This window comes from Alteromonas sp. 1_MG-2023, assembly GCF_030547075.1.
Lineage (GTDB): Bacteria > Pseudomonadota > Gammaproteobacteria > Enterobacterales > Alteromonadaceae > Alteromonas.
Genome location: NZ_JAUOQH010000005.1, coordinates 1 through 57671, shown reverse-complemented (window position 1 = coordinate 57671; position 57671 = coordinate 1). Strand labels below are relative to the sequence as shown.

Annotated in this window: 57 protein-coding genes and 1 rRNA gene; 19 read left to right on the top strand and 39 right to left on the bottom strand. The window is 42.8% G+C overall.

The window, feature by feature from the left end; translation table 11 throughout:
• The gene (locus Q4561_RS06885) at nucleotides 1-339 is read right to left on the bottom strand and encodes an MGMT family protein (RefSeq protein ID WP_303458608.1); all 339 of its coding nucleotides are present in this window, start codon (nucleotides 337-339) and stop codon (nucleotides 1-3) included.
• Nucleotides 340-394: 55 nt separating this feature from the next.
• Between Q4561_RS06885 and Q4561_RS06880 the strand changes: the two genes are divergently transcribed.
• On the top strand, nucleotides 395-976 hold the full coding sequence (locus Q4561_RS06880; RefSeq protein WP_303458606.1) for a tRNA-uridine aminocarboxypropyltransferase: 582 nt from the start codon (nucleotides 395-397) through the stop codon (nucleotides 974-976).
• A gap of 28 nt (nucleotides 977-1004) precedes the next feature.
• Here the strand turns inward: Q4561_RS06880 and Q4561_RS06875 are convergent, their stop codons facing one another.
• From Q4561_RS06875 to rpmH, 25 genes are all read right to left on the bottom strand, one after another.
• Nucleotides 1005-1604, bottom strand: coding sequence for a glutathione S-transferase family protein (locus Q4561_RS06875; RefSeq protein WP_303458604.1), 600 nt, complete (start codon nucleotides 1602-1604; stop codon nucleotides 1005-1007).
• Between the two features lie 37 nt (nucleotides 1605-1641).
• Nucleotides 1642-2604: a hypothetical protein gene (locus Q4561_RS06870; RefSeq protein WP_303458603.1), complete on the bottom strand. Its 963-nt coding sequence runs from the start codon at nucleotides 2602-2604 to the stop codon at nucleotides 1642-1644.
• Nucleotides 2605-2757: 153 nt separating this feature from the next.
• Nucleotides 2758-3339: a hypothetical protein gene (locus Q4561_RS06865; RefSeq protein ID WP_303458602.1), complete on the bottom strand. Its 582-nt coding sequence runs from the start codon at nucleotides 3337-3339 to the stop codon at nucleotides 2758-2760.
• A gap of 559 nt (nucleotides 3340-3898) precedes the next feature.
• The gene (locus tag Q4561_RS06860; RefSeq protein WP_303458601.1) at nucleotides 3899-4315 is read right to left on the bottom strand and encodes a F0F1 ATP synthase subunit epsilon; all 417 of its coding nucleotides are present in this window, start codon (nucleotides 4313-4315) and stop codon (nucleotides 3899-3901) included.
• Between the two features lie 58 nt (nucleotides 4316-4373).
• Nucleotides 4374-5759, bottom strand: a complete 1386-nt coding sequence (gene atpD, locus Q4561_RS06855) for a F0F1 ATP synthase subunit beta (RefSeq protein ID WP_013786810.1) — start codon at nucleotides 5757-5759, stop codon at nucleotides 4374-4376.
• Between the two features lie 33 nt (nucleotides 5760-5792).
• Nucleotides 5793-6653, bottom strand: a complete 861-nt coding sequence (gene atpG / locus Q4561_RS06850; RefSeq protein WP_057795063.1) for a F0F1 ATP synthase subunit gamma — start codon at nucleotides 6651-6653, stop codon at nucleotides 5793-5795.
• Nucleotides 6654-6715: 62 nt separating this feature from the next.
• On the bottom strand, nucleotides 6716-8257 hold the full coding sequence (gene atpA / locus Q4561_RS06845; protein ID WP_061998124.1) for a F0F1 ATP synthase subunit alpha: 1542 nt from the start codon (nucleotides 8255-8257) through the stop codon (nucleotides 6716-6718).
• 13 nt (nucleotides 8258-8270) lie between these two features.
• Nucleotides 8271-8804, bottom strand: a complete 534-nt coding sequence (gene atpH / locus Q4561_RS06840) for a F0F1 ATP synthase subunit delta (RefSeq protein ID WP_211070334.1) — start codon at nucleotides 8802-8804, stop codon at nucleotides 8271-8273.
• A 14-nt stretch (nucleotides 8805-8818) separates the two neighbouring features.
• Nucleotides 8819-9289, bottom strand: coding sequence for a F0F1 ATP synthase subunit B (gene atpF / locus Q4561_RS06835; protein ID WP_303458599.1), 471 nt, complete (start codon nucleotides 9287-9289; stop codon nucleotides 8819-8821).
• Nucleotides 9290-9326: 37 nt separating this feature from the next.
• Nucleotides 9327-9557, bottom strand: coding sequence for a F0F1 ATP synthase subunit C (gene atpE / locus Q4561_RS06830; protein ID WP_061998127.1), 231 nt, complete (start codon nucleotides 9555-9557; stop codon nucleotides 9327-9329).
• A gap of 105 nt (nucleotides 9558-9662) precedes the next feature.
• A complete protein-coding gene (atpB, locus tag Q4561_RS06825; RefSeq protein ID WP_303458595.1) occupies nucleotides 9663-10496 on the bottom strand; it encodes a F0F1 ATP synthase subunit A in 834 nt (277 codons plus the stop codon).
• A gap of 99 nt (nucleotides 10497-10595) precedes the next feature.
• Complete coding sequence (locus Q4561_RS06820; protein ID WP_303458594.1) at nucleotides 10596-10979, bottom strand: ATP synthase subunit I; 384 nt, start codon at nucleotides 10977-10979, stop codon at nucleotides 10596-10598.
• A gap of 205 nt (nucleotides 10980-11184) precedes the next feature.
• A complete protein-coding gene (locus tag Q4561_RS06815) occupies nucleotides 11185-12063 on the bottom strand; it encodes a ParB/RepB/Spo0J family partition protein (protein WP_303458593.1) in 879 nt (292 codons plus the stop codon).
• Nucleotides 12064-12112: 49 nt separating this feature from the next.
• Nucleotides 12113-12907 (bottom strand): ParA family protein, encoded by a 795-nt coding sequence (locus Q4561_RS06810; RefSeq protein ID WP_303458592.1) that lies wholly within the window; start codon nucleotides 12905-12907, stop codon nucleotides 12113-12115.
• Between the two features lie 11 nt (nucleotides 12908-12918).
• A complete protein-coding gene (gene rsmG / locus Q4561_RS06805; RefSeq protein WP_303458591.1) occupies nucleotides 12919-13563 on the bottom strand; it encodes a 16S rRNA (guanine(527)-N(7))-methyltransferase RsmG in 645 nt (214 codons plus the stop codon).
• A gap of 14 nt (nucleotides 13564-13577) precedes the next feature.
• Nucleotides 13578-15479: a tRNA uridine-5-carboxymethylaminomethyl(34) synthesis enzyme MnmG gene (mnmG, locus tag Q4561_RS06800; protein WP_303458588.1), complete on the bottom strand. Its 1902-nt coding sequence runs from the start codon at nucleotides 15477-15479 to the stop codon at nucleotides 13578-13580.
• 710 nt (nucleotides 15480-16189) lie between these two features.
• Entirely contained in the window at nucleotides 16190-17011 is an 822-nt protein-coding gene (locus Q4561_RS06795) for an ATP-binding protein (protein ID WP_303458586.1), read from the bottom strand.
• Between the two features lie 4 nt (nucleotides 17012-17015).
• Entirely contained in the window at nucleotides 17016-17687 is a 672-nt protein-coding gene (locus Q4561_RS06790; RefSeq protein WP_303458584.1) for a DnaT-like ssDNA-binding domain-containing protein, read from the bottom strand.
• Nucleotides 17684-18121: an FMN-binding protein MioC gene (gene mioC / locus Q4561_RS06785; RefSeq protein ID WP_303458583.1), complete on the bottom strand. Its 438-nt coding sequence runs from the start codon at nucleotides 18119-18121 to the stop codon at nucleotides 17684-17686. Before mioC ends, Q4561_RS06790 begins: the two co-directional genes overlap by 4 nt.
• A 3-nt stretch (nucleotides 18122-18124) precedes the next feature.
• Nucleotides 18125-19513, bottom strand: a complete 1389-nt coding sequence (gene mnmE / locus Q4561_RS06780) for a tRNA uridine-5-carboxymethylaminomethyl(34) synthesis GTPase MnmE (RefSeq protein WP_303458582.1) — start codon at nucleotides 19511-19513, stop codon at nucleotides 18125-18127.
• A 3-nt stretch (nucleotides 19514-19516) separates the two neighbouring features.
• Complete coding sequence (locus Q4561_RS06775) at nucleotides 19517-19999, bottom strand: YajQ family cyclic di-GMP-binding protein (protein WP_057795044.1); 483 nt, start codon at nucleotides 19997-19999, stop codon at nucleotides 19517-19519.
• A gap of 71 nt (nucleotides 20000-20070) precedes the next feature.
• Nucleotides 20071-21723 carry a membrane protein insertase YidC gene (yidC, locus tag Q4561_RS06770; RefSeq protein ID WP_303458581.1) on the bottom strand — a complete coding sequence of 551 codons (1653 nt, stop codon included), beginning with the start codon at nucleotides 21721-21723 and terminating at the stop codon, nucleotides 20071-20073.
• A gap of 10 nt (nucleotides 21724-21733) precedes the next feature.
• Entirely contained in the window at nucleotides 21734-22003 is a 270-nt protein-coding gene (gene yidD, locus Q4561_RS06765; RefSeq protein WP_303458579.1) for a membrane protein insertion efficiency factor YidD, read from the bottom strand.
• Entirely contained in the window at nucleotides 21967-22326 is a 360-nt protein-coding gene (rnpA, locus tag Q4561_RS06760) for a ribonuclease P protein component (protein ID WP_303458578.1), read from the bottom strand. Before rnpA ends, yidD begins: the two co-directional genes overlap by 37 nt.
• A 22-nt stretch (nucleotides 22327-22348) precedes the next feature.
• A complete protein-coding gene (gene rpmH / locus Q4561_RS06755; RefSeq protein ID WP_049791785.1) occupies nucleotides 22349-22483 on the bottom strand; it encodes a 50S ribosomal protein L34 in 135 nt (44 codons plus the stop codon).
• A gap of 605 nt (nucleotides 22484-23088) precedes the next feature.
• Between rpmH and dnaA the strand changes: the two genes are divergently transcribed.
• The 5 genes from dnaA (at nucleotide 23089) to Q4561_RS06730 (ending at nucleotide 31488) form a co-directional block, all read left to right on the top strand.
• Nucleotides 23089-24780, top strand: coding sequence for a chromosomal replication initiator protein DnaA (gene dnaA / locus Q4561_RS06750; RefSeq protein WP_303458576.1), 1692 nt, complete (start codon nucleotides 23089-23091; stop codon nucleotides 24778-24780).
• Between the two features lie 32 nt (nucleotides 24781-24812).
• On the top strand, nucleotides 24813-25913 hold the full coding sequence (gene dnaN, locus Q4561_RS06745; RefSeq protein ID WP_303458575.1) for a DNA polymerase III subunit beta: 1101 nt from the start codon (nucleotides 24813-24815) through the stop codon (nucleotides 25911-25913).
• A 115-nt stretch (nucleotides 25914-26028) separates the two neighbouring features.
• Complete coding sequence (recF, locus tag Q4561_RS06740; RefSeq protein ID WP_303458574.1) at nucleotides 26029-27117, top strand: DNA replication/repair protein RecF; 1089 nt, start codon at nucleotides 26029-26031, stop codon at nucleotides 27115-27117.
• A gap of 8 nt (nucleotides 27118-27125) precedes the next feature.
• Nucleotides 27126-29546, top strand: a complete 2421-nt coding sequence (gene gyrB / locus Q4561_RS06735; protein ID WP_303458572.1) for a DNA topoisomerase (ATP-hydrolyzing) subunit B — start codon at nucleotides 27126-27128, stop codon at nucleotides 29544-29546.
• Between the two features lie 268 nt (nucleotides 29547-29814).
• Entirely contained in the window at nucleotides 29815-31488 is a 1674-nt protein-coding gene (locus Q4561_RS06730) for a metallophosphoesterase family protein (RefSeq protein ID WP_303458570.1), read from the top strand.
• A 165-nt stretch (nucleotides 31489-31653) separates the two neighbouring features.
• Here the strand turns inward: Q4561_RS06730 and Q4561_RS06725 are convergent, their stop codons facing one another.
• The 3 genes from Q4561_RS06725 to glyQ form a co-directional block, all read right to left on the bottom strand.
• Nucleotides 31654-32100 (bottom strand): hypothetical protein, encoded by a 447-nt coding sequence (locus Q4561_RS06725; RefSeq protein ID WP_303458569.1) that lies wholly within the window; start codon nucleotides 32098-32100, stop codon nucleotides 31654-31656.
• Nucleotides 32101-32171: 71 nt separating this feature from the next.
• Nucleotides 32172-34250 carry a glycine--tRNA ligase subunit beta gene (gene glyS, locus Q4561_RS06720; protein WP_303458568.1) on the bottom strand — a complete coding sequence of 693 codons (2079 nt, stop codon included), beginning with the start codon at nucleotides 34248-34250 and terminating at the stop codon, nucleotides 32172-32174.
• 2 nt (nucleotides 34251-34252) lie between these two features.
• The gene (gene glyQ / locus Q4561_RS06715) at nucleotides 34253-35158 is read right to left on the bottom strand and encodes a glycine--tRNA ligase subunit alpha (protein ID WP_013782512.1); all 906 of its coding nucleotides are present in this window, start codon (nucleotides 35156-35158) and stop codon (nucleotides 34253-34255) included.
• Between the two features lie 149 nt (nucleotides 35159-35307).
• On the opposite strand from glyQ, the gene Q4561_RS06710 reads away from it, so the two are divergent.
• The gene (locus Q4561_RS06710) at nucleotides 35308-35895 is read left to right on the top strand and encodes a DNA-3-methyladenine glycosylase I (RefSeq protein WP_303458566.1); all 588 of its coding nucleotides are present in this window, start codon (nucleotides 35308-35310) and stop codon (nucleotides 35893-35895) included.
• Nucleotides 35896-35991: 96 nt separating this feature from the next.
• On the opposite strand, the gene Q4561_RS06705 is transcribed toward Q4561_RS06710, so the two are convergent.
• The 3 genes from Q4561_RS06705 to Q4561_RS06695 form a co-directional block, all read right to left on the bottom strand.
• On the bottom strand, nucleotides 35992-36444 hold the full coding sequence (locus Q4561_RS06705) for a DUF2489 domain-containing protein (protein WP_303458565.1): 453 nt from the start codon (nucleotides 36442-36444) through the stop codon (nucleotides 35992-35994).
• Nucleotides 36445-36462: 18 nt separating this feature from the next.
• A complete protein-coding gene (yihI, locus tag Q4561_RS06700; protein ID WP_303458563.1) occupies nucleotides 36463-36975 on the bottom strand; it encodes a Der GTPase-activating protein YihI in 513 nt (170 codons plus the stop codon).
• Nucleotides 36976-37515: 540 nt separating this feature from the next.
• Nucleotides 37516-38139 (bottom strand): cytochrome c, encoded by a 624-nt coding sequence (locus Q4561_RS06695; RefSeq protein WP_303458561.1) that lies wholly within the window; start codon nucleotides 38137-38139, stop codon nucleotides 37516-37518.
• A 174-nt stretch (nucleotides 38140-38313) separates the two neighbouring features.
• Here Q4561_RS06695 and yihA point away from each other — a divergent pair, with 174 nt between their 5' ends.
• On the top strand, nucleotides 38314-38931 hold the full coding sequence (gene yihA, locus Q4561_RS06690; RefSeq protein ID WP_303458559.1) for a ribosome biogenesis GTP-binding protein YihA/YsxC: 618 nt from the start codon (nucleotides 38314-38316) through the stop codon (nucleotides 38929-38931).
• A 409-nt stretch (nucleotides 38932-39340) separates the two neighbouring features.
• Here yihA and polA read toward each other — a convergent pair whose 3' ends face one another.
• Nucleotides 39341-42148: a DNA polymerase I gene (gene polA / locus Q4561_RS06685; RefSeq protein ID WP_303458557.1), complete on the bottom strand. Its 2808-nt coding sequence runs from the start codon at nucleotides 42146-42148 to the stop codon at nucleotides 39341-39343.
• Nucleotides 42149-42558: 410 nt separating this feature from the next.
• Here polA and elbB point away from each other — a divergent pair, with 410 nt between their 5' ends.
• Nucleotides 42559-43212 carry an isoprenoid biosynthesis glyoxalase ElbB gene (gene elbB / locus Q4561_RS06680; protein ID WP_303458555.1) on the top strand — a complete coding sequence of 218 codons (654 nt, stop codon included), beginning with the start codon at nucleotides 42559-42561 and terminating at the stop codon, nucleotides 43210-43212.
• Between the two features lie 110 nt (nucleotides 43213-43322).
• Nucleotides 43323-44774, top strand: coding sequence for a TrkH family potassium uptake protein (locus tag Q4561_RS06675; protein WP_303458554.1), 1452 nt, complete (start codon nucleotides 43323-43325; stop codon nucleotides 44772-44774).
• 28 nt (nucleotides 44775-44802) lie between these two features.
• Here Q4561_RS06675 and trkA read toward each other — a convergent pair whose 3' ends face one another.
• The 4 genes from trkA to def are packed head-to-tail and all read right to left on the bottom strand — an operon-like array spanning nucleotide 44803 to nucleotide 49015.
• Nucleotides 44803-46182: a Trk system potassium transporter TrkA gene (trkA, locus tag Q4561_RS06670; protein ID WP_303458553.1), complete on the bottom strand. Its 1380-nt coding sequence runs from the start codon at nucleotides 46180-46182 to the stop codon at nucleotides 44803-44805.
• A 33-nt stretch (nucleotides 46183-46215) separates the two neighbouring features.
• Nucleotides 46216-47541: a 16S rRNA (cytosine(967)-C(5))-methyltransferase RsmB gene (rsmB, locus tag Q4561_RS06665; protein WP_303458552.1), complete on the bottom strand. Its 1326-nt coding sequence runs from the start codon at nucleotides 47539-47541 to the stop codon at nucleotides 46216-46218.
• Nucleotides 47541-48497, bottom strand: coding sequence for a methionyl-tRNA formyltransferase (fmt, locus tag Q4561_RS06660; RefSeq protein ID WP_303458551.1), 957 nt, complete (start codon nucleotides 48495-48497; stop codon nucleotides 47541-47543). The genes rsmB and fmt overlap by 1 nt, the downstream gene beginning before the upstream one ends.
• An 8-nt stretch (nucleotides 48498-48505) precedes the next feature.
• Complete coding sequence (gene def, locus Q4561_RS06655) at nucleotides 48506-49015, bottom strand: peptide deformylase (protein ID WP_303458550.1); 510 nt, start codon at nucleotides 49013-49015, stop codon at nucleotides 48506-48508.
• A gap of 216 nt (nucleotides 49016-49231) precedes the next feature.
• Between def and Q4561_RS06650 the strand changes: the two genes are divergently transcribed.
• The 7 genes from Q4561_RS06650 (at nucleotide 49232) to Q4561_RS06620 (ending at nucleotide 54972) form a co-directional block, all read left to right on the top strand.
• The gene (locus Q4561_RS06650; protein WP_303458549.1) at nucleotides 49232-50305 is read left to right on the top strand and encodes a LysM peptidoglycan-binding domain-containing protein; all 1074 of its coding nucleotides are present in this window, start codon (nucleotides 49232-49234) and stop codon (nucleotides 50303-50305) included.
• Between the two features lie 33 nt (nucleotides 50306-50338).
• Nucleotides 50339-51541 (top strand): DNA-processing protein DprA, encoded by a 1203-nt coding sequence (gene dprA, locus Q4561_RS06645; RefSeq protein ID WP_303458548.1) that lies wholly within the window; start codon nucleotides 50339-50341, stop codon nucleotides 51539-51541.
• Between the two features lies 1 nt (nucleotide 51542).
• The gene (locus Q4561_RS06640; protein WP_303458547.1) at nucleotides 51543-52019 is read left to right on the top strand and encodes a DUF494 family protein; all 477 of its coding nucleotides are present in this window, start codon (nucleotides 51543-51545) and stop codon (nucleotides 52017-52019) included.
• A gap of 23 nt (nucleotides 52020-52042) precedes the next feature.
• Complete coding sequence (locus Q4561_RS06635; protein WP_303458545.1) at nucleotides 52043-52594, top strand: topoisomerase DNA-binding C4 zinc finger domain-containing protein; 552 nt, start codon at nucleotides 52043-52045, stop codon at nucleotides 52592-52594.
• A 21-nt stretch (nucleotides 52595-52615) separates the two neighbouring features.
• Nucleotides 52616-53191, top strand: a complete 576-nt coding sequence (locus tag Q4561_RS06630; protein ID WP_303458544.1) for a Sua5/YciO/YrdC/YwlC family protein — start codon at nucleotides 52616-52618, stop codon at nucleotides 53189-53191.
• Nucleotides 53188-54132, top strand: a complete 945-nt coding sequence (hemF, locus tag Q4561_RS06625; protein ID WP_303458542.1) for an oxygen-dependent coproporphyrinogen oxidase — start codon at nucleotides 53188-53190, stop codon at nucleotides 54130-54132. Before Q4561_RS06630 ends, hemF begins: the two co-directional genes overlap by 4 nt.
• 165 nt (nucleotides 54133-54297) lie before the next feature.
• On the top strand, nucleotides 54298-54972 hold the full coding sequence (locus Q4561_RS06620; protein WP_303458541.1) for an OmpW family outer membrane protein: 675 nt from the start codon (nucleotides 54298-54300) through the stop codon (nucleotides 54970-54972).
• A gap of 98 nt (nucleotides 54973-55070) precedes the next feature.
• Here the strand turns inward: Q4561_RS06620 and Q4561_RS06615 are convergent, their stop codons facing one another.
• Complete coding sequence (locus Q4561_RS06615) at nucleotides 55071-55502, bottom strand: group II truncated hemoglobin (protein WP_303458540.1); 432 nt, start codon at nucleotides 55500-55502, stop codon at nucleotides 55071-55073.
• Nucleotides 55503-55527: 25 nt separating this feature from the next.
• Here Q4561_RS06615 and aroE point away from each other — a divergent pair, with 25 nt between their 5' ends.
• Nucleotides 55528-56355: a shikimate dehydrogenase gene (aroE, locus tag Q4561_RS06610; RefSeq protein ID WP_368411525.1), complete on the top strand. Its 828-nt coding sequence runs from the start codon at nucleotides 55528-55530 to the stop codon at nucleotides 56353-56355.
• Nucleotides 56356-56382: 27 nt separating this feature from the next.
• On the opposite strand, the gene Q4561_RS06605 is transcribed toward aroE, so the two are convergent.
• Nucleotides 56383-56937 carry a gamma carbonic anhydrase family protein gene (locus Q4561_RS06605; RefSeq protein ID WP_303458538.1) on the bottom strand — a complete coding sequence of 185 codons (555 nt, stop codon included), beginning with the start codon at nucleotides 56935-56937 and terminating at the stop codon, nucleotides 56383-56385.
• Nucleotides 56938-57468: 531 nt separating this feature from the next.
• Here Q4561_RS06605 and Q4561_RS06600 point away from each other — a divergent pair.
• Nucleotides 57469-57671, top strand: a 16S ribosomal RNA gene (locus Q4561_RS06600); the annotation flags it as partial.

Here is a 57671-nt window from a genome sequence, read left to right as displayed (position 1 = left end):
TTACTGCTCTAGTTCTGCTAACAAAGTATACAAACTAGGTTTCCAACCAAAAATACCAATATTTACTCTGTGCTTTTTAACTACCACACCTTCTATCGTAAGTAATGTGCGTTGTTCTTCAGCTAATTCAGAACCCGGTGGAAAGGCTATCTTACCGTCAGACCTGATAACACGATGCCAAGGGGTCGTCTCTTGTGAACTCTTTAGGCATTTACCCACTAACCTAGCCCTACCCGGAAGGCCTGCTAAGTCTGCTAGTTGGCCATAACTGACAACACACCCACTAGGAACAATTGAAAGCGTTTTTAATATTTTTGATTCTAGCGCTTTATTAGTCATAATGCATATTATCCATTTTAACTAGTTCAATTGCGTTGCTATTCAAATTAAAACTATGAGAGCTAAATGTAATACCTGCGGTTACCCTGAAAAAACCTGTATTTGTTGTGATATCACTACCGTGATGATACCCATTAAGGTGTTTGTCATTCAACACGTTAAAGAGGCTTCCAATGCTAAAAATACCGCTAGATTACTCAAACTTTGCTCTGATGATATAGATATAGTTACTATAGACAATATTGACGCTATGGAAGCACTGTCTCAATCATGCCATTGTGATTCAACCGCACTTCTATACCCTAGTACAAATAGTATATCACTCGAATCACAACATGAAAAAATCGCCTCTTCACTACAAAACTTATTGGTAATAGACGGAAGCTGGAAACAAGCCTACGCGATACTACAGCAATTCCCATGGCTACAATCTATGCCTAGTTTTCACTTCGAACACGCTCCATCTTCACAATACCGAATAAGACATACTCGCGTTAGTGAAGGATTATCTACCCTTGAAGCTACCGCGTATACCTTAAGCACGTTATATAATATTAACACTGAGCCCTACATTAAGTTACAAAACGCAATGCAAGATAACTGGAGGGGGCCTAAAGCCCATCAGCGCAGCATATAGCCTTTAAAAAAACGCAGAGTGATGTCGTCTAAACATCCATAGGGATAAAACCTTTTTGTTCCCTAATAAGTGCGATCCAATTTCTGATAGCAGGATAGGGCGCAAGGTCAAACCCGCCTTCATGTGCAACGTGGGTATAAGCAAATAAAGAAATATCAGCTAACGAGACGTAATTACCTAGCAAAAATGGCGTTTTACTAAGTTGATTATCCATGACTTCCAACGCCCTGTAACCACCAGCTTGCTTAGCTTCATATTCCGCGACTCTGTCTTCGGGTAGACCCAAGTACAGGTTGATATAACGTGCAACCGCAATATAAGGCTCGTGGCTATACTGTTCAAAGAACTGCCATTGTAATAGGCTAGCGAAGGTAAAGGGTGAACTAGGTATAAATGTAGAGCCCGATGCCAGATAATGCATAATCGCATTTGACTCAGAAAGCACTCGACCGTCTTCTAACTCTAAAATAGGGATTTTTCCGTTTGGTGATTTAGCAAGAAATGCGTCTGTCCTGCATTCACCTTTTAAGATATCTACATCAACCCACTCACATGCTTTCCCTAATAAGGCCAATAAAAGCTGTAATTTATAGCAATTGCCCGATCGTCTATCTCCGTATATCAGCATGGGTATCTCCTGTTGAACGAATAGTTATCTTAATAAGCTACCCGTAGTAAAAGGATTCTACAAATAGAAAAATAAGCCATGATACAGGCAATGGCATCAAGCACATGAGTAGTCGAAACTTTTGAGTTTTATTTAGAATTTTACGTAAGGATTCTTTATTCGTTGCAATGGATTCTATTTTTTTACTTAGCGATGTTTTTGTATCACCCTGCACTTGACGTCGAATAAGCTGAGTTATTTCGTTTTCTTGCTCTTTAACGACTTTTTTCGACACAGTGCGTATACGTTTGGCGACCATAGCCATAGGTAGGAACAAATAGGCTGAAATAAATACTGCGTAAACGGTTAGCACTACTATGTCGAAATAGGGAACGGGTTTATTAATCCAAAACACTGGGGTTAGTGCAAACCCACACACTGCAATTAAGGTGTTCGATAGCGCCATATCAAAGGTTTCTCTCAGCAAGTGAAGTTCTTTGATTGAGTAAGCATGTTCCATCGATGCCATTTTTTTTAAATAATGGGTATTACTAAATACTTGCAGAATAAAGAGTGTCAGCAATAACCAAAACACTATCGAAGTTAACGCGATAACCAATACTTCTGGCTCATCAATTCGTGAAATCAGACCCTCTGATAATAAATACAGTATAGGCATGATCACCCCAACCGTTGTCGACCACATAACATGTCGAGTAAATTGGCTCGCTAATATTTGACGGTGATAACTGAACTGTCCTAGCTTCTGTGCACTTGCCAACATAGCGATTAATGTACTCGCTACGTTTTTATGAACACTTCTAATGGTAAACCAAAAGAAGCCTGAAAGCAGTGTGGTGCCAAGTGCTGTATTGAAGTCTCGTTGATGATCGGTACCGTGAATAGGCCAGGATATTGCACCGGTCCAATTATGTATAAATAGTAAAATTAAAATCAAGAAAAGGGGATACGCCCAAACACTGACTAATTTGCGGTTACTCTCGTAAGCACTTAACTTCATCTTAATTTTTAGTCACTAGTAATTGAATTATGAAAGGGTAGAAGAACGTTTAGTTAACGTTGAAACGCGGATTATACGGATATCTGAAGAGCAAACCAAATCTAAAAAGTACTTAAATTCACCTATGTTTAAGAAAGGGGTACATGGCTTAAACTAAAGTATCAACTCAATCATTGAAACCAGTATCCATGAAACAAAGATTAAGCCAAAAGCAGTAATCGTCTTTAATGCTTTTCTAAATTCATTAGATTTACACATGAATTTTGAAAGGTAAGCACTGTCGGAAGCATAGCTCGACTCCACAGTATTTGAATTCGCTTCAACGCCAAATCTACTGTTGCCCACTTGTTCTTTTAAGGTCGATTTTAACTTTAACACGGGTGCAATCGTATAGGTCATCACCATGAGCGATATACCTACTACCATCAAAATCTCTGATAGAGACAGCGTTAGGTTGAACCAAAATACAGGCAATATTGTGAGTAAGCCTAGTGCAATAACTAGGTTGGCTTGTGTCAAGTTAGTGATATCGTTCACAGAGGCGCTATAGTCGATTGGCTCCTTAATGCTTGGCAGAATATTTTTGATCAAATAACTCACATTTGACTTAACTTGGAATAAAAATAGAGAGGTGAGTAAACAAAAAGTGACAAATGACGCGAGTAGGGAAATTTCTCTTATGTTGTAATCTTCACTGGTTGTCCCTCTAATAAAAGCGAATATTAACATCAACATAGATGACACTATTATTGAGTTTATAATTTGATGATGAAACGCCCTAGTTAATTTTTGCCTATGAAGAAAAAATTGTCCCAACTGATTTTTCTTTATTAATAGCGATATTAACGTGCTCGCTAGGTTCTTGTGAATGCACGTAAGTCCGTACCAAAAATATCCAATGAACAATGAAATACTGATCGCGCAATTGAAACTTAGTTGAGCACTTCTATTGCCTGTTTCTGGCCAGAAAAACGCACCTGAATAAATGTTTAATAGCGGAATGGCTAGTAAAGCTAATAGGGGAGATAAGCCAATAAACTTATGTTGTTTATTGGTATGAGAGGATATCTTCATAAGACCATGTGTATATGCTAACGAAAGGGTATGAGTAGGGTGCGCGCTTGCTAACTCACTATAACTTACTGTGAGTTACCAACTATATCCTTACTACGTAGGCAGTCGTTATATTCATCAAAACTTATATTATTCTATTGGCGTGTAAATTTATACTATTTATATACTTAATAAATAAAAAAACCCGCCATAAGGCGGGCTTTTGTAAACAGCGAATCGATTACTTACGTAACTTCTTAATAAGTTGAAGTTGCGCGATTGCTTCAGACAACTGTTGGGTTGCTTCTGCATAATCAAAGTCTGCGCCTGGGTTGGCGATGTGCTCTTCAGCACGTCGTTTGGCTTCTTCTGCTGCTTGCTCGTCAAGATCTTCTGCACGAACCGCAGTATCAGCCAGAACGGTGACATTACCAGGCTGTACTTCTAGTACACCACCAGCAACGTAGATAATTTCTTCTTCACCGAACTGCTTAACCAAACGCACCATACCAGGTTTAATAGCAGAGATAAGTGGCGCGTGACCTGGGTGTATACCTAGTTCACCTTCGCTACCTGTCACTTGGATCGTTTCGACAAGACCAGAAAAAATTTCTTTTTCCGCGCTTACTACGTCCAAATGTACTGTCATTGCTGCCATAGAACCTCCTGATTAGGTACGTTAGCACATTAATAGGCTGACAGAGTCAGCCACATAATTATGCTTTATTGGCTTTCTCTTGCGCTTCTTCGATAGAACCAACCATGTAGAAGGCTTGTTCTGGTAGAGAGTCATATTCACCTTCCAGGATACCTTTAAAGCCACTGATAGTGTCTTTAAGCGATACATATTTACCTGGAGAGCCAGTGAATACTTCTGCTACGAAGAAAGGCTGAGAAAGGAAGCGCTGAATTTTACGAGCACGTGATACCACTTGCTTGTCTTCTTCAGACAACTCGTCCATACCTAGGATGGCAATGATGTCTTTCAACTCTTTGTAACGCTGAAGTACAGTTTGTACGCCACGTGCTACGTCGTAGTGCTCTTGACCGATTACTAATGGGTCAAGCTGACGTGAAGTTGAATCTAGTGGGTCTACCGCAGGGTAGATACCAAGAGACGCGATATCACGAGAAAGTACAACTGTTGCGTCTAAGTGAGCAAAGGTTGTTGCCGGAGATGGATCCGTCAAGTCATCCGCAGGTACGTATACCGCTTGGATTGACGTGATTGAACCTGTCTTCGTAGACGTAATACGTTCTTGAAGTACACCCATCTCTTCTGCAAGCGTAGGCTGGTAACCTACCGCAGACGGCATACGACCTAGAAGAGCAGATACTTCTGTTCCAGCTAGGGTATAACGGTAGATGTTATCTACGAAGAATAGTACGTCACGACCTTCGTCACGGAACTTCTCAGCCATAGTAAGACCTGTCAAAGCAACACGTAAACGGTTACCAGGAGGCTCATTCATTTGGCCGTAAACCAACGATACTTTATCAAGTACGTTAGAGTCGTTCATTTCATGATAGAAATCGTTACCTTCACGAGTACGCTCACCAACACCAGCGAATACAGAGAAACCACTGTGTTCGATTGCGATGTTACGGATAAGCTCCATCATGTTTACAGTTTTACCTACACCAGCACCACCGAATAAACCAACTTTACCACCCTTAGCGAATGGGCAAACCAAGTCGATTACTTTGATACCAGTTTCTAGTAATTCTACTGAGCTAGACTGATCTTCGTAGCTAGGCGCTGCACGGTGAATAGACATACGGTCTTCTTCGCCAATTGGGCCTGCTTCGTCGATTGGGTTACCCAATACGTCCATGATACGGCCAAGTGTAGCTGTACCCACTGGAACCATAATAGGGTTTTCAGTGTTCTCTACAGCCAAACCGCGCTGTAAGCCATCAGTAGAACCTAGGGCGATAGAGCGAACTACACCGCCACCTAATTGTTGTTGCACTTCTAGGGTTAACCCAGACAAGCCACCTTCGGTAACTCGTAGTGCGTCATAAACTCTTGGTACCGCAGTTTGTGGAAACTCAATGTCCACAACGGCGCCAATGATTTGGACGACCTTACCTTGACTCATAATTTGTCCTCGTTATCTTTTAGAAACCTTTGCCTACACCGCTGCGGCACCGCTCACAATCTCACTAATTTCTTGTGTGATTGCAGCTTGACGCGCTTTGTTATATATCAGTTGTAACTCATCAATTAAGTCACCAGCATTGTCGGTTGCTGCCTTCATGGCAACCATTCGCGCAGCTTGTTCTGACGCCGCGTTTTCTACAACACCCTGATACACCTGAGACTCAATGTAACGCACCATTAATGCTTCCAAAATTTCTTTTGGATCTGGTTCGTATATGTAGTCCCAACGATGCTTATATTCTTCGTCTTCAGACTTTGGCAAAGGCAATAACTGATTGATCACAGGCTTCTGTGTCATGGTGTTTACGAAGTCATTAAATACCAAGAAAACTCGGTCTAATTTGCCTTCGTCGTAAGCTTTAAGCATTACGCGTACAACACCTACTACATCGCTCACAGACGGCTTATCACCCAATCCAGATTCAGCGGCAAGCAAAGTGCCACCAAAACGGTTGAAGAAAGAGCACGCTTTAGAACCTAATGCAGCGAAGTCCACTTCTACACCTTGGTCACGCCATTTTTTGACGTCCTGAGTGACAAGCTTAAATTCATTACTGTTTAAGCCACCACACAAGCCTCGGTCAGTAGAAATCACAATGTAGCCGACGCGCTTAACTTCACGCTCTTCCAAATAAGGATGGCGGAACTCAAGGTTACCGTTAGCAATGTGACCAATCACTTTTAGCATGTTTTGCGCATATGGACGGCCAGAGGCCATACGTTCTTGCGCCCGTTTCATTTTGGACGCAGCAACCATTTCCATTGCACTGGTAATCTTTTGAGTATTTTTAATACTCCCAATCTTACCTTTTATTTCTTTACCGCTGGCCATGACTATCTCTCCGATTACTCAACGTGAAGCCGATGGTGTTTACACATCATCGGCTGCATTGATTACCAAGTTTGTGTCGCTTTAAATTGTGTCAAAGCGTCAGTTAACTTAGCGGCGATTTCGTCGTTGAAGTTACCAGTTTCGTTGATAGTCTTCATAAGGTCAGCGTTTTCGCTGTTCATGTAAGAATGAAGAGCCGCTTCAAAATCTAAGATTTTGCCAAGCTCAACGTCCTTAAGGAAACCTTTTTCAACCGCGAACAATGATACGCCCATATCTGCAATAGACAGTGGTGCATATTGTTTCTGTTTCATTAGCTCTGTTACGCGCTCACCGTGCTCAAGTTGCTCACGGGTTGCATCATCAAGGTCAGATGCGAACTGCGAGAATGCCGCCAATTCACGATACTGAGCAAGTGCAAGACGAATACCACCGCCCAGCTTCTTGATGATTTTAGTTTGCGCAGCACCACCAACACGAGATACCGATACACCAGCGTTAACCGCTGGACGGATACCTGCGTTAAACAAGTCAGTTTCTAAGAAGATCTGACCATCTGTAATCGAGATTACGTTGGTAGGTACGAAAGCAGATACGTCACCAGCTTGCGTTTCGATAATTGGAAGCGCAGTTAATGAACCGGTTTTGCCTTTTACTTCACCGTTTGTATAACGCTCAACGTATTGTTCGTTTACACGAGCAGCACGTTCTAGCAAACGAGAGTGAAGATAGAAAACGTCACCAGGGTAAGCTTCACGACCAGGAGGACGCTTAAGTAGCAATGAAATTTGACGGTAAGCAACAGCTTGCTTAGACAAATCATCATATACGATTAGTGCATCTTCACCGCGGTCACGGAAGTATTCACCCATAGTACAACCAGAGTATGGTGCAAGGTATTGCAATGCAGCAGACTCAGACGCAGAAGCAGCAACGATAATGGTGTGACCCAATGCGTCGTGCTCTTCAAGCTTACGTACCACGTTAGCGATAGTAGAAGCTTTCTGACCAACCGCTACGTACACACATTTAATGCCTGTACCTTTTTGGTTGATGATAGCGTCGATTGCCATTGCGGTTTTACCACACTGACGGTCGCCGATGATAAGTTCACGTTGACCACGACCAACTGGGATCATGGCATCAACTGACTTATAACCAGTTTGGATTGGCTGATCTACCGATTGACGCTCGATTACACCAGGTGCAATCTTTTCTACTGGCTCAAAGCCAGCTGCATCAATGGCGCCTTTACCGTCGATAGGCTCACCAAGTGTGTTTACAACACGACCTAGTAGGGCATTACCAACAGGTACTTCAAGAATACGGCCAGTAGATTGTACTTTTACGCCTTCCTGTAAGTCCGCATATGGACCCATTACAACCGCACCTACAGAGTCTCGCTCAAGGTTTAGTGCAATAGCGTAGCGGCTTCCAGGAAGCTCAATCATTTCACCTTGCATTACATCGGCAAGGCCATGAATGCGGATAATACCGTCAGTTACTGCGACGATAGTACCTTCATTGCGTGCTTCACTGCTTACATTGAACTGTTCAATTCTTTTCTTGATCAGTTCAGCAATTTCAGTGGAATTAAGTTGCATGCTCTTATCCCCGTTATGCTTGCAACGCGTCTGCTAGACGGTTCAATTTCGATTTTACGGAACCATCTATTACTGTATCGCCGGCTTTAATAACCATGCCAGCGATCAGGTCAGGATTCACGTTACAATTAAGCTTCACTTTACGTGCCAAACGTTTTTCCAACGATGCAACCAAATCGGTTTTCTGTGCATCGTTCAGCGCAGAGGCTGAAGTTACGTCTACTTCAATTTCTTTGTCGTAATCTGCTTTAAAGGCATCAAACACATTTGAAATTTCAGGCAACGCGGCTAAACGTTTATTTTCAGCCAGAATCTTTACAAGATTCTGACCATGATCATCGAGTTGCTCACCACAAACATTGATGAAAATGTCAGCCAGTGTATCTGCAGCTACTGCTCCAGATAACAACTGATGCATATCATCGTTTTGTGCTACTGCACCTGCAAAGGTCAGCATTTCTTGCCACTTCGCAATGGCATTCTTCTCGACGGCGAAATCGAAAGCTGCTTTAGCGTAAGGACGAGCAACGGTTGTCAATTCAGACATGGCTCATCTCCCTCTTAAAGCTCAGCGACAAGTTTTTCAACAATGTCGTTTTGTGCGTTAGCATCAATTTCACGTTGTAAGATTTGCTGTGCGCCAGCTACTGCTAATGCAGACACTTGCTTGCGCAAATCTTCTTTGGCACGATTGCGTTCAGCTTCAATTTCGGTGTAGCCAGAAGCAATAATCTTCTCGCGTTCTGCATGGCCTTTCTGCGTTTCTTCGTCAACCAATTGGTTGGCGCGCTTTTTGGCTTGCTCGATAATATCGGCTGCTTGCGCTTTCGCGTCTTTCATTTGCTCAGTGGCTTTCGCTTGAGCAAGTTCTAAGTCTTTCTCTGCACGTTCAGAAGCTTCAAGCCCATCGGCTATCTTCTTTTGACGTTCTTCAATCGCTGCCATTAGCGGTGGCCATACATATTTCATGCAGAACACTACAAATACAGCAAAGGCGATTAATTGACCAATAAAAGTGGCGTTAAGATTCACTCTCGCCCCTCCTTATAATAGTTCGCTAAAGACTGAATTAAAGTAAGTATTCAGGTGGAGCGAACAATAGGAATAGTGCAATACCTACACCGATCATCGCGATAGCGTCAATAAGACCTGCTACGATGAACATTTTTACTTGTAGTTGAGGCGCAAGCTCTGGCTGACGAGCAGCGGACTCTAGGAATTTACCACCTAGAAGACCGAAGCCGATAGCGGTACCAAGCGCACCCATACCAATTAGGATAGCAACTGCAATTGCAAGCATGTTAAATCTCCGATTTAAAGTTAAGTTAAAGTTAATGTTAAAAGTAGAACTCGGTTATCAACCGCGCCGATATTTCCAGGCAATACCGACACGGGTTAATGCTTATTAATGGTCTTCACATGCCAAGCTTAAATACACGATGGTTAGCATCATGAAAATAAACGCTTGCAGAGGGAGAACCAATATGTGGAATACAGCCCACATAAAGTGTAAAGGTAATTGGAAGTAACCAATGGTGGCTATCAAAATAAAGATTAGCTCACTGGCGTATAAGTTACCGAATAAACGCAGTGCTAATGAAAGCGGGCGAGCTAGTAAGGTAACGGTTTCCAGAATGAAGTTCACCGGAATAAATATTGGGTGACCGAAAGGTTGCATAGTAAGTTCTTTAGTAAAACCACCAATGCCCTTCATTTTGATTGAATAGAAAAGAATAAGAACAAATACGCCTGCTGCTAATGCAAACGTTAAGTTAAGGTCAGTAGTAGGCACAGCCTTCATATAAACATCATGAGGGTCCATACCAAACGCGTGCTGACCAACAAGACCTGCAACCCAAGGAATAAGGTCAACTGGTACTAAATCCATCAGGTTCATCAATAAAACCCAAACAAAAATAGTGAGTGCAAGTGGTGCAATTAGCGCACTTCTTCCATGGAAGGTGCTTTTTACGTTGTCGTCAACGAACTCAATCACCAATTCCACAAACGCCTGCATTTTACCAGGTACGCCTGTAGTGGCTTTTGAAGCTACGCTTCTAAAAACAACAAGAAATAGTATGCCAAGGCCAATTGACCAGGCTAGTGTGTCGACATGCCACGCCCAAAAACCTGCATCAGAGCATGCTTTGTTAAAAGCAATTCCGTTGTCGGTTGAGCACATGGTGGCATTGGTCAAGTGGTGCTTGATATATTCTGAGGTAGTGTATTCAGATGCCATTGTTTAACCTAAGTTGTAAAGTGTAAAAATTGGTGACTGGTTCCAGTACATATTCGTAAGCAAGTATTCAGTAGCTATTTATTAATCGTTATTGTTTGACTACTTCGTACCATAACGGAACATGGCCAGTGCATGACTGGCGGTTGTAGCGACATAAGCCACGAAAACTTCGATAGGCGCGGCATTTAAGCCTGCAAATGTCACTACAAATAAAATGATTGTCAGTGCCAGTTTCAATTTTGAACCTTGGCTAAAACTTCGGGCAACAAGTTCGTTTTTACTCGCACCAGCATATCTAAATGCAAACCCTGAAAAAACGGCTGTTGGCAGTATGCTTATCACTGCGCCAGCGGCGGTTGATATTGCAGAATGTTGACCTGCGATAATCCCCGCAAAAAGGGTTATTATTAGTGCCGCGACTAACTGAAACAGAATGCCTTTTTTGGCAATAAATAATCCGTGTTCAGCTAACTTGTTTTTCACGTTGCCCTACTGCTTGTTCATGTCTAACGAAAAGCGTCAGAAGTATACTGTTTTACCGACAATTTTCAACAGTACATCGCATTTTGAAAGTTATTCTGAAAATATTCTAACGCTATAACCGGAAAGGAGGCTGTCCACAGCCCAAGTTTTAGGAATGAATGGCCTCGCTATTAATGCTTACTACTTTTCAGCATATAAATATAACTTATTGAATTTTAGTTATTATTCCATCTAATTGTTGTAAATCGTCAAAGCTAATGACTAATTTACCTTTCCCTTTTGCGTTATGGTCTATTGATACCGGTGCCCCTAAATTTTCTGAAAGTCGGGTCATAAGGTTTTGCACATCAGGATCAATTTGCTTATCTTGCTTCGTTTTTTCTGGTTCAAGCAGTTTTTTGACCAGCTTTTCTGTATCACGAACCGTTAAACCTTTACCCGAAACGACATTTGCCGCTTCTGATTGTTTATCACCATCAAGGGCAAGCAATGCACGAGCATGACCCATTTCAATATCACCATGCTCAACTAACAATTTTACGTCATCATTAAGATTGTTAAGGCGAAGCAAGTTCGTCACGGTTGTGCGTGATTTACCTACGGCTTCAGCGACTTCTTGATGGGTCAGGGAGAATTCATTCATTAGACGATCTAATGCCTGCGCTTCTTCCATGGCGTTTAAATCTTCGCGTTGAATATTTTCAATTAGCGCGATAGCAACGGCAGCTTCATCTGGTACGTTTTTAACTAAGCAAGGCACTTCATCAAGTTGAGCAAGTTGCGATGCGCGCCAGCGACGTTCGCCCGCAATAATTTCGTACTTGTTGTCGTCTACTTTGCGTACCACAATAGGTTGAATAATACCTTGGGCACGAATTGATGAGGCAAGTTCTTCAAGGGCATCGGGAGACATGTCTTTTCGAGGCTGATATTTGCCAGGCACAAGAAATTCTATCGGTAACTTACTAAGTTCGCTTTGTGTTGCATCTGACGCCGCAGAATCCATCTCTCTTTGCGATGTAGATTGACTGGTTGCTAATAGCGCATCCAAGCCACGACCTAGCCCTCTTTTTCTTGCTGACATATTACCCTCAATGGCCTATTTGCTGATATGCATTACGCTTTATTATAATTTAACTGGCTTTTGCCTGACTTGGTGCAGATTTATCACGGCGACGTAAAATTTCACCCGCCAATGCTAAATATGCTTTAGCCCCTGTAGAAGATTTATCGTAGTACATCGCTGGAGTACCAAAACTTGGCGCTTCAGCTAACCGCACATTGCGCGGAATGACAGTACGGTAAACTTGCTCACCAAAATGACGTTTTAATTGCTCTGAAACGTCGTTTGCAAGACGGTTACGGGGGTCGTACATGGTACGCAATACACCCTCAATCTTCAATTCAGGATTTACCACTGACGCGAGTTTTTGAATGGTATCCATTAACGCCGTTAACCCTTCAAGCGCGTAATATTCACACTGCATTGGCACCATGACTGAGTCAGCAGCAGCTAATGCATTTACCGTAAGTTGGTTTAGTGAAGGAGGGCAGTCAATAAAGATGAAGTCGTAATAATCGAGAACAGGTTTTAACGCATTTCTAAGGCGCACTTCACGGGCAAACATTTCCATTAACTTAATTTCAGCTGCTGTCACGTCGCCATTGGCAGCCACCAAATCAAATTTACCCGCAGTATTTTTAACAATAACGTCGTTGATAGGTTGTTCTTCGACAAGCAACTCAAATGCGGTAGCGTGAACATCGTATTTATCGACACCGCTCCCCATGGTTGCGTTACCTTGTGGATCCAGGTCAATCAGTAGCACTTTACGTTTTGTTGCAGCCATTGATGCTGCAACATTCACTGCAGTAGTAGTTTTACCTACACCACCTTTTTGATTCGCGATCGCGATTACCTTTGCCACAATAAGTCCTGTTATGCCTTTTTAATCCAAACGAGGTGTCGTTCGCCCACCAGATTCGGTACAGTGAGACTTTCCGTTTTGATCACCTGATAGTGATCACTCACTTCTTTTAGTTCGTCTTCTGGAAACTGCCCTTTAAGCGCAAGGAACTGCCCGTCTGAATTTACCAGATGTTCGCACCAGTGCAACATATCTTTTAACGAAGCAAATGCGCGACTAAGTACTATATCATACGGTTGCGCTGGGGTATGTGCTTCAACACGACTTTGAACGGGCGTCACATTTGATAATTTCAAAGCATGAACACTTTGGGTCATAAATCGAACACGCTTGCCTAAACTATCAAGCAAGGTAAAGGCGATTTCAGGGAACGCTATCGCCAGAGGCATGCCCGGTAAACCAGGGCCAGTACCAACATCGATAATGTGGTTAACTTCATGTTTGGCTAAATATGGATATATCGCCAATGAGTCCAAAATATGTTTTACCATCATCTGCTTCGGATCGCGCACCGATGTCAGATTGTAGGCTTTGTTCCATTTATCAATCAGTAGCACAAAACCCACTAGCTTTTCTTGCTGCTCATCGCTGAGTTGAAGGGATTGTGCTGCAAGGCCAGTGGCCAGTATTTCGTGTAATTCTTGCTCTAAACTCATAAATTGAAATCTGCTTAAGCGCTTAATTTATCGTGTTTTCTCAACATGCCGTGCTTTTTCAAATACACCAAAAGCAAGGAAATTGCGGCCGGGGTAATACCCGATATACGTGATGCTTTACCAATGGTTTCAGGTCTCGCTTCGGTGAGCTTAGCCACCACTTCGTTTGATAAACCTGAGATCTTAGTAAAATCGAGATCAACGGGTAGCAAAGAATTCTCATGACGCTGTGTTTTGGCTATTTCGTCCATTTGGCGCGCAATATAACCTGCATACTTAATTTGGATCTCAACTTGTTCTGCCGCAATAGGATCGGTTAAACCAGGTCCAATACTTTCAATCTCCATCAATTGACGATAGGTCATTTCAGGGCGACGAATAAGTTCTTCTAACGAATGCTCTTTGCTCACCGGTGTTTTAAGCAGGGTATTTAACGCTGGCGTAGCACTATGATCTTTGTGGACCCAATTTCCACGCATGCGTTGTAATTCGCCTTCAACCGCTTCTTGTTTAGTGTTGAATGCGGCCCAGCGTGCATCATCCACTAAGCCTATCTCACGACCTAACGCGGTTAAGCGACTATCGGCGTTATCTTCACGCAGCAATAATCGATATTCAGCACGGCTTGTAAACATACGATAGGGTTCTTTCGTTCCCATGGTAGCCAGATCGTCAATCAATACGCCCATGTAGGCTTGATCACGACGTAAAATAAGAGGATCTTTTTCTTGTGCTTGCAGCGACGCATTTGCGCCAGCAATGAGGCCTTGTGCACCGGCTTCTTCATAACCGGTTGTGCCGTTAATTTGGCCAGCAAAGAACAAGCCTTTGATAAATTTGTTTTCGAGTGTTTGTTTCAGATCTCTTGGATCGAAGAAATCATACTCAATCGCATACCCAGGACGCACGATATGCGCGTTCTCAAAACCTTTGATTGAGCGAACAAGACTCATCTGAATATCAAAAGGCAAGCTGGTTGAAATACCATTTGGATAAACTTCAATGCTGTTTAAGCCTTCTGGCTCCACAAAAATTTGGTGCGAATCTTTGTCTGCAAAACGGGTGATCTTATCTTCAATGCTTGGGCAGTAACGGGGGCCAATACCCTCAATGACGCCAGTAAACATAGGAGAGCGATCAAGTCCGCCTCGGATAATGTCGTGTGTTTTTTCGTTAGTATGCGTGATGTAACACGGGATCTGTTGTGGATGCATTTCACGGTTGCCCATGAATGAAAATACCGGTGTTGGATTATCACCAGGTTGTGCCTGCATCACACTAAAATCTAACGAACGGGCATCTAAACGTGCAGGTGTACCGGTTTTTAAGCGGTCTACACGAAACGGTAAAGCACGTAAACGATCAGCGAGGGCTATCGAAGGGGGATCGCCTGCGCGTCCACCACGATAGTTCTCAAGGCCTATGTGAATGGTGCCGCCTAAGAATGTTCCTACTGTGAGTACCACGGTTTTGGCTTTAAATTTAAGCCCCATTTGGGTAACCACGCCAGTTACCTGATCGTTTTCAACCACAAGATCGTCAACGCTTTGTTGAAACAACGTAAGGTTTTCTTGGCTTTCTACAATTTTACGAATAGCTTGGCGGTAAAGGGTTCTGTCAGCCTGAGCACGCGTTGCACGAACAGCTGGTCCCTTGCTTGAATTTAGGGTTCTAAACTGAATACCGCCTTGATCGGCAGCCAAACCCATAGCACCACCAAGTGCATCAATTTCTTTTACCAAATGACCTTTGCCGATCCCACCGATCGCTGGGTTGCAAGACATCTGTCCAATGGTTTCAATGTTATGGGTTAACAGTAAGGTGTTTGAACCCATGCGAGCAGCAGCTAGCGCAGCTTCTGTTCCAGCATGACCACCACCAACTACGATGACATCAAATGCTTGGGTGTAATACATATCGAACCTCACTATTAACGTAAATGGAGTAACTTTTTTCTTTTGTGAACAAGCTGAAAAAAGGGCGCGTATTTTAGCTGACTTATTGCATAAAGAAAATGGTTAAATTTTCTTCAATGCAGTTGTTCATTTCTTTTCGATTTGCTTTATTGATCTTAAGATCTCTTATAGATCTGTTTATTTTTATTATTATTAGGATCAGCAAGATCTGTTAGTAACCCTTTAAAGCAGTTTCAGATCATGAAGTTACACGATCTAAAAGGTTGTGCAATACAGATCGATAACCCCCTCATGATCTTGTGTATAAACCCCTTAGTTATCCACATGGGCAATTGTGAATAAAGTTACTCATTCTTCAGTAAGAGCTTATACACAGTGGTTTGTAGGATCCTATCCACAGCACTGATCAAGATGTGATCGCATTGGGGATAAAATGTTGGTTATTACCGTTGTTAGATCGCTAAACAAGCATGGAATCAGGCTTTCAGAGCGATCTCTTTGTGGATGAGATCTTTCCACAATTTGTGAGTGGATCATGTGATCACTCATTATCTTTTATTTTGTGATCGGAGAAATAATTAAAAAATTATCGAGGAAACAGAAAAAATTAGTTACGCAGAGGAGCAATGATCATTATTAATGACAGCCTTTTAAAGAAATACGAGGGGTTTTTACTGATCGTTAAGCGCGCTTTCTCTGCGGTTTTTAGTTTAGCGAACCTGGTTAGGTTGATATCTCGGCGTGATACTTTGTGCTTCAGCTTCATCTTGTGTTAAGCCTTCACGTCTACTTGGGCCTTGAAAGCGTACTTTATAAGTATCGTATTCTTTGACTGACTCAAAGCAATAACGGCCCATAGCGTGTTCTAGCTCGCCTAAACTATGGTTGGTAATTAAGATGCAGTTCTTTTTATTCACCAAACGTTGGCGCAATAAATTGCCTAGCCAGCTTTGGGTATTCTTTTTAAGTACGGTTTCATTCACACAGACTTCATCAAGAATGAGTAAATCGACTTCAAGTAACTCCTGGTTTGCTTCTCTGAATTTCTGGCCTACGTTGTCTGTGGCACTAAAATCGTAAGAGAAATAACGCATTTCCAATAGGGTGGAAAGCTGCCTATATAATACGGAGATCTCGTATTGTTCTATGAGCTGATGGGCGATCGCGCCAGCAATATGAGACTTACCTCGGCCATAATCGCCGTAGAATAACATCATGTGAGAACCACTCTGACGCCAAGCGGGATCGTCATGAGCAGCAATGAATGACTGTGCAATAGATACCGCTTCAATAACATCGTCGCTGTCTTCTATCAAATTAGCGAACGTCCACTTGGGGTTTAGATCAGAACGCCCATGAATGGCTTCTACACGCGCTTTTTTAGAGCGTTGTTGTAGTTGACCAATCTCTTGGTTTGCTTGGTTCTCGTACTGCTTTCTAAGCGTTGCGTAATCGATGTATTCATCGTTAGGCTCTGAAGGCTTGTTAAGGGCCTTTGCAAGATTCGCAATTTTGTCTGTAATTCGATCCATAGCGTTAGTTCTTCTTTGTCGATGTGGCGTATTTTTCCACCAGCTTTCTTGCATTATCATCCGCTTCGATACCGGCTGCAACTTTCACTTGCTGATTTCCCACTTTTCTTACAGGAGAATAACCCGCAGCTACGCGCTTATGTTTAATATTGTGAGCGAATTTCTGTGTCCATTGGAATTCACTTAGTATCGTGCCAGGCCTACCTAGCCAGTATGAGATGAATTCGCCCACTTCATTATCATCATACTCAGTATCGATAATACCGAGTAGAGAGGCCATCTCTAAGAACAGATCTTTATTTGGTTTCCAAGCAGCTGAAATAGCAAAATGAGACTTATGCAGGGCATCAAAGTTTGATTGCGCATTGTTTATTAACGGGAGAAGTAGAGCTTTACCATTAATTGAGTGTTCTAAATCCAGTTCTTCCGGAAAAACCACCAGCCCAACGAGTTCAAGCTGTTTTAACAGGCTATTAATTTGCCGGCCACGTTGATAAGCGCTGTCTTTTTGTTCGCCGTTCAATAACGAGAGTAAGAACTTATAATCGATAGCAGCACTTGCCGTTGAAGCCGTGTTGGCCGTTGGGCGTAAGCCAAGCAAGTAAAGTACGCGGCAATCGTTTGATATTGGCGATTGTAGTACCGCGAGTTCAGCTTGCGTTAGCGTTGTACTCATGCAGTTTCCAAGGAGCGTTCGAACAGTGCTACCGCTTCATCTTCTGGAATAGGATGTTCTAACACATCAATATGTATGGGGGCGGCAAGAAGGGTAGCGCCGGTATTTTTCATCGCGGTTTCTATGTCTTTTGCGCCATGGCAGAAGGTATCGTAACTTGTGTCACCTAAACCAATCACATAAAAATTCACGCCTGTTAAGTCAGTGTCTTTTAATGATTTTGCAAAAGGTTGGATATTATCAGGTAGTTCACCCGCACCATGTGTTGATGTACACACTATCCATGTCGAATCTTTATTAATGTCACTGAGTGTTGGTTCAAGATGAATAGTGAATGTGTTGCCCTGTTGCTCTAGTGTTTTAGCAATAGCTTCGGCCACATATTCTGAAGCGCCAAGCATGGTACCCACAATTATTTCGTAGTGCGTTGTCATTAGTTATTTACCAATACAGAAAGATGAAAATATCTTACCAAGTAAGTCGTCCGAGGTGAATTCACCAGTGATTTCACATAATGACTGATGTGCTAATCGAAGTTCTTCTGCAAGTAATTCACCGGCCATCGCATCGTGAAGTTGCTGTTCGCCTATCACCACAAATTGATAAGCTTTTTCCAACGCATCAAGGTGACGTCTTCGGGCGATGAATTGCCCTTCAGTGGTTGTGTCGAACCCCATGGTACTGGCTAGATGATCTCGCAGAGTATCGATACCGTTGCTTTGTTTTGCTGAAATATTAATAACCGGCATATCGCCATGTTCGGTTTTTACGTTATTCAGGCCGACTTGTAAGTCGCTAAGATCCGCTTTGTTTTTGATTACCGTTGTTGGGATACCCTCTGGTAAGCGCGCCATAAATTCAGGCCAAATTTTATAAGGATCTGCCACATCGGTAGTGGTTGAATCGGTAACAAAAAGTACGTGATCGGCTTCGCTAATGGCTTGCCATGCTCGCTCAATACCAATTTGTTCTACTTTGTCTGGGCTATCACGAAGACCTGCGGTATCAATGATATGTACCGGCATGCCGTTAATATTAATATGCTCTTTTAATACATCACGAGTAGTGCCTGCAATCTCGGTGACAATGGCGCTATCTCGGCCTGCTAATGCATTTAGTAAACTTGATTTACCCGCATTAGGGCGCCCGGCGATAACCACCTGCATACCTTCTCTGAGCAGACTTCCTTGCTTAGCTTGCTCTCGTACAACTTGAAGATGCGCAAGTATGGCGGCTAGGTCGCCAGACACTTTTCCGTCAGATAAGAAATCAATTTCTTCTTCAGGAAAGTCGATAGCGGCTTCAACGTACATACGTAAATGAACAATTTGATCAGACAAGGTTTGTATTTGGGTTGAAAACTCGCCCTGTAACGAACGTAGCGCGCTTCTTGCTGCTTGTTTAGAGCTGGCATCTATTAAATCAGCGATAGCTTCAGCTTGCGCTAAATCGAGCTTGTCGTTAATAAAGGCTTGTTCACTGAACTCACCTGGGTTGGCTAATCGCGCCTTGCCAGTGGATAACACAGCGTCAATAAGCATATCCATCACAACCTGACCGCCATGACCTTGCAGCTCTAATACATCTTCGCCCGTAAATGAATTAGGCCCTTTGAAGAATAGCGCGATACCTTGGTCGATAACATTTTGTTGGCTATCGACAAACGGGGTATAGGTGGCCAATCTAGGGGTTAGGGCTGTGGGTACCAGGGTGGCGGCTATAGTTTTAGCATGGGGACCTGATACTCGTACAATGCCTACACCACCGCGCCCAGGGGCAGTAGCTTGGGCGGTAATGGTATCGGTTGTGATGATATGTGAATCCATATTTTAGTCGCGAAAGTTCTTAAATTGAAAAGGCTGACCTAAGTCTGATGATTTCACCAAGGCCATGGCTTGTTGTAAATCATCACGCTTTTTACCGGTTACTCGCAGTTCTTCACCTTGAATAGCCGTTTGTACTTTGATTTTTGCGTCTTTAATAATTTTTACGATTTTCTTCGCTATAGGCTGTTCTATGCCTTCTTTGAAAGCAATCGTTTGACGATAAGTTTTGCCGTTAGCATCAAAGGGCTTCATATCAATAAACGACGTATCTAGGTTTCGTTTAGAACAAGCGGTTCTGAACATGCTTTCCATTTGCTGCAACTGGAATTCAGCTTCCGCTTTCATTACCACGGTTTTCTCTTTGTATTCAAAGCTTGCTTCAATGCCGCGAAAATCGAAACGTGTCGCAAGTTCTCGGTGTGCGTTTTCAGTGGCGTTGCGCACTTCTTCCATATTGATTTCAGACACAATATCAAATGATGGCATAGTTAATTTATCCTCGTAGACAAAACAGCCCGCAATTGGCGGGCTGTTTATTATAAAAGAAATAGACGTTGCTATTTAATTCCCCGCTTCTCCATAGAAGCATATATCATTTTGGCTTGTACTAATGTAATGATGTTACTTACTAACCAGTATAATACTAGACCTGCAGGGAACCATAAGAAGAACACACTCATTGCCACAGGCATAAACTGCATTATCTTCTGCTGCATAGGGTCAGTAATCGTTGTAGGTTGTAGTTTCTGCAACAAGTACATACTTGCGCCCGTTAATACAGGCAATACAAAGTACGGGTCTTTCACTGACAAATCAGTGATCCACAATGCAAAATCTGCATGACGTAATTCAACACTTTCCATTAACACCCAATAGAGCGCTAGGAAAATAGGCATTTGAAGTACTAGTGGTAAACAACCACCCATAGGGTTAACTTTTTCTTTCTTATAAAGCTCCATCATCGACTGAGACATTTTCTGTCTGTCATCGCCAAAACGGTCTTTAAGTTGCTGCATTTTAGGCGCTAAGTTACGCATGCGAGCCATAGACTCGTATTGCTTCTTAGTCAGCCAGTACATAGCACCTTTCACAACGATAGTAATCAAGATGATGGCTACACCCCAGTTATTCACTAAGCTGTGCAAGAATGTAAGCAATGAAAACAGTGATTGCGATATCCACCATAGAATGCCGTAATCGACGGTTAGGTCTAATCCGCGAGCAATCTCTTTTAACTTGTCCTGATCTTTTGGACCCATATAAAGGGTGCTAGATAAGGTTTTTGTTTCGCCAGTATTAACCACTGCCGCTGGCATCAATACACCAATAACCGCGTATTGGTTTGAAATATTGCGCGAGTAAATGGTGTTAACTTGATCTTGTGGTGGTACCCAAGCAGAGACAAAGTAATGCTCTAGCATACCAGCCCAACCCGCTTTGGTAGTTTCACGCAATTTGTCATCTGCAATATCGTCAAACGTGTATTTTTGATAACGATCTTCTTCGGTAGAGTATGCTGCGCCGCGATAGGTAGGCATAAACATGTTGCCGTCGTCTTCCGCGTCAATAACTTGTTTCAGTTGAGCATATTGCTGAACATTAGCCGCTGCGCCAGAGTTATTTTCTACAGTATAATTTACCGCAACTTCATAATGGTCTTTTTTGAAGATGAAAGTTTTAGTGACTGTAAGCCCTTGATCGTTTTTCCATACCAAAGGTACTTCTAGGCTATCACCTGTCATCTCATAGAAATTGCTGTCGGTACGATAAACAGGGCGACCGCTGCTGCTAGCATCTGGGCCATTAGCACCAATAAGACCACTTTGCGCTACATACAGCCCATTACCTGAACGTAAAAGACTATAAGGTTCTTCTGAGCCTTGGGTTACTGGAAACTTCAATAAGTCAGCAGTAATAACGTCGCCACCTAATAAATCGATGCGAAGGTCTAACCCATCAGTTTTAACTTCGATAATGCGATTAGCATTTGATGCGCTAGCCATCGGTTTAGCAGCTGGCACGCTATCACCGGTAGGTACATCTTCAGATTGCGCATCATCAAATGATGGCACACCTTGTGATACCTGTTCGGCTTGCTCTGTTTGTACTTGCTGTACAGGTTGAGGGCCGTATTCTTTTTGCCATTGTTGCCAAAGCAAAAAACTGACCAGCGCCAGGCCAATTATCAGAAAACTACGTTGCGATTCCATATAGGTCTCTTTATTTTGAGTGTTTATCTTGTTGTTTTTCCGGTACTGGGTCGTAACCACCGGCATGCAAAGGATGGCATCTTAATATGCGTTTGATTGATAGCCAACTGCCTTTTACCAATCCATGTGTTTTTAGTGCTTCAATAGCATACCAAGAACATGATGGATGAAAACGACAGCGTTGTCCTAAAATAGGAGATATAAACCATTGATACAGTTTTATGAGTACCAGTGGTATCGCGATTAAGACGCGTTGCAACGTTTGGCTAATTTTTTCCATAGCTTATCCATCGTTGCGAAAACCTCTTGGTTGCTAAGTTTATCAGCACCAGATTTACCAATTACGATAATATCCACATTAGGGAGATCATGTTGCCTATGGCGAAAACTTTCACGAATTAAACGTTTTAAACGATTTCGGTCGTGAGCTTTTCGAATGCGCTTTTTGGCAAGTGTAATGCCTAAACGTGGAGAGGGTAGAGAGTTTGTTCTTGCTAGAATGGTAAACGAGGGAGATACAGCTGGTATTGCATTATCAAACACATAGGTAAAGTGGGTGGGAGTTAACAGACGTAACTCCCGTGAAAAATGATTTTCGCCCACTTTAGGTGCTTTCTACTTAAGCTTAAGCAGAAAGACGAGCGCGGCCTTTTGCACGGCGAGCTGCTAGTATTTTACGACCATTTTTAGTCGCCATACGAGCACGAAAACCGTGAGAACGCTTACGCTTCAAATTGCTCGGTTGAAATGTTCTTTTCATGACCAAAGTCTCACTTATATTTAATTAAACATAGGCGTTTTTGGTAAACACTTTATTCTGTTGCCAGAGTAAGTTGTGCTTATCACCAGAAAAGCCCATCGAAAAAGGACGCTGAATTCTAGAGATCTCGGGGGCTGCTGTCAATCAATAATCCACTATTTTGGTAGAAAATGTGAACAAAGTTTGCTGAAAAGGCCTAAAAGCCAATCAGTGCGTTGAAAATTAACTGTGAATAAACTGGTTGTAACTGTCAATTTATCCACAAAAATTGAATGTTCGACCTTAAAAATACGCTATTTAATGCGAGATCTGATTTGTTTTTGCTGGTTTTAATTCTTAATGAAGCTAAATTAAGCACAATTTAGAATAAGAAGTCTTTCTTTTATTATCAGTAAGTTACATTTTTGATCCTGATGATCCGCAAAGATCACCATTTACTTTTTGTTGATAAAGTAAGATAATCCACAGCTATTAAAATGATAAAACAATTTCTCGCTGCTACCCAACAGTATACACCCGCCTGATTATTCTTCTCGGCGCGCATTTCGGTGCCTGTTTCTTTGTATTGGTTGCTATTTGCGAGTTACCGGAGCTAAGTAACTTACATGTCTTTATGGAATCAATGTCTTGAGCGTTTGCGCCAAGAATTACCCACGCAACAATTTAGTATGTGGATCAGACCTTTGGTTCCTCAAGAAGAAGAAGGTGTTGTGGCTCTTTTTGCCCCTAACCGTTTTATTCTTGATTGGGTAAGAGATAAGTATCTCGATAATATTACTGGATTATTACGCGAATTTGCTGGGCAAAATGCGCCACAGTTACGTCTTGATGTAATGAGTAGAGAAAGTTTAAGTCGTAGTAGAGCGGCTGCATCTTCCCCTGCGCAGCAGGTTTCTAGTGACAATCAGAGCTTTAGCGGTAATCAAGGCCACAGCGGAAATCAAAGCCAATCGACATACCAGGCTCCTAGTCAATCGTATAATCAAGATCGCGATCATTTGTCTAATCAATTTTCTGGGCGATCGGCATCAGAAACACCAAGCCAAGCGGGAAGTGTTCAACAGCCTAATAGTCATTCTAATAGTAATAATAATGCGCCATCGCCAGTTCAGGCTAGTGCGCGATCTGCTATGCCGCAAACTGGATATAGCCAGCATACTCACTCTACGTCTAATAACGACAATAGACAGTATGATCAACGAAGCGGTGGATCTAACACAATGCGATCTGCACCACAGCAACCTAAGGTGATCCCTATACCTGAAGCGGCTAAACATAAAAGTAATATCAATCCGACTTATCAGTTTGATAACTTTGTTGAAGGTAAATCTAACCAGTTAGCTCGTGCCGCCGCCACGCAGGTTGCCAATAACCCTGGTAGTTCTTATAACCCATTATTTATTTATGGCGGAACGGGTTTAGGTAAAACTCACTTATTGCATGCTGTGGGTAATGGCATAGTAGCGAATAACGAAAATGCTAGAATTGTATATATGCATTCAGAACGCTTTGTGCAAGATATGGTTAAGGCATTACAAAATAATGCGATAGAAGACTTTAAACGCTTCTACCGTTCTGTTGATGCGCTATTAATTGATGATATTCAATTCTTCGCTAATAAAGAACGCTCTCAAGAAGAGTTCTTTCATACCTTCAATGCGCTACTTGAAGGTAATCAACAAATTATTCTTACCTCTGATAGATATCCAAAGGAAATTGATGGGGTAGAAGATCGCCTTAAATCACGCTTTGGTTGGGGCTTAACGATAGCTATCGAGCCACCTGAATTAGAAACTCGCGTCGCTATTTTAATGCGTAAAGCTGCCGAGAACCGTATTCAGTTACCGAATGAAGTGGCGTTCTTTATTGCCAAACGTTTGCGTTCGAATGTTCGTGAATTAGAAGGGGCATTGAACCGAGTAATTGCTAACGCTAACTTTACTGGCCGACCGATAACCATCGATTTTGTTCGTGAAGCGTTAAGAGATTTACTCGCACTTCAAGAAAAGTTAGTTACTGTTGATAATATTCAGAAAACTGTGGCAGATTATTATAAGATTAAAGTTGCTGACATTTTATCTAAGCGAAGAAGCAGAAGTGTTGCAAGGCCCAGACAAGTGGCGATGGCGTTAGCGAAAGAGCTAACCAATCATAGCTTGCCTGAGTTAGGAAATGCCTTTGGTGGGCGAGACCACACAACGGTACTTCATGCTTGCAGAAAAATAACGCAGCTTAGAGAAGAAAGTCATGATATAAAAGAAGACTATAAGAACCTCATTCGGACTTTGTCTTCCTAAAAAATGACCTTTAGAGGCGAGATAGCACAGCAATGAAATTTAGTATAAGCCGCGAACAATTTTTACAACCCCTTCAGCTGGTATCGGGGGCTGTAGAGCGTAGACACACTTTACCTATCCTTTCCAACGTGCTCATTAAAGTTAGTGAAGACGCACTATGGTTAACAGGTACAGATTTAGAGGTTGAACTCATTTCTAGTGTTAAGCTAGAAGGGGAGTTCACCGAGGGCGAAATAACCGTTCCTGCCAAGAAACTCTTCGATATCATTCGCGGTATTTCTGAAGGCACCGATATTCATTTCTCTATTGATGGTAACAAGGCGCTTATTAAAGCAGGGCGTGGTCGTTACACCCTATCTACGTTATCAGCCAATGATTATCCCAACCTTGAAGATTGGGAAGGCGAAGTAGAGTTTGAAATCACCTGCAGTGATATGAAGTGTTTAATTGATTCAACAAGCTTCTCGATGGCGCAGCAAGATGTACGTTATTATTTGAACGGTATGTCCCTTGAGACGGAAGAAAATATTATTCGTACCGTAGCAACTGATGGCCATCGTTTAGCACTGTGCAGACTAAGCTACGAAACAACTCTACCTGCTCGGCAAGTCATTATTCCTCGTAAGGGTGTGCTTGAGATTTCTCGTTTGATCACGGATGACGATAAATCACTGAAAGTACAAATTGGTGCGAATCACCTGCGTATATTCTCAAATGACTTCATCTTTACCTCTAAATTGGTAGATGGCCGATTCCCTGATTATCGTCGCGTACTTCCACAAGATGGCGATAAAGAAATAGTTGCTAGCAAAGCGGTATTAAAAGATGCGTTTTCTCGTGCCGCTATTTTATCTAACGAAAAATTCCGCGGTGTTCGATTAAATCTTTCTTCTGGTGAATTGAAAATTACAGCAAATAACCCAGAGCAAGAAGAAGCGGAAGAAATTGTAGATGTAAATTATCAAGGTGACGATTTAGAGATTGGCTTCAATGTTGCGTATCTTATCGATGTACTTAATTCATTGGGCTCTGATGATGTGAAAATCAGTCTATCAGATTCTAACGCGAGTGCATTGATTGAAGATGCTGCCGACGATGCTGCACTTTATGTCATTATGCCAATGCGTTTGTAATTATTAATACATTTCATTATTTATCGGCGATGCGTGTGGATCTAAATTCTAGGATTTTTAGATTCATTCCATCGCCGTTTATCTTTTATTACCGTGCGTTTTACCGAGTCTTCTTATGAAACTGGACAAAGTCCAGCTTACGAACTTCCGTAACATTTCTTCTGCAACGTTAACGCCTTCCCCCGCTTTAACGATTATTCGCGGTGTTAACGGTAGTGGTAAATCTTCTTTAGTTGAGTCTATTTTTTATTTAGGTTTTGGAAGATCTTTTCGTACCAGTAAACATAGTTCTGTTATTAAAACAGGGGAAGAAGAGTTCAGTGTATTTGCCAGCTGCCGGAATGAGGATAGCGAGAAACTTAATGTAGGTTTCCAACGTCGTCGAAATGATACGTTTACCTGTAGCATTAACGGTGAGCATTCGAATAAACTTTCTGACTTAGTCAGTTTAGTACCGGTACAATTATTTACCCCCCAAAGTACTGACCTTATTTTAGGGTCACCTTCTGAGCGTAGACGATTTTGTGATTGGGGATTGTTTCACGTGGAACATGATTTTCAAATGCTGTCGGTGCAGTTTTCTAAATTTCTTAAGCACCGTAATGCATTACTGAAACAACAATCAGATTTATCGGCCCCTCAAAATCAATATTGGGAACAGTGTTTTTTAGAACGTGCCGAAGCGCTATCTACTAAACGTGAAGAATATATCTCAAAATTGGCGCCTTTATTTGAAAAATATGCCTCAACTTTTCTAGCTGAGTACGACGTTTCCTTGAATTACTCCAAAGGATGGGAAAAAGATGCATCTTTAGCAGAAAGCTTAGTTAAAAAACGTGAGTATGATGGTAAAATAGGTCATACAACTTCTGGCCCCCACAAGGCTGATATTAAGCTAAAAGTGAATGGGGTTAATGCCCAAGAGTTATTATCTCGAGGGCAGCTTAGAATGGCTGTTGCGGCGCTGCAAATGGCGCAAACGGAACTATTTAATACTTTAACTAGCAGAAAGAGTATCTTCTTGTTAGATGATGTAGGCGCAGAACTTGACGCCGATAAACGTGAGTTATTTATAGACGGGCTGTTGGATATGGATACGCAGGTTTTCGTTACTGCAATTGAATCTTCGCAGCTTGAATTCATACAAAAATATAACGAAAAGAAAATGTTTCACGTGGAACATGGAAGCGTGAAAGAGGAGTAAAACCTAGTATGTCAGAACAGAATAATTACGACTCGTCCAGTATCAAGGTACTTAAAGGATTAGACGCCGTACGAAAGCGTCCTGGTATGTATATCGGTGACACGGACGATGGCACAGGACTTCACCACATGGTTTTCGAGGTTGTTGATAACTCGATAGATGAAGCATTGGCTGGACACTGTTCAGAAATCGTTGTGCAAATACACACAGATGGCTCTGTTTCTGTTTACGATGATGGTCGTGGAATTCCGACAGCAATACATGATGAAGAAGGTATATCCGCAGCAGAAGTTATTATGACGGTCCTGCATGCCGGCGGTAAGTTCGATGATAACTCTTATAAAGTATCAGGCGGACTTCACGGAGTAGGTGTATCAGTAGTAAATGCTTTATCTAGAAAATTAAAGCTGCGTATTCGTCGTGAGGGTAAAACTCACGAACAAGAATATCAACATGGTGTTCCTCAAGCGCCTTTAGCCGTAATTGGCGAAACCGATAAAACAGGTACCAGCGTACGTTTTTGGCCAAGTTCAGATACCTTTACGAATACCTTGTTCCACTATGATATTTTAGCTAAGCGTTTACGAGAGCTATCTTTTCTTAACTCTGGTATTTCCATTCGCCTTAAAGATGAGCGTGACGGAAAAGAAGACCTCTTCATGTATGAAGGTGGTATAAAAGCTTTCGTAGAATATTTGAATGAAAAGAAAACGCCTGTTCATCAGAAGGTTTTTCATTTCACACATGAACAAGAAGACGGTACTTCCGTTGAAGTTGCTATGCAGTGGAACGATGGTTTCCAAGAAAATATTTACTGCTTTACCAACAACATTCCTCAAAGAGACGGTGGTACTCACTTAGCCGGTTTCCGTGGTGCGTTAACGCGAACGCTTAACAACTATATGGAAAAGGAAGGGATGAACAAGAAGGCCAAGACAAACGCCAGTGGCGATGACGCCCGCGAAGGTCTAACGGCAGTTGTATCTGTAAAAGTACCTGATCCTAAATTCTCTTCACAAACTAAAGACAAACTTGTTTCATCAGAAGTGAAATCCGCAGTTGAGTCGGCAATGAATGAGAAGCTTGCAGAGTTCCTACTTGAGAACCCTGCAGAGAGTCGAATTATCGCTGGTAAGATTATCGATGCAGCTCGAGCACGTGAAGCTGCTCGTAAAGCCCGAGAAATGACTCGCCGTAAAGGTGCATTAGACTTAGCTGGTTTGCCAGGTAAACTTGCTGATTGTCAGGAAAAAGATCCTGCACTAAGCGAGCTATATATAGTGGAAGGGGACTCTGCTGGCGGTTCAGCCAAGCAGGGACGAAACCGTAAGAACCAAGCTATTCTTCCGCTCAAAGGTAAAATACTGAACGTTGAGAAAGCACGTTTTGACAAAATGCTTTCTTCACAAGAAGTAGCCACGCTGATCACCGCACTAGGTTGCGGTATTGGACGCGACGAATATAACCCAGAAAAACTACGTTATCACAGCATCATTATCATGACAGATGCTGATGTGGATGGCTCGCACATTCGTACATTGCTACTGACATTTTTCTACCGTCAAATGCCAGAAATCATTGAACGTGGTTATATCTATATCGCACAGCCGCCGCTTTATAAAGTGAAAAAAGGTAAGCAAGAACAGTATCTGAAAGATGATGATGCGTTAACGGCATACCTAACGTCTATCGCTATTGATGGCGCATCTTTGCATACTAGTGATGATGATCCAGGTATCAGCGGTGTCGCGTTAGAGCAATTGGTAACTTTATACCAATCTGCAGAGAAGATGATTACGCGCATGAAGCGTCTAATGCCTTCCTCTATTCTTTATAGAATGATTTATACGCCTACATTGAATCTAGAAGATTTAAAAGACGAAAGCACGCTAGCAAACGTGGCTGAGCACTTTGTAGCACAGCTTACTGAACGTGAAAATGATGGCGCAACATACCGTTATGAAATTCGCAGAGATATCGAACTTAGCGAGTTCTATATCACTATTATCATGCGTATGCATGGTATCGATTACGAATACGTAATTGGTCACGACTTTATTGAGTCTACTGAATATCAGCGTCTTAAAGAGCTTAATTTGGCGATTAACGACATGATGAGCTCTAATGCGTTCATACAACGTGGTGATCGCAAAATGCCTGTAGAGTCATTCAAAGACGCGTTAGATTGGTTAATGAGTGAAGCTAAACGCGGTCAGTACATTCAGCGCTATAAAGGGCTAGGTGAGATGAACCCAAGCCAGCTTTGGGAAACTACCATGGATCCTGAAGGTCGTAGAATGCTTCAAGTGAAGATTGAAGATGCCATAGCGTGTGATCAACTGTTTACTACGTTAATGGGTGACCAAGTAGAGCCAAGACGAAACTTCATTGAAGCTAACGCGTTAAGAGTAGAAAACTTAGACGTGTAAGAGGTCAATGACCCCAAACCTTAGTGTGAAGAGATAAAGAAAAGCCTGGCTTCTTTAACAAAAAGAATCCGGGCTTTTTTATTTTTAAACAACAGGTTGTATCTATTGCAACAAAAGAAGTGAGTAGCAAAACAAACATAAAACGTTCGTGAAAATGTAATTAAACCGCCTTATCGCTTATCTATTATATCCGCACGTTAAATATCACTGAATTCAAACGACTAGAAGAATAGTTTAATTCGAAGATTACACAAAGGATATGAGCTTAATGACCCCCTCAATACGCAACAAACTAATTTCGAGCATACTGCTGGCGGCAGTGATTTCTGGTTGTAACAGCAGCGATAACCCACCTAGCGATGAAGCAATTGCACACAGCTATTCTGTCCTACCTTATGTACAGAACCCAACAGAAAATGAAATCACGGTAACTTGGTTTAGCGAGCTCGATGAACCTGGAACCGTCACCATTGAAGATATAGGCGCATTCATTTCAGAGCCAGTATTAGCCGAGTCACTTAGCTATGGCGATTCAGAAGTTACTTATATTCATAGCGAAGAGAACTATAGTGAAGTGCACAGTGACGCAGTAGAAGGCGAGGCGCCTGCAGTAAGCTATAAACACAGTGTGAGAATATCTGGCCTTAGCCCAAGCACTAACTACGAGTATAAAGTTGAGCAGCAGGGGGTAGAAGACTTCTCATCAACACTAAAATCTGCCCCTACTGTTGGTAGCCGCGAAACAATAAAATTCATTGCTATGTCTGATATGGAGACCGAACCTGAATCAACGGAAAAAACAGTGCGCTGGACAGCAAGTGCGTTGGCCATCGGGGGAGACAAACTAGGTACAGATCCAGACACCTATACGCGTCAATATCCAGTAGATCAAACTATAGGCTTTCATCAAAACCTAATATACGCAGAATCACAAAGCCCTGACTTCTGGGTAATAGCAGGAGATTTAGTTGAGAAAGGTGGGCGACAACTTGACTGGGATGAGTTTTGGCGTCACAGCGCCGGCGAATGGGGAGCGTTGGCAACCTCTACTCCTATCTTTCCGGCCTTAGGAAACCATGAGAACTATTGGCACCCTGATGACACTGGGTATAACACGTTAGCATCAATGCTCTCTTATGATAAGTGGAGTACCTATTGGGATTTACCAACAAACGATGCAACAAATGCGCGCTATGAAAAACGTTACTATCGTGTAGATTACGGGCCTGTCACACTAATAACACTAGATTCGTCTAACGGGAATGATGATGAGCAAAGCGAAGATACTAATCTTTTTATAGATGGTGAAGCGTCTAGTGTTCCAGATTTTAATCCCGGTAGTGAACAATGGGAATGGGCTCAACAAGCGTTAAGCGAAGCTCAATCAATGGGCCAAATAATATTCGTGCAGTTCCATCATAGTGCTTTTGGTACAGGTGTGCATAGCTTACCTTCCGGTGATGCCGGAATAGCTGAAAATGAAGATACGCAATCAGGTATGCCAATGCGAGTCTATCAAAACCTCTTTGAGCAATATGGTGTTACTGCAGTGCTTTCCGGCCATGACGAGCTTTTAGAATATGTGAGCATTAATGGCGTAAGCTATTGGGATGTAGGTTTTGCCGGTGATGGTTTGCGCGGCCCAGGGTATCCGCCTACAACAGATTATGTACCATTTGACTTGCTACCACTTGAAGCGCAAGAAACCCATTGGAGCGCCCATGGAGACGCGCCTGAAGTATGGGAAGGGGCAAAGCTAGTGTCGGGTGGTAAACATTATGGCTTTTTAGAAGTAGAGGTTATTCCATCGGGTACTGATGATTATGAAGTCATAATGACGCCGCGCTATGTCTTTCCATTAACGGATGATACTGGTGTGGCGACAGGTGAATTTGAGCAACGACAATATGACAACGTAGTGACGATTTTAGTCGAGCGTTAATCAGCGATAATTAGGGATAGGAAAGGTAGGAATTAGGTGTAAGTAATTGAGATAACAATACGCTAATACCAAAAACCAGATTAAAAAAGAGTAGGCTTAATGCCTACTCTTATTCTTCATTGTAGCGCGATGAATCAGTGACGTAAGCGGTCAGGAACTAAGGCCCTACGGCATTCTCGTTATCACCAAACTCACTTCATTGTCATCTGCAGGAGCAACCTGAAAGCGATAAATACCCGTATTGGAGGGTGTAAATTGTAGGTTTTCAGAGCCTTGTTTGCAGACTAAAAATATTTTAGTGCTTACCATGACAGGCTGGCCCTTGTAGTTACCTCCACAACTTTGACTCGGCGTCCAAATAGCATCAGACAAACGAAAGTCATAGGGTTGTCCATCAGCAATAAGCTCTACATTGACGTACCAACCCTTACTATCTTTTTTAAATTGATAGGCCGATGTTGCTTCCCACCAATTAAATACGCCTCGAAGGAACAAGTTTTCAAACTGAATTTTTGGTGATGGCTGGGCTACTTCTGGAATAGAAAAACCACTTCTGCTTGAACAAGCAGAAACAAAAAGCGAAAAAATAATGATTAATAGGGTTTTATTCACATTAACTCCAATAAAAAAACGCCCAACAGATGTTGAGCGTTTTTAGTCTATAACTTACTTACCAAACTAACTTAAGACTTCGCTAACAAGGAAACATCTGCGGTAGTTAGGAAAAGTTGCCTTAAAAGCGATAACAACGCAAGTCTGTTTTGTTTAACCGCGTCATCTTCAGCCATTACCATTACGTCATCGAAGAAACTATCAATGGCGCTACGTAGGGTAGCCATAGTCGAAAGTATCTTAGTGTAATCTTGAGTAGCAACAGCTGTGGTTACCACAGTCTCAGCAGAAACTAGCGCGCTATAAAGTGCTTTTTCAGCATCTTCACTTAGCAATGATTCATCTATAGAAGCATTGACGCTACTATCGACACCTTGCTTCGCTAGAATGTTCGCAACACGCTTATTAGCAGCTGCCAATGCTTGGGCTTCTTCAAGTTGTTTAAACTCGGCTACGGCGTTTACACGGGCTACATAATCGCTTGGTTGAGTAGGGCGTCTGGCAGATACCGCTTGAATAACATCAATAGCGATACCCTGGTCTTGCAACACCGCGACAAATCTTGCTAATACAAAGTCGACAACCTGTGCTTGGAAGTCTTGGTTAGAAAGCTTATCTCCGTACACTTCACCGGCTTTAGCAACAAGCGCTTCAAGATCGAGAGGCAGTGAAAGCTCGGTAATAATACGTAGCACACCAATAGCGGCACGGCGTAACGCGAACGGGTCTTTGTCACCTTTCGGTAGTTGACCTATACCAAAAATACCAACCAGCGTATCTAGCTTGTCAGCAAGCGCTACTGCAGCACTAACGCCTTGGGAAGGTAAAGCATCGCCAGCAAACCTAGGCATATACTGTTCGTACAGGGCTTCAGCAACCGCAGCATCTTCACCATCATTTAACGCATAGTATTTCCCCATAACGCCTTGTACGTCTGGGAATTCCATAACCATGTTGGTCATTAAATCAGTTTTAGCAAGTAAACCTGCACGAGCCGCAAGGGCTTCACTCGCGTCGATTTGTGATGCAATAAAACCGGATAACGCAGAAATACGTTCAGATTTTTCTTTAAGTGTTCCTAATTGCTTTTGGAAAAGCACGCTCTCAAGGCTGGCAAGTCTGCTTTCAAGTGATGTCTTTTTATCACTGTTAAAGAAGAACTCAGCATCAGCTAGGCGAGGGCGAATAACTTTTTCATTTCCGCTTATTACCTGAATAGGATCTTGGCTTTCAATATTACTTACAAATAAGAACGTATTAGAAAGCTGACCTTCGTTATCAAGCAATGGGACGTATTTCTGATCGTCTTTCATGGTGTAGATAAGCGCTTCTTTAGGCACCGCTAAGAAGCCTTCTTCAAAACTTGCTTGCATCACTACCGGCCATTCAACCAGTGAGGCAATTTCTTCAAGAAGATCTTCATTAAAATCAGGTGTAAGCGAAAGCGCATCAGCAGCAGTTTGAAGCTGCTGACGTACCTTGTCTTTGCGCGCGGTAAAATCAGCTACCACATAATGGGCTTCCAACGCACTTGCGTAATTATCGGCATGGTCTAGCTCAAAGCGTGCTTCACCATGGAAACGATGCCCTTGAATAGTTCTGCCGCTTGCTAAGCCTAACGCGGTCAAGTTCACTACTTCACTGCCATACAACGCAGTAAGGGTATGAACTGGACGAATAAATTGCGTAGTGTAATTGCCCCAACGCATCGCTTTAGGGATAGGAAGCTTAGCAATAGCCTGGTTAAGTAAAGACTCTAGTAACTCGCCAATCTGTTTGCCTGGCACGTGCGCTTTGTGCAACAGCCATTCACCTTTGTCGGTAACAAGGCGTTCAGCATCTTCTACACTAATACCATTACCACGGGCCCAACCTTGAGCGGCCTTAGTAGGGTTGCCACCTGCATCAAAAGCGGCACTTACAGCAGGGCCGCGTTTTTCTACCGTTTTATCAGCTTGGCTTTCAGCCAACGCAGAGACATAAACCGCTAAGCGACGTGGTGCAGCAAACCAGCTTACGCTGGTAAAACTAAGCTCAGCAGCGCTAAGTGCTGCCTCAAATTGCTGTGCAAAGGCTTCGCCAAGAGACTTAAGCGCTTTAGGTGGAAGCTCTTCTGTTCCAAGCTCTATCAAACAATTCTCTGTTCGCACCCTTAAGACTCCTTATTACAAAGTGGGAAACCAAGCGCTTCACGCTTCTGGAAATAGCTTTCAGCACATGCTTTTGCAAGCGTACGTACACGTAAAATGTAGCGTTGACGCTCTGTCACTGAAATAGCATGGCGAGCATCTAGCATATTAAATGCGTGAGATGCCTTCATTACTTGCTCGTAGGCAGGTAGTGGTAAATTCTTCTCGATAAGTAGTTGGCTAGCTGCTTCGCATTCATCGAATGTACGGAATAGGGCATCGACGTTGGCATATTCAAAGTTATAGGTAGATTGCTCTACTTCATTTTGATGGAATACATCGCCATAGGTGACTTTACCCATAGGGCCATCTGCCCATACTAAGTCGTAAATGCTATCTACGCCTTGTACATACATGGCTAAACGTTCTAGGCCATAAGTAATTTCGCCGGTAACTGGCTTACATTCAATACCGCCAACTTGTTGGAAGTAAGTGAACTGAGTCACTTCCATACCATTAAGCCATACTTCCCAACCAAGGCCCCAGGCGCCAAGGGTAGGTGACTCCCAGTTGTCTTCAACGAAGCGAATGTCATGCACCAGTGGATCGAAACCTAATTCTTTCAAGGAACCCAAATACAATTCCTGAATATTGTCAGGAGAAGGCTTCAACATGACTTGGAACTGGTAATAATGTTGTAAGCGATTTGGGTTTTCACCGTAACGTCCATCAGTAGGGCGACGGCAAGTTTGAACATAGGCACTGCTCATAGGCTCTGGGCCTAGTGAGCGAAGAAATGTCATTGGGTGAAAGGTACCCGCACCTACTTCCATATCAAGGGGCTGAATGATTACGCACCCCTGACGCGCCCAATAATCTTGAAGCGCAAGGATCAAACCTTGAAAGGTATTAATATCGTATTTCTGCATACATCCGCTGCTTATTGGTTATCTGTATCTTCAAAGGTGGGATAGTATACAATTTGTAACGCATAGTATGTAGGTGTAAAGCGTTAAAAAGCGCCATGAAACCCGCTAAAAGATGACTAAAAGGTCGATTGAAGAGGCGATTTAAGATTATGACATCAACTGGATTGAATCGTTGTGGATGGGTAAGTGATGACCCTCTATATCAAAAATACCACGATGAGCAGTGGGGGCGACCCGTTTTAGACAGCAAAGAGTTGTTCGCGAAACTGTGTTTAGATGGTCAACAAGCCGGATTGTCGTGGATAACCATCTTAAAAAAACAAGCAAATTATGAAGCCGCTTTTCACGACTTTGAACCTACAAAGATAATTCAAATGGATGAGCAAGAAATAGTGGCATGCCTGCAGAACCCTGGTATTGTGCGCAACAAGCTGAAAGTGGCGTCAATTATTAAAAATGCTCATGGCTATTTAAATATCGAAAAGCGCCAGGGTTTTTCTGACTTTATTTGGCAGTTTACCGACGGTAAAACCATCATCAATGAATGGAAAGACTTTAAAGAGGCGCCTACTTTTACCGCTGAATCCAAAGCTATGTCGAAGGCGCTGAAAAAAGAGGGCTTCTCATTTGTGGGTGAAACGATTTGTTATGCATTCATGCAAGCGGTAGGCATAGTGAACGACCATGTTATAGGCTGCCACTGCTACGAGGAAACCCGTCGTTTAGCGAGGCGCTAATCTACAATAAAATCCCAACAAAACCCCAATAAAAAAGCGCTTCATAAGAAGCGCCTTTAAGATGTTTACAGCTACTATTCGACTAGCAACAAGTATCTAGCTAATAGACTGGCAATAAGACTTTATTGCCGGTATCTCGCTTAATACTTTAGATTCATAATCTGACTCAATTTGCTCTCTAGCAATGTCTTGCTTACGCCTTTCTTGTTTAGATAGCTTTTGTCTGTCTTCGAGTACGGCAAAACCACTGACTTCCAAGAATAATGCGTAGGTATGAGGGTAGGAAGCTTTATGGTCTGGTGGCGACAAAATGGGTAGTGCACCCAGTAAATTAACAATCCTAATCACACCTTCAGACAAGTCGCACTGTTGTTGCTCCATTGCCTTAGCGATTGTAATAATACTTTCGCTAATAGATTCTATGCGTTCGTCTCTTATCTTTTTTTGACGTTGATTTTGTTGCTTTAATTGGAACAACAAACGACCTGCATAGTAACTAAGCGCTACTATAATTAATAACGCCACAATAACTAACACTGTCCAAAGCATAAAACAGAGCCCGCCTTACTATTTCTTAAAGTCGTTGATATCTATAGCGTCTAAATCATCAAATGGATCCGTCTCGTCGTCATCTTCATCATCGTCTTCTACGATGCCAAGCAAATCACAAAGAATGCGATGGCGGGCCATTTTTTCATCAACGTAAGATTGTTGCTCTTTGGTAAGTTTATTGTCATCGTCAAGCTTATCTAACAATGACGCTAAACGTTGATCGGCTTCAAGTGCGGCTAACTCTTCACTTGGTGTAGCAAACTTTTTCTTTTGGGTCGGCGTAGTAACTGCCGCTTTTTTAACGACCAAAGGAATAGGTTTTTTACTGCCTAAACGTGGGTCTTGGTTCTCGCGACGTTTAGACGATGCGTTATCACCTTGCTCAACGTTATGACGGCTACCAGCAGGTTTGCCTTTGTGCTTCTTTGGACGAGGAGTACTTTCCAGACGCTTTTGCCCAGGTTTACGGTCAGGATCTTTCCTGACGCCAATGAGTCCAACTTTACGAGACTTTTTTGATCGTGCCATATATAAAAGGTATCAAATTTTAGTGATTGAAAGTGCGTATTATAGCGCGAATTGCTCAAAGCTTCTTCATCAATGCAACATGATTCATTGGAAAGTGAATGTACTGACAGCTTCTTTACAAGTTTATAGGGAGTATATTAACCTCAATGAGGGGAAAAGTAGATATGTAGTGATGCAAAGAGGGGAGTAACCTAGGATAAAACTTTTCTTCAGATAAGAAAAAAGGCGATGACTTTCGCCATCACCTTACATTGTTTGAGTGTCAGATGACACCTCTCCCGTTATTTACACGTCTATGTGTATTTGTGCTTCCCAGCTTGGCTCCCCTTTTTGTTGGTTTTTGCAGAGCTCATTTTTGTTCTTGGCCTTCTTGGCGCTTTATCCAATCTTCCATGTTGTATTTTTATTATTATTCTTGTTATTTAGTATGTAGTGTTTCAGACAAACCTACAAACTATTGCGATAGATTACACGAATATTTTTGAAATACAACTTTATGCGCAACAATTAATTAACAAAAGCGCATGTATTTTTGGAATTTTAGTGTAAGCCCGCGATATAATTAGATAAAATTTCGATATCTTCATCGGTTAATTTCATCGCAATATCACGCATCATGCCATTCATGTCGTTGTGACGATCGCCAGCACGAAATGATTTCAGTTGTGCTGCAGTATAAGTTACATGCTGACCACTGATATCAGGAAAACCCGCTAAGCCCATTCCATTACCTTTAGGACCATGACAAGCAATACATGCGGTTACACCACGAGATTCGTCGCCGCCTTGATATAAAGCGCGACCGGCTTCAATGTATTGCTCTGGGGTTTCACCTTCTTTAGGTGTTTGGCTAGAGAAGTAAGCGGCTAGGTCTTTCATGTCTTGTTCTGAAAGAGGGGCTGCCATACCGTTCATTACGGCATTGTTACGGCCTTCTTCGCCACCTGTCTGTGACGCAAGCTTGAACTCCATTAATTGCTTAACGAGGTACTTTTCGTGTTGTCCTGCTATTTTGGGATTCATGTCTATCATGCTGTTACCATCAGGACCATGACATGCTGCACATACTGCAGATTTTGCTTTACCGGCTTCAGCATCACCTTCTGCCATCGCAGAAACTGAAATACCTAAAGACACACACAATAACAAACACAGTTTTTTCATAATAAATCTCTTAAATGGATCCAACGGCTCGCGTAACATACGTGATATCATGCGTATTTTACACATTTAACGCGTCAGAAAAACCTATTCCATGATAAAACTATGGTTTTTAGCAGGTTTAGATCATTAATAGAGTTTAATTCTAGGGTTATGACGCATTTGAGGTAAGTCTAGATGTCGTATTACACCAAAGCAAAGTTCTTTATCAGCGCACCTGATATTCGCCATTTAAAAGATGACAGCGGAATTGAGGTTGCTTTTGCCGGCCGCTCTAATGCGGGGAAGTCGAGTGCGTTAAACACGCTTACTCGCCAAAAGAACTTAGCAAGAACCAGTAAAACACCTGGTCGCACGCAACTCATCAATGTATTTAATCTTGAAGAAGATCGCCGTTTGGTGGATTTGCCAGGGTACGGGTTTGCACAAGTACCTATTGCGATGAAAAATAAATGGCAACAAGCTTTGGGTGAATACCTTCAAAAGCGTAAGTCGCTAAAAGGCCTAGTTGTGCTAATGGACATTCGCCATCCATTTAAAGACCTTGACCAAGATTTGATTCACTGGGCAGTAGATTCAAATATCCCTGTGTTAGCTTTGTTGACAAAATCAGACAAGCTTAAATCAGGAAAGCGAAAGGCGCAGCTGCTAATGGCTCGTGAAGCCGCAATGGCGTTCATGGGTGATGTGACGGTTAATACTTTCTCATCGTTAAATCGACAAGGGTTACCAGAGTTAGAAACCGTACTGAATAAGTGGTTGGCGCTTGATGTAGAAAAACCTGACGCAGAATAAAATAAACAGTTTGAACGACTGAGCTAAATAAAGGGCCACATAAAAGAAAGCCCCGCTAAAAGCGGGGCAAAAAATACTTAGAGAAAACACATAAAAACCGAATATATAGAGTGGGCAGATTTCGATTAGTTCATTTTAATAGATGGAAAATTTTCTGTTTTTCTATAAGTATCTGTTTTTTAATTATTTTATTCTTATCTTGTTTCAGGGGATTAATTTCAGACATAAAAAAACCCCGACAAATCTGTCGGGGTTAAAGCAAAGGTTTGAAAACAGATTTCTCACCTCTGTACCCTACACGCATTAGGGTACAATAATGGTGAAAAAAGGCAAGCAAGAGTGTAATAAAATTACCAAACTTGCCCAATTTTGAGCTATTGCTCACCATTTTCTGTAATCTAATTACCTCTTAGTGTGCTTCATCCCAGTTATTTCCTACACCGGCTTCAACCACTAGAGGCACATTTAATACTGCAGCTTTTTCCATTAAGCTAACAATATTCTTCATCTGCTCTTCTAAATGTTCTTCTTTAATCTCAAACACCAATTCATCGTGTACCTGCATCATCATGAGCACATCGTCACTTTCAAGAGATCTGATCCAATCATCAACTTTGATCATTGCCATTTTAATGATATCGGCAGCCGTACCTTGCATGGGCGCATTAATTGCCGCCCGCTCTGCGCCTTTACGACGTGCGCCATTACTGGCTTTAATGTCTGGTAGGTACAAGCGACGACCAAACACAGTTTCAACATAACCCTTTTCTTTGGCGCCTTCTCGAGTGCTATCCATGTAGTCAAGTACACCAGGGTAGCGTTCAAAATATAGGTCCATATATTTTTGTGCTTCGTGACGAGGAATATTAAGTTGTTTAGCAAGACCAAAGGCACTCATGCCGTATATCAAACCAAAGTTAATGGCTTTAGCACTACGACGTTGCTCAGTAGTCACTTCATCTAACGTTACCCCAAACACTTCCGCAGCGGTGGCTTTATGAATATCTCTACCGTGGGCAAATGCATCAAGTAGGCCTTCATCGCCCGACAAGTGAGCCATTATTCTAAGTTCAATTTGAGAGTAATCGGCAGCAACAATCTTGTACCCTTCACGAGGAACAAAAGCTTGTCTAACTTTACGCCCTTCTTCGTTTCTAATAGGAATGTTTTGAAGGTTAGGATCCGTTGAAGATAACCGGCCCGTCGCAGTAATAGCTTGATGGTAAGAAGTATGAACACGACCCGTACGGTGATTAATCATCTTAGGAAGTTTGTCGGTATACGTATTTTTAAGCTTTGTTAACCCTCGGTATTCCATTAACTTTTTAGGTAACGGGAATTCAAGGGCAAGTTCTTGAAGTACTTCTTCAGAAGTAGAAGGGGCACCCTTGGGGGTTTTCTTAATAACCGGTAACGACATTTTTTCAAACAAAATGTGTTGAAGCTGTTTTGGCGAGCCTAAGTTAAATACTTCGCCGGCTTCTTCATGTACTTCTTTTTCCAATTCAGCAATGCGCGTAGCTAAATCTTGGCTCTGCTGGCGCAACCGTTGGCTTTCAATTAATACACCTTGCTGTTCCATACGAGATAAAACACAAGCAACCGGCACTTCAACATCAACCAACAGCGTTTTAAGTTTGGGTTCGTTCTCTAGCTTTGCCCATATTGCTTGATGAAGGCGCATAGTAATATCAGCATCTTCGGCAGCATAAGGGCCTGCTTCTTCTAACCCAATTTGGTTAAAAGTAAGCTGTTTAGCACCTTTACCGGCAATTTCTTCAAAGTGAATCGTTTTATGACCTAAATAGGCAAGGGCTAGCGAGTCCATGTCATGGCGCTGCGCGGTGCTGTTTAACACATAGCTTTCCAGCATAGTGTCAAAGCCAATACCATTTAGGGTGATGTCGTAATGCGCGAGTACATTCTTGTCATATTTAATATGCTGACCCACTTTGATGATGGTTTCAGACTCTAAAATAGGCTTCAATGCTGCTAGCACGTACTCTCTTGATAACTGCGTGGGTGCATCAGGATAATCATGAGCAACTGGCACGTAAGCCGCAGCACCAGGTTCAATACAAAAAGAAACACCAACAAGTTCAGCTTCCATGTAGTTAACACTGGTCGTTTCAGTATCAACAGCAATAAGCGGCGCTGCTTTTAGTTTTTCAATCCAAGCCTCAAACGTAGCTTCATCTAACACCACGTCATAACCAGATTTATCGATATTACTTTCTGGCTGCGCTGCCTTTGTATCGTTTGATTCAGACTCGCTAGCGTCAGACGTACTTTTCCCGCTTTCTGCTTTTGAAAGCTCACTACCATCACCTGCGATCAATGCGCTAATTTCGGTATGCCAGCGCTTGAATTCATACTCTGCAAACATCGACTGTAAGGTTTGGTTATCTGGAGCAGTAGGGCGTAGCTCATCTATTTTGTATTCTAGATCTAAATCAATGGCAATCGTGGCAAGGGTGTATGACAAGCGAGCTTGCTCTTCATACTCTTGCATTTTGGCTGCCATGGTTTTGCTCCCTCTAAATGAGAGATCGGCAATTTTATCAAGATTGCCATAGATAGCACTGATGCCACCAATACCGTTTAATAGCGCTTGGGCACTTTTATCACCCACACCGGGTACGCCAGGAATGTTATCTACTTTGTCACCCTTTAGGGCTAAGAAGTCGATAACCAGTTCCGGTGGAATACCGAATTTCGTGTTGACCCCTTCAATATCCATAATCTGATTCGTCATGGTATTGATCAAGGTGACATTGTCGTTGACCAGTTGCGCCATGTCTTTATCGCCGGTACTGATCAAAGTATCGATACCATGTTCTGTGGCACGACAGGCTAGGGTACCTATAACATCATCGGCTTCAACGCCAGACTCAACGATTACAGGTAACCCCATGGCTTTGATAATGGTATGTAATGGTTCTATTTGGCTACGTAACTCTTCCGGCATAGGTGGGCGGTTCGCTTTATATTCTTCATAAATATCGTCGCGAAACGTTTTACCTTTGGCATCAAAGATGACGGCCATGTGTGTAGGGTTGTACTGTCTAATCAAGCTTTTCAGCATGTTGACAACACCATAGATCGCACCAGTATCTTGACCTTTTGAGTTCGTCAGGGGCGGCAATCCGTGAAATGCTCTAAATAGATAAGATGATCCATCTACTAGAATGAAAGGAGGCTTTTTAGAATCTGTCATAGCTATGCATTAACCAAGCTTAGAATAAGGCGCAAGCATGCCATAGCCGCTAGTGGATCGCCATAGAGCATGGCAACATTAATAAAGGGATCGTCTGTGGATAAAGTTGTGATCTAATAAAAATAGCACAACAAAAAGAACGATCTTTGTTAATAGAAAGATCGTCCTGTAAAGCAATAAAAATAAGGGAATGAAAAATAAGAGAGTGGACTGCGTACCTGCAACTCATCATTCCTTTTTATGTGGATAACTTGGTGAACTTATTTTTTTTAGTTTAACCAAATTGGTCAGATAATGTAGCATAAGAATTTAACAATCCAATACCGCTTATTAAGACTTTTTTTTGAACAGTTGATGGTTTTATAGCCAAAAATTGCATAAGTCGGTTTGGTAAGGTCTAGGAGGACATTATGAAGCAAGTTGCAGTAATTCTAAGTGGCTGTGGTGTATTTGATGGCGCTGAAATTCACGAGTCTGTATTAACGCTCTTAGCCATTGAACAAGCTGGGGTAGGTTATCAATGTTTTGCGCCAGATAAGTCGCAAATGCACGTGGTGAATCATTTAACCGGCGAAGTCTCAGAAGCTGAAACGCGTAATGTGTTGGTAGAGTCAGCACGAATTGCCCGAGGTAATGTTAAGCCTATTACTGAGTGCAATGTATCAGACTTCGACTACCTTATTTTGCCAGGTGGCTTTGGTGCGGCAAAGAACCTTTGTACGTTTGCTGTCGACGGTGAAAAAAGCGTTGTCGATAAAGATGTACTATCAGTGTGCAATGATTTTGCGAAAGCGAAGAAGCCTGTTGCCTACGCCTGTATCGCTCCTGCACTAGCCGCTAGCGTGTATGGCAATGGTGTAAAATTAACCATTGGTACTGATGAAGACACAGCAAATGCAATTAATGCTTTAGGCGCTTGCCATGTTAACTGCGACGTTGATGAAGTCGTGGTGGATGTTGAAAACAAGCTAGTCACTACGCCTGCCTATATGACAGCGCAAAATATCTTACAAGCCCATGCTAGCATTAATAAAATGGTAGAAACGGTACTAGCGATGAAATAATTTGCTTATAGCCCTATAATCGCGTCAATGTAGTAGAAAATCTTGTATCCTCTAAAAACCGCGAACACTGTAAATCGCGAGTTTACTAATAACGAAAGGCATAAAGAAGCATGCACTACCGTGCCATTGTACGAATTTTAGGGCTACTTATTGCGCTGTTTAGCGTAACTATGATCCCACCCGCTGTGGTATCCCTGATATATCAAGATGGTAGTGGTTTGCCCTTTACCCTTGCGTTTTTCTTTTGTGTTGGTGGGGGGATGGTACTTTGGTATCCAAACCGGCAACAAAAAAACGACTTGCGAGCGCGAGAAGGCTTCTTAATTGTTGCCTTATTCTGGTCGGTACTCGCTAGCGTGGGGGCGGTGCCTCTTATGTTGTTAGAACAACCGAGCATGACAGTAACCGACGCTTTCTTCGAGTCATTTTCTGGGTTAACCACAACCGGGGCTACGGTTATTGAAGGGATTGATTTCCTGCCACACTCGGTGCAGTTTTACCGCCAGCAGTTACAGTGGTTGGGCGGGATGGGTATTATCGTACTTGCTGTGGCAATACTCCCTATACTAGGTGTTGGGGGGATGCAGTTATATCGTGCAGAAACGCCAGGGCCGGTAAAAGATAATAAAATGACCCCCCGTATTGCCGATACAGCAAAACATCTTTGGTACATTTATCTCTCTATTACTATCGCCTGTGCAGCCGCCTATTGGTTGGCCGGTATGGACGTTTTTGATGCGATTTGCCACGCCTTTTCAACCGTTGCTATTGGCGGATTCTCAACCCACGATGCTAGCCTTGGTTATTTCAATAGCCCAATGGTTAACGTGGTATGTACGGTTTTCTTATTAATAGCGGCGCTTAATTTTTCTCTTCACTATGCAGCAGTAAGCACCCGTTCTGTTAAAGGCTATTTTCATGATCCTGAATTTAAGGCCTTCTTCTTTATTCAAGCAACGCTTATTTTGCTGTGTTTCTTGGTGCTTACGCTTTCTGGGTTTTATGATTCAGCTGAAGTCGCACTCGACCAAGCCATGATCCAAGCCGTATCAGTGAGTACAACCGCAGGGTTTGCCACCACAGACTTTTCAATTTGGCCTACGTTTTTACCTATACTGCTCATCTTTTCAAGTTTTATTGGAGGCTGTGCTAGTTCAACGGGGGGCGGGTTGAAAGTGGTGCGTGTATGTTTGCTATTCCTTCAGGGGAAGCGTGAAGTAGACAGGCTTATACACCCTAAAGCTGTGTATTCAGTTAAGTTAGGTGAACGAGCTATGCCCGATAAAGTCGTTGAGGCAGTGTGGGGCTTCTTCTCGGCTTACGCTGTTGTGTTTGTGATACTAATGATTGGCTTAATCGCCACAGGGCTAGATAACTTAAGCGCGTTTACCGCTACCGCAGCCATGTTAAATAACCTTGGTCCAGGATTAGGCAGTGTTGCGTCAAACTATGCGGATGTAACCGATGCAGGTAAATGGATTTTAGTCGTAGGAATGGTATTTGGGCGACTGGAAGTCTTTTCGTTGCTGGTTCTGTTTTCACCCACGTTCTGGCGAAGCTAATACCGTTTTCGCCATGTGCTTTTTCTAATTAACCAAAGAAGAATGCGCTGGGTTGGAACAGCTTTTCTACATCGCCGATATATTTTTTGTCGACTAAGAAAAGAATAACGTGGTCGTTAGCTTCAATCAGCGTATCGCTATGGGCAATAATTACTTGGTCATCTCTCACTACTGCGCCTATGGTCGTCCCCGGAGGCAGTTTAATTTTACCGATTTCTTTACCCACAACCTTAGAAGTATTTTCATCACCATGGGCGATTGCTTCAATGGCCTCTGCGGCGCCGCGGCGCAACGAATATACGTTTACTATGTCACCACGTCTAACATGGGTAAGTAACGCTGAAATAGTCGCTTGTTGTGGAGAGAAGGCAATGTCTATTTCTCCACCTTGTACTAAGTCTACGTAGGCACTGCGTTGAATGAGTACCATGGCTTTTTGTGCGCCCATACGCTTAGCCAACATAGCAGACATGATGTTAGCTTCATCATCATTAGTTACCGCAATGAAAGCATCGACTTGCTCGACATTTTCTTCACTGAGTAATTCTGGATCTGATGCATCACCGCTAAAGACAATGGTTTTGTCTAAGTGAGCTGAAAGGTACTTTGCCCTTTCGTGACTATACTCAATAAGCTTCACGTTATGTTTGTGTTCAAGCTTACGTGCAAGCCCGGCACCAATTAAACCGCCACCGGCTATCATAATGCGTTTGTAGCTAGACTCTAATTTCTGAAGTTCACTCATTACCGCGCGAATATGTTTGGTAGCAGCAATAAAGAATACTTCATCATCGGCTTCGATAACCGTGGTGCCTAGCGGTCGAATAGGGCGACCTCGTCGGTATATCGCTGCCACCCGGGTTTCCACATTAGGCATATGATCTTTAAGCGCCGATAACGCGTGGCCTACCAATAAACCGCCATAATAGGCTTTTACCGCCACTAAGCTGGCTTTACCGTCAGCAAATTCAACAACCTGCAAGGCTCCTGGGTAGTCGATAAGCCGTTTAATCGCTTTGGTAACCAATTGTTCAGGGGCAATGATATGGTCAACAGGAATATCCTGCTGCTTATAAAGTTGTTCTTGGTAAATAATGTATTGTTCTGAGCGAACGCGAGCAATTTTGGTAGGGGTTTTAAATAAACTAAAAGCTACTTGGCAAGCAAGCATATTACTTTCATCACTGTTCGTTACAGCAATAAGCATGTCGGCATCTTCTGCGCCGGCTTTACGTAATACGTCAGGGTGAGAGCCTACCCCATTCACCACCTGTAAATCTAATCGGTCTTGAAGTGCACGTAAGGTATTAGGATCAGAATCGATAACCGTAATATCGTTCTTTTCCCCTACCAGGTTCTCAGCAAGTGTTCCGCCAACCTGACCTGCGCCTAAAATGATGATTTTCATCGGTGTTTATGTGCCTTATTGCTTTTATTTGCGTTACGACTTTATCAGTCTCGCATAGTAGAAACCATCCATTTGTTGCTCGCCAGGAAGTATTTGTCTACCAGGCTTGCTTGTGGTTTCCGTCTTTGTAATAGGAACTAAAGTGGCATCTAAGTTATTTTCTAAAAATGCGCTAATCTGTTGGCTATTCTCTTGTGGCAGAATAGAGCAGGTGGCGTACAACAATGTGCCACCAGGCTTCAAGGTTTGCCATAAACTGCTGAGTATCTCGGCTTGCAGTGCTGCGAGCGCATCAATATCGCTAGACTTTCTTAGCCACCGAATATCAGGGTGGCGTCGTATAACACCTGTGGCAGAGCACGGTGCATCAAGTAGAATTCGGTCGAAGTGGTGTCCATCCCACCATGTGTCTGGTTTGGCGGCATCGCCTTGTTTTATCACTGGCAGATTAGTTTGCGTATGCTGCAGGCGAGTCATGTTTTCTTCAACGCGCTTTAAGCGGTTCTCGTCAGCATCAAGGGCAAGGCAATAGGCTAACTCAGGGGTACGCTCAATAATATGGCCGGTTTTACCACCTGGTGCAGCGCAACAATCTAATACTCGCTCATGTGGTTGAGCATCCAAGTAATGCGCTGCAAGCTGAGCAGCACCGTCTTGTACAGCAAAATGGCCTTTTTCAAACCCTGGAAGCCCCGTAATATCTTCACGGTTTTCAAGTCTTATAGCATCTAGGTGTTCGGCACTTCGAGAATAGTGAATGTCTACACTGTCTAGTGCAACACAGTAATCTTCAATCGATGTCTGCTTTGTGTTTACTCGCAACCAAATTGGTGCCATGGCATTGGTGGCTTCACGCACAGTATCAGCATCTTGCCCATAAGCATCGTCAAGGGCCTTAAATAACCATTTAGGTAGTCCACTGGCAATAATAGGGTTGTCGATAGGTTTGTCCGCCAGTTCTTGACGCATAAAGTTACGTAGTACCGCGTTCACCAAACCTTTTAATGCCGTACCGCCTAAATAAGACGAAGCATTAACGGTTTCGCCCACTGCTGCATGCTGGCTTACGCGTGAAAAGGCTAATTGATACAGCCCCAACAAAATAAGATGCTCAATGACTTTTTTATTCCCTTTTAAAGGGCGGTCGAGCAATTCTCGTAACCAATGCTGCAATATCGGAAGTTTACGCATGACGCCCAAAGACATTTCTTGGATCCACGCATTGTCTCTAGGGTGATGACGACGCTGAACGCGTTCAAGGCAGTCTCTTGACGATTTACCTTGTTCAAGAATTTGGTATATCACCCATGCACAATCGGCACGAAGGTTTTTTTGTTTCGGTAATGGAGTGGGTTTCACTATTCTTCCGTACTGGCAATGCAGGTGCCTGGTGCGAACCAGTCTTTGCGAGCATTAACGACATCTGCAGCGGGCAATGCTTTTTTCCCAGGAATTTGCAGGGTGTTGATTCGAAGCGCACTTGAGCCTGTAGCTACCACAATGCCGTGCTTGTCTGCTTGAATGATAGTACCTGGCGCATGTGAAGCTGGTAGGCCATCGATTACATCAACTGACCAAATCTTAATATTTTGCGATTCAATTTTAGTCCACGCTACAGGCCATGGATTAAAGGCGCGTACGTTTCGATCAATTTGCGCTGCGCTTTCGTGCCAGTTAATAAAGGCTTCTTCTTTGGAAAGCTTTTTGGCGTAAGTTGCTTCGCTATCATCTTGCTTTACAGGTGATAGGGTGTCGATACTGTTTACCACATCTAACAGTGCAGTGGGGCCAAGTTCCGCCAACTTTTCGTAAAGCGAGGCACTTGTATCACTTTCGCTAATAGGTAAGGTTGCTATATGTAACATGTCGCCGGTATCTAGCCCTTCATCCATCTGCATGATGGTAACGCCAGTCTCACTATCTCCTGCCCATATCGCCCGTTGTATAGGTGCTGCGCCTCGCCATTTAGGCAAGATTGAACCATGAACGTTCAGGCAGCCTAATTTAGGCGCATCAAGCACGGCCTTAGGTAATATCAAGCCATAGGCGACCACAATCATTAAATCAGCATCAATGTCTGCCAATATTTGCTGTGCTTCGTCGTTTTTTAAACTGGCGGGCTGATAGACTGGAATGTCGTGCTCTTGAGCCAATAATTTAACGGGACTTGGTGTAAGTTTCTTACCTCGGCCAGCAGGACGGTCTGGTTGAGTGTACACCGCTACAACCTCGTGAGAGCTAGGTAATAAAGCACTCAAATGCTTAGCCGCGAAATCCGGCGTGCCGGCAAAAATGATACGTAATGGTTTTATCAAAACTAACCTCAGTCGCGAGCAGCTAAACGCGCTTCTTTCTCAAGCTTTTTGCGAATTCGCTGGCGTTTAAGCGGAGACAAGTAATCAATAAACAGTTTGCCTTTAAGGTGATCCAGTTCATGTTGAATACAAATAGCCAATAGACCATCTGCCTCTAACTCAAACGGTTCGCCTTTCTCATCAAGTGCCTTTACCGTAATTTCTTCTGCGCGCTCAACTTTGGCGTAGTTACCTGGAACCGAAAGACAGCCTTCTTCACTAATCGTGCTGCCGTCTTTTTTCGTAATTTCAGGATTGATAAAAACACGGGGCTCGTCTTGATCTTCCGCTACGTTCATTACAACAACTTGAACATGTCTGTCGACTTGAGTAGCAGCCAAACCAATTCCATTCTCGTCTTTCATGGTTTCAAACATATCTGAAACCAATTGTTTAATGTCGTCGTTCACTTCTTCTACCGGTTTTGCTACGGTACGAAGTCGTTCATCGGGAAAACTTAATACGTCTAAAATTGCCATGTGTCGCTTATTTAACCTTTTCACTGTATAAATTCATATACGATATAGTAACTTGCACTCTTTACAGTGCCTTTTAAGTTACTATTCTAACGTATATCGAGTTATATCGTGCAGTTTTTTGCTGCCGCGCCACAGTAATGAGGCACAATATCGATATAGTAGTATTGTCTGAAAATTCAACAATAAATGGCAGTAGAAAAATTGCGGAAGGTTAATTTGAAAAATCGATTAAAAAATGCAGCGCGTACAATTGTTGTGGTAGTGGCGTGTTTCGCTGCATTCTCAACAATGGCAAAACAACTAAAAGAAACAGCGCCTCAAACTTACACAGTGAAAAAGGGTGATACGCTGTGGGGTATTGCTAACCTCTTTCTAAATCAACCATGGTTATGGCCAGAACTTTGGCGACATAACACTCAAATAAATAACCCACATTTAATTTATCCCGGTGATGTTATTTCGGTCTCTTACATTAATGGTGAGCCGGTATTTACAATAAACCGAGATAAGCCCAAGTTAGTACTATCACCAGGTTCTAATCGACGAGTAAAAGGTGCGCCTATAGAGACGCTTGCATGGTCAGTCCTTGCTCCTTTTATCAAACAGCACACCTTGGTGTCTGAGGAAGACTATAGTTTCCTTCCTCATTTACTAGGAAATCACGGTGGCAATGTAAGTTTCGTTTCTGACGACTTAGTGGTAAGCCAACAAGAAAACCGCTCTGAGGATCAGTATCAGGTAGTTAGAAAGCATTCTATTATACGCAACATGTATGGCGAAGTGCTTGGTGTGCAACTTACCCATGTAGCTAATGCCACTTTGGAAGGTGATGTATCACTACCCAACTCTAGGTTGGTTAAGCTTTCAGATTCTAATCAAGAGGCAAGACGTGGAGATAAGTTACTGACAGGTGACTTCACGTTAGATGACGACTTGGTATTGCAAGAAGCAACTTCTCAACGAGGTTTCGTAGTCGGTGACTTACACGATCATGATTTGCTTGGCCGATACGATGTTGTGGTAGTCGATTTAGGCGAAAATGACGTAGCCCCAGGTACGGTCATGGGTCTATATTCCGGTGGCCCCGATATTATTGACGGTGATGAACCTGAATATGCTGACAATAGCAATGTAATCGAAAGCAATGCGCTCTTTTCAACCACCGTGCAGCAACCTGCGCTTAAGGTTGGTGAAATTATAGTGTTTAAAACTTTTGAGTCAGCAAGTTACGGCATTATTACCCGAGCAAAAGAAGGCGTAAAACGCGGCTTCATTGTGGCAAAACCCTAGTACGTTATTGCCGCTTATTATTAAGGAGCGGCAATGACAACTTACCAGCCATATAAAACAACCAGCGACCCTGTTCAGGGCGACCCTATTCAGGGCGACCCTATCCAGGGCGTGATATCACAAGCATTAGATACAACGCTTAATAATGAACAGGTCGCTTGGTTGACGATGGCTTCGTCTATCAACATTGCAACAGGTAAGTGGCTTAAAGCGCTCGAGGCTGAATCTCTTAACGCAATAGACGTTGTTGATGGTTTTCATAAAGCAGCTTTTACCTCTGGTGCACTACACACCCTTACTCAAGCTATATCATTAAGCTTGCTTGAACGAGCCACACGTTGGCACGCCTCACATGCGCAGCATCATATTGTTACCTTAGGGTGCTCTCATTATCCTGAGCGATTAAAAACACTTTCTAACCCACCATTAGTGCTATTTGTTATCGGTAACGTCAACACATTAGCATTACCTCAAATTGCGATTGTAGGTAGTAGACGGGCCAGTCACCAAGGTAAGCGGATTGCCACTGAATTTGCTGAAGCGTTGGCAAGCAATGGGGTAGCAGTAACCAGCGGATTGGCAGCAGGAATTGATGCAGCTGCCCACACCGGCGGCTTGGTGAGTGACGGTGGAACTATAGCGGTAATGGGAACGGGACCAGATATTGTTTACCCTCCTAGAAACTTACCTCTGCATACTGAAATAGTAAAAGCCGGTGGTGCGTGTATTACCGAGTTCTTTCCAGGTGTATCCGCTAAGCCTTGGCACTTTCCCAGAAGAAACAGAATAATTGCCGCTATATCACTTGGAACCCTAGTCGTAGAGGCAAAAATAAAGAGTGGCACCTTGATAACTGCGAATTTGGCCGCAGATATGGGGCGTGAAGTATTTGCAGTTCCTGGAAGTATCTTCCATGCTTACTCCGAAGGTTGTCATTGGTTAATTCAGCAAGGCGCTAAGTTGGTTACCTGTGTTGATGATATTTTCGATGAAATTGTAGTGTCTGCTGGCGAGAGAAAATGCCAGAGCGAAGCGTTAAGTAAAAAAAGTGAAGTGAATAACTTGGCAACCGATAAATTATTAGATAGTGTGGATTACGACATCACCGCTATTGATGTTATAGCGCAGCGCTGTACCTCTCCTGTTAATGAGGTTATGGCATCATTATTAGAATATGAGTTGCGTGGTTTAGTAGCCGCTGTCCCTGGTGGCTACATTAAATTGAGGGGAAAATAATATGTTCGATATCCTCATGTACCTGTTTGAAAACTTCATTCACAGTGAAACTGAAATTCGAGTCGATCAAGACGAGCTTACCGATGAATTGGTGCGCGCGGGTTTCCACCATGATGAAATATACAAAGCATTAGCGTGGCTTGAAAAGCTAGCGGCTTTGCAAGAAACAGATATTAAGCCTTATTTTTGTAAAGGGATTAGTACCAGCCTAAGTCGTATTTATACTCATGAAGAGCAAATGCGATTAGACGTAGAGTGTCGTGGCTTCTTGCTATTTTTAGAGCAAGTAGGTGTGGTAGATGCGTCTACCCGAGAAATGGTAATAGACAGAGTAATGGAGATAGATTCTTCAGAATTTTGTTTAGAAGACTTAAAGTGGGTAGTGCTCATGGTATTGTTTAATGTGCCAGGTAAAGAAAAAGCCTATGCACAAATGGAAGATTTGTTATTTGATGAACCTGACGGCGTGTTGCACTAATGTGTTTCATGTCGTGCTAGTTTATGTCAAAAATTGATCATTCACTTTTCTCTGCGCACGAACATGCCCTAGAAGACGCTTTCGGTGATTGCCCCGATTGTGGTAAGCCACTTCACATAAAAAATAGCAAATCTGGCCCTTTTATTGGCTGTACTGGTTATCCAGATTGTCATTTCAGTAAACCACTACACGACAAACAAACCGCCTTATTAAAAGTGTTAGATGGCGTAGCATGCCCAGAATGTGATTCCACCTTGGCTATAAAGAAAGGCCGTTATGGCATGTTTATCGGCTGTACAAACTTCCCCGATTGTCATTATATTTCCCCCATCAAAGAACAAGATGATACTCAAGTCACTTGCCCGAAATGTAACAAAGGCCAACTTAAGTCTCGTACCAATAAATACGGTAAGCAGTTTTTTGCTTGTGATCATTATCCCCATTGTCGTTATGTGCTAAATTTCACGCCAGTAAATGAAGCATGTCCCGATTGTGGCTGGGCCGTTCTGATAAAAAAGAAAGGCCAGATTTGTTGCCCTCAGCCAGGGTGCGGCTTTAAAAAAGACGATAAATAACATCTACAGAGAAAAGCATTAATGAGTATCCCAACCAAGGGGCAAGTAGAAACAAGCGATCCTATTGTTACCGCCTTTAACCATGGCAATTTGCTGGTTTACCCGACCGAAGCGGTTATGGGCATAGGCTGTGACCCAGATAATGAAGCGGCTGTAATGTCCCTTCTAGCGTTGAAACAGCGACCTATCGAAAAAGGGGTAATCTTGATTGCCGCCAACTATTCTCAGCTATTACCTTATATCAATGATGAAGCCATACTTCAGCACAAACGTACTGAAATTGTGTCCAGTTGGCCTGGGCCAAACACTTGGTTGTTGCCTAAATCGGCCACAGCGCCATTATGGTTAACTGGCAAGCATGAAAAAATAGCGGTTCGAGTAAGCAACCACCCCGTGGTTAAAGCATTATGTGAAAAGCTAGGAAAGCCATTGGTATCTACGAGTGCCAACTTGACTGGCCAACAATCCGCAATCACCCAGCAGGAAGCAATCGATATATTTGGTGATAGTGTTCTCTATATTGATGGTGAAGTAGGTGGCCACGCTAAACCCAGTACCATTCGTGACGGCGATACCGGAGAGATAATAAGATCATGATTGACCCCCAACACGTAAATCAACAATTAGACGGCAAAGACGCCGCTGAAGTGATAGAACAAGTTAAAGCGTACTTACTGTCATTACAGGACAACATTTGCCAAACCCTAGAGCTTGCCGATGGTAAAGGGCAGTTCAAAGAAGATTCGTGGGTTCGCGAAGAAGGCGGTGGTGGTCGTTCTCGTGTTATCAAAAACGGTGCTGTGATAGAGCAGGGTGGAGTGAACTTTTCTCACGTGTTTGGTAGCCAGATGCCTGCGTCAGCCACGGCTAATCGTCCTGAACTGGCAGGTAGAAACTTTCAAGCCATGGGGGTCTCGTTGGTTATTCACCCACACAACCCTTATATTCCAACATCTCATGCAAATGTACGCTTTTTTATCGCCGAAAAAGAAGGTGAAGCGCCTATTTGGTGGTTTGGTGGCGGGTTCGATTTAACCCCATTCTATCCATTCAAAGACGACGTAGTACATTGGCACAATACTGCTAAGAAATTATGCGCCCCCTTTGGTGAAGACGTGTATGGGAAATATAAGAAATGGTGTGATGACTATTTCTTCTTAAAGCATCGCAATGAAACCCGTGGTGTAGGTGGCTTGTTCTTCGATGATTTAAATGAGTGGGGCTTTGAAACATCATTTAACTTCATGCAGGCAGTAGGCAATGGTTTTGTTGATGCGTATGTACCTATTGTAGAAAAGCGAAAGAGTACGTCATACGGCGAAAGAGAGCGTGATTTTCAGCTATATCGCCGTGGTCGGTACGTAGAGTTTAACTTAGTATTCGATAGAGGCACCTTATTTGGGTTACAAACTGGTGGTAGAACCGAATCAATCTTAATGTCTATGCCACCACTTGCCCGATGGGAGTATTGCTATACTCCTGCGCCGGGGAGCGCGGAAGCAAAGCTCACCGACTGGCTTCAGCCTACAAACTGGTAATATTTTGCACCATGGGTAGTACCTGTGGTGCCATTCCCTTGATCCACATCAAATCCCTTCGTTAACAAGGTATATAGCTAAGTTGCACCTTGCGCTGGATCAAAGGATTTTTTTTTTAAACGTTTACAGTGTCGTCATTATCATTAAACACATGAGAGACACACAATGCGTACACACACACTTTCAGCCATATGTATTTCTTTAGCGCTTGCCGCCCCTTTTGCTACAGCTCATGAAAAGGGTGATTGGATAGTTCGTGGCGGATTAACAACAGTAGCGCCCGATGAGTCAACCTCAAACATCATTGCAGGTGGTAGCGATTTAGGTGTAGCACTGACTATCGATAACGATACCCAGTTAGGATTAAACGTTGCCTATTTCATTACCGACAATATCAATGTTGAACTATTGGCCGCAACGCCATTTACCCATGATGTGAATTTTTCGGTCAGCGATCCACTAGGTACAGGCAATACACTGGGCGAAGTCACGCACTTACCACCAACAATTACCGTTAACTACTATTTCAACGACGCTAATTCTGCGTTTCAGCCATATGTTGGTGCAGGTTTAAACTATACATTCATATACGATGAATCGTTTACCTCTGCTAATAAAGAAGCTGGGCTTGAAGATTTATCTTTAGATAATTCTGTAGGCATTTCTGCACAAGTGGGGATGGACTACCAAATAGATAAAGAGTGGCATGTAAATGCGTCAGTACGTTACATCGATATTAATACCGAAGCGTCATTTACCGTAGGTGGCGCAGAAGGTAGCGTAAACGATATTGATATCGACCCTTGGGTTTATACCTTGTCAGTAGGTTACACATTCTAACGTTCGTTTAATGGGTAAGTTGCCTTAAATAAGCAGCTTAGCAAGGCGTAAACCTTATATCGTAATCTGAAGCGTTCCGTATTTAACGGAGCGCTTTTTTATTTACTATTAATCATATGCTCGGCAAGTTGATCGAGTGCACTCAGAAGTTGTTGTGCGAGGGGTAAGTCATCAACAGTCTCGTGCATGGCTTTGCGCATACAATACATCCACTGGTCTTTTAATTCTGGTGTAACACTAAAAGAAAGATGCCGTGAACGTAACCTTGGGTGACCATATTGTTGTTGGTAGGTGTCAGGCCCGCCTAACCACAAACTTAAATAAAGAAAAAACACTTCTCTAATTCTATCTGTTGGCTGAGGATGAATGGCGTAAAGCTCCTTCGCAATAGGCTCATCACGCATATTGTCATAAAAGCGGTTTGCCAAAAGGCGTACCTTATCTTCTCCACCTATACGGTAATATGGTGTAGTCTCTGACACAGCAGGTTTTTCCTTTCGTATCGATTTAAAGAAGTTAGACATTCCCATGACAGACAGCCTTATTAATAATCCAATGAAAAAGTTTGCCGTTTTCGGTAACCCTATTGTTCAGAGTCTATCACCAACTATTCATGAAATGTTCGCTAAGCAATGTGGCGAGCAAATTAGTTACGAAAAAATCCTTGCGCCAGAACATGGATTTACGCCTGAAGCGAAGGCATTCCTAGCGCAACCGAGCGCAGTGGGATGTAATGTCACTATGCCGTTTAAACAAGATGCCTTTTCCCTTGCCAGTGTAGACGACCAGGCTGCGTTAGACGCAAAAGCAGTTAACACCTTAATGAAGCGTAGCGATGGCACTGTTGCAGGTTTTAATACCGATGGGGTGGGGCTGGTGAATGATTTACTTAACCACGGCGTACAGCTACAAAATAAACGTGTACTATTAATAGGTGCGGGTGGAGCAGCAAGAGGCGTAATAGCACCGCTTATTGCATCAGGTATAGCGTCGTTACATCTTACTAACAGGACAAAGGCTAAAGCAGAGCTAGTGGCAAGTGAAACGGGTGGAGGAAAGGTTAAGATTGTTGGTATAGAAGACTGCGATACAGTAGCCCCACATATCATTATCAACTCAACCGCAGCGAGTTTAAGTGAAACACTGCCTTTTGATATGAGCGCTACGCTATTTGCAAAATGTGAAACAGCGTATGACATGGTCTATCGTGCAGAGCCTACTTACTTTATGCAGCAAGCATTATCGTTAGGTGCTTCACGGGTACTTGATGGTTTAGGTATGCTGGTGGAACAGGCTGCTGCATCATTTACGATATGGACAGGTTACAAACCACAGACCAGTGCGGTAATTGATGTATTACGTAGTCAGTTAAAGTCAAAGTAATCGAGACTGATATAAATAAGCAGGCTGTTAAGCCTGCTCTTCCCTATATTCATCTTTTAGTTTTACGTAGTTCAATGCTGATTGTTTAAGAAAGGCTGTCTCGCTTTCTTTTAAAGGGCGTTTCTTAACGGCAGGGTTCCCAACATATAAGTAACCACTTTCAAGTCGCTTATTCGGTGGTATTAATGCACCGGCACCAATAAAGACATCGTCCTCCACAATAACGCCGTCCATAACAATAGCGCCCATCCCTACCAAAATACGATTTCCAAGCACACAACCATGAAGCATACATTTATGCCCTACGGTAACATCGTTACCAATAATAAGTGGAAAACCGTCTGGGTTGGACGCAGATCTACGAGATACATGTAACACACTGCCATCTTGAATATTGCTGCGTGCACCAATCGAAATATGATTTACATCTCCACGGGCAGCAACCAATGGCCAAATACTGGCATCGTCGCCTAGGGTAACGTCACCAACGATAACGGCAGACTCATCTATATAACAGCGATCACCGAGTGTGGGAGAAGTTGATTGATAGGTTCTAATTGTCAAAATTGCACCTTTATACATAAATTCATCAATAGTGATTGCATTAAAACAGAGAACAGGGGGAAAGAACCAACCTTATTCCACCATTATTTCAGTAAAAGGTAGCTACGTGAGAAAGCGGTTATCGGTAAAAAACCGAATTTATGTGCGATTTATAGGCTGCGCGGGTGGTATTTTAAGCAGTTAAACGAAATGTGACACTTTTTTTAAAACAGAGGTTGACGCAGGCTCAGAAATCTCTAGAATGCGCATCCGCTTCGACAGGAAAGTGAAATAACTTACACTGACAAAGCAAGTCACTACTTACCTTAAAGGCCAAGTGTGACGGGGTTTTAAAGAAAATGCTTCAGAAAATAAAATTTCAAAAAGTGTTGACACTGAGGACTTCAAGCGTATAATACGCACCTCGCTCAAGCAGAGTGACTCACGAAGAAGCAACGGCTTCTAGTGAATTGCGACGAAGTCGCAACGTTCTTTAACAATTTAGACAAGACAATCTGTGTGGGCACTCATTAAGAGTGTCACACAACGACGATTCATATTCGATATATTTAATTGAAGAGTTTGATCATGGCTCAGATTGAACGCTGGCGGCAGGCCTAACACATGCAAGTCGAACGGAAACATGTCTAGCTTGCTAGATGATGTCGAGTGGCGGACGGGTGAGTAATGCTTGGGAACTTGCCTTTGCGAGGGGGATAACAGTTGGAAACGACTGCTAATACCGCATAATGTCTACGGACCAAACAGGGCTT

Excerpts from the sequence above, each read along its gene's own strand:
- Q4561_RS06885 (WP_303458608.1), bottom strand. The coding sequence starts at position 339 with ATGACTAATAAAGCGCTAGAATCAAAAATATTAAAAACGCTTTCAATT.
- Q4561_RS06880 (WP_303458606.1), top strand. The coding sequence starts at position 395 with ATGAGAGCTAAATGTAATACCTGCGGTTACCCTGAAAAAACCTGTATT.
- Q4561_RS06875 (WP_303458604.1), bottom strand. The coding sequence starts at position 1,604 with ATGCTGATATACGGAGATAGACGATCGGGCAATTGCTATAAATTACAG.
- Q4561_RS06870 (WP_303458603.1), bottom strand. The coding sequence starts at position 2,604 with ATGAAGTTAAGTGCTTACGAGAGTAACCGCAAATTAGTCAGTGTTTGG.
- Q4561_RS06865 (WP_303458602.1), bottom strand. The coding sequence starts at position 3,339 with ATGTTGATGTTAATATTCGCTTTTATTAGAGGGACAACCAGTGAAGAT.
- Q4561_RS06860 (WP_303458601.1), bottom strand. The coding sequence starts at position 4,315 with ATGGCAGCAATGACAGTACATTTGGACGTAGTAAGCGCGGAAAAAGAA.
- atpD (WP_013786810.1), bottom strand. The coding sequence starts at position 5,759 with ATGAGTCAAGGTAAGGTCGTCCAAATCATTGGCGCCGTTGTGGACATT.
- atpG (WP_057795063.1), bottom strand. The coding sequence starts at position 6,653 with ATGGCCAGCGGTAAAGAAATAAAAGGTAAGATTGGGAGTATTAAAAAT.
- atpA (WP_061998124.1), bottom strand. The coding sequence starts at position 8,257 with ATGCAACTTAATTCCACTGAAATTGCTGAACTGATCAAGAAAAGAATT.
- atpH (WP_211070334.1), bottom strand. The coding sequence starts at position 8,804 with ATGTCTGAATTGACAACCGTTGCTCGTCCTTACGCTAAAGCAGCTTTC.
- atpE (WP_061998127.1), bottom strand. The coding sequence starts at position 9,557 with ATGCTTGCAATTGCAGTTGCTATCCTAATTGGTATGGGTGCGCTTGGT.
- atpB (WP_303458595.1), bottom strand. The coding sequence starts at position 10,496 with ATGGCATCTGAATACACTACCTCAGAATATATCAAGCACCACTTGACC.
- Q4561_RS06815 (WP_303458593.1), bottom strand. The coding sequence starts at position 12,063 with ATGTCAGCAAGAAAAAGAGGGCTAGGTCGTGGCTTGGATGCGCTATTA.
- rsmG (WP_303458591.1), bottom strand. The coding sequence starts at position 13,563 with ATGAGTTTAGAGCAAGAATTACACGAAATACTGGCCACTGGCCTTGCA.
- mnmG (WP_303458588.1), bottom strand. The coding sequence starts at position 15,479 with ATGTATTACACCCAAGCATTTGATGTCATCGTAGTTGGTGGTGGTCAT.
- Q4561_RS06795 (WP_303458586.1), bottom strand. The coding sequence starts at position 17,011 with ATGGATCGAATTACAGACAAAATTGCGAATCTTGCAAAGGCCCTTAAC.
- Q4561_RS06790 (WP_303458584.1), bottom strand. The coding sequence starts at position 17,687 with ATGAGTACAACGCTAACGCAAGCTGAACTCGCGGTACTACAATCGCCA.
- mioC (WP_303458583.1), bottom strand. The coding sequence starts at position 18,121 with ATGACAACGCACTACGAAATAATTGTGGGTACCATGCTTGGCGCTTCA.
- mnmE (WP_303458582.1), bottom strand. The coding sequence starts at position 19,513 with ATGGATTCACATATCATCACAACCGATACCATTACCGCCCAAGCTACT.
- Q4561_RS06775 (WP_057795044.1), bottom strand. The coding sequence starts at position 19,999 with ATGCCATCATTTGATATTGTGTCTGAAATCAATATGGAAGAAGTGCGC.
- yidC (WP_303458581.1), bottom strand. The coding sequence starts at position 21,723 with ATGGAATCGCAACGTAGTTTTCTGATAATTGGCCTGGCGCTGGTCAGT.
- yidD (WP_303458579.1), bottom strand. The coding sequence starts at position 22,003 with ATGGAAAAAATTAGCCAAACGTTGCAACGCGTCTTAATCGCGATACCA.
- rpmH (WP_049791785.1), bottom strand. The coding sequence starts at position 22,483 with ATGAAAAGAACATTTCAACCGAGCAATTTGAAGCGTAAGCGTTCTCAC.
- dnaA (WP_303458576.1), top strand. The coding sequence starts at position 23,089 with ATGTCTTTATGGAATCAATGTCTTGAGCGTTTGCGCCAAGAATTACCC.
- dnaN (WP_303458575.1), top strand. The coding sequence starts at position 24,813 with ATGAAATTTAGTATAAGCCGCGAACAATTTTTACAACCCCTTCAGCTG.
- recF (WP_303458574.1), top strand. The coding sequence starts at position 26,029 with ATGAAACTGGACAAAGTCCAGCTTACGAACTTCCGTAACATTTCTTCT.
- gyrB (WP_303458572.1), top strand. The coding sequence starts at position 27,126 with ATGTCAGAACAGAATAATTACGACTCGTCCAGTATCAAGGTACTTAAA.
- Q4561_RS06730 (WP_303458570.1), top strand. The coding sequence starts at position 29,815 with ATGACCCCCTCAATACGCAACAAACTAATTTCGAGCATACTGCTGGCG.
- glyQ (WP_013782512.1), bottom strand. The coding sequence starts at position 35,158 with ATGCAGAAATACGATATTAATACCTTTCAAGGTTTGATCCTTGCGCTT.
- Q4561_RS06710 (WP_303458566.1), top strand. The coding sequence starts at position 35,308 with ATGACATCAACTGGATTGAATCGTTGTGGATGGGTAAGTGATGACCCT.
- Q4561_RS06705 (WP_303458565.1), bottom strand. The coding sequence starts at position 36,444 with ATGCTTTGGACAGTGTTAGTTATTGTGGCGTTATTAATTATAGTAGCG.
- yihI (WP_303458563.1), bottom strand. The coding sequence starts at position 36,975 with ATGGCACGATCAAAAAAGTCTCGTAAAGTTGGACTCATTGGCGTCAGG.
- Q4561_RS06695 (WP_303458561.1), bottom strand. The coding sequence starts at position 38,139 with ATGAAAAAACTGTGTTTGTTATTGTGTGTGTCTTTAGGTATTTCAGTT.
- yihA (WP_303458559.1), top strand. The coding sequence starts at position 38,314 with ATGTCGTATTACACCAAAGCAAAGTTCTTTATCAGCGCACCTGATATT.
- polA (WP_303458557.1), bottom strand. The coding sequence starts at position 42,148 with ATGACAGATTCTAAAAAGCCTCCTTTCATTCTAGTAGATGGATCATCT.
- elbB (WP_303458555.1), top strand. The coding sequence starts at position 42,559 with ATGAAGCAAGTTGCAGTAATTCTAAGTGGCTGTGGTGTATTTGATGGC.
- Q4561_RS06675 (WP_303458554.1), top strand. The coding sequence starts at position 43,323 with ATGCACTACCGTGCCATTGTACGAATTTTAGGGCTACTTATTGCGCTG.
- trkA (WP_303458553.1), bottom strand. The coding sequence starts at position 46,182 with ATGAAAATCATCATTTTAGGCGCAGGTCAGGTTGGCGGAACACTTGCT.
- def (WP_303458550.1), bottom strand. The coding sequence starts at position 49,015 with ATGGCAATTTTAGACGTATTAAGTTTTCCCGATGAACGACTTCGTACC.
- dprA (WP_303458548.1), top strand. The coding sequence starts at position 50,339 with ATGACAACTTACCAGCCATATAAAACAACCAGCGACCCTGTTCAGGGC.
- Q4561_RS06640 (WP_303458547.1), top strand. The coding sequence starts at position 51,543 with ATGTTCGATATCCTCATGTACCTGTTTGAAAACTTCATTCACAGTGAA.
- Q4561_RS06635 (WP_303458545.1), top strand. The coding sequence starts at position 52,043 with ATGTCAAAAATTGATCATTCACTTTTCTCTGCGCACGAACATGCCCTA.
- Q4561_RS06630 (WP_303458544.1), top strand. The coding sequence starts at position 52,616 with ATGAGTATCCCAACCAAGGGGCAAGTAGAAACAAGCGATCCTATTGTT.
- hemF (WP_303458542.1), top strand. The coding sequence starts at position 53,188 with ATGATTGACCCCCAACACGTAAATCAACAATTAGACGGCAAAGACGCC.
- Q4561_RS06620 (WP_303458541.1), top strand. The coding sequence starts at position 54,298 with ATGCGTACACACACACTTTCAGCCATATGTATTTCTTTAGCGCTTGCC.
- Q4561_RS06615 (WP_303458540.1), bottom strand. The coding sequence starts at position 55,502 with ATGGGAATGTCTAACTTCTTTAAATCGATACGAAAGGAAAAACCTGCT.
- aroE (WP_368411525.1), top strand. The coding sequence starts at position 55,528 with ATGAAAAAGTTTGCCGTTTTCGGTAACCCTATTGTTCAGAGTCTATCA.
- Q4561_RS06605 (WP_303458538.1), bottom strand. The coding sequence starts at position 56,937 with ATGTATAAAGGTGCAATTTTGACAATTAGAACCTATCAATCAACTTCT.